Raw genomic sequence first — 57,671 nt, forward strand, 5'->3', positions numbered from 1 at the left:
CCTGGCCTTCACGGCGGTCCTGGCCGAACGAGCCTCGGTCGCCGCCACGGCTGTCACCGCGCTGGCCGCCGAACGACGGGCGGGAGTCTCCACGGCCCTGGCCTTCGCGGCGGTCCTGGCCGAACGAGCCTCGGTCGCCGCCACGGCTGTCGCCGCGCTGGCCGCCGAACGATGGACGGGAGTCTCCACGACCCTGGCCTTCGCGGCGATCCTGGTTGAAGGATCCGCGTTCGCCGCCGCGGTTCTCGCCGCGCGGGCGGTCGTCGCGGTCGCCGCGTTCACGCGGCAGGGACTCGCGGGCGTCGCCCTTGGGGCGCGAGAAAAAGGACCGGCCATCGCGTCCTTCCGAGGCGGGCCTGGAGCCGCCGGCCGGACGGGAACGCGGGGATTGGGGTTTAGTCATGGTGTATTCCAATGGGGCGAACCGTTCCGCCCCGATAAATGCATTTGGAGGCCGCTCAGGCGGCAGGCGTCCAGGAGAATAGGCGATCCGGGTTGCCGTGGACGTCCACGCGATGGTCGCTTGTCAGGGTAACCCGGCCTTCGGCCAGCCAGCGCACGGCTGCCGGAAAAGCCTGGTGTTCTACGGCAAGCACGCGCTCGGCCAGCAATTCGGGCGTGTCGCCGGCCAGGACCGGGACGCTGCCCTGCGCGATGATCGGGCCGTGGTCCAGAACCGGGGTGACGAAATGCACGGTGCAGCCGTGGACGCGCACGCCCGTCGCCAGAGCCTGTGCATGAGTGTGCAGCCCGGGGAAAGCCGGCAGCAGCGACGGATGGATATTGACCAGCCGGCCGGCGTAGTGATTCACGAAGCCGGGCGTCAGGACGCGCATGAACCCGGCCAGGATCACATAGTCGGGCGCGTAGCGGTCGATTTCAGCGGCCAGCGCGGCATCGAAGGCTTCGCGGCTGGGATAGTCCTTGTGGTACAGGGCGGCGGTGGGGATGCCCTGCCCCTCCGCCCATTCGAGTCCGGCCGCGTCGGGCCGGCTGGCGATGACTGCGGCGATTTCCGCGGGCCAGCCCTCGTCGCGGCAGGCCTGGGCAAGCACCTGCATGTTGCTGCCCCGCCCCGAAATCAGGATGACGAGGCGGCGCTTGGTAGAAGATATTTCCGGCAAGATGAAGAATTCCAAGGGAAATCGGGCGGTCCGACCCCGCGAAACCAGCGGCGTGCGGCAGCCGGCGCGCACGGCGCAGGCGAGATAGGAACAAACCCGTAATCCAAAATTGTAAACTCTCGCTCGTGAAACCATCGCTGCGCATCTACCGATCCCTGCCCCCGCCCGACGACCGCGCTCCGTGCGCGCTGACGATCGGCAATTTTGACGGTGTCCACCGCGGACATCAGGCCATGCTCGCCCGCGTCTGCCAGGTCGCCCGCGAACGTGGCCTGACTCCCGCCGTGATGACCTTTGAACCGCATCCGAGAGAGTATTTCGCCACCCTGAACCAGCGCCCCGAACTGGCCCCCACCCGGATTTCCGGACTGCGCGACAAGCTGGCCGCCCTGGCGCGCTACGGCATTTCGCAAGTCGTGGTGGAGAAATTCGATGCCCGCCTGGCCGAAATGTCGGCCAACGCCTTCATCGAGCAGCTGCTGGTGCAGGGCCTGCGAGCTAAATGGCTGCTGGTGGGCGAGGACTTCCGCTTCGGACACAAGCGCAGCGGCGACATCGACCTGCTGCGGGAGGCCGGCATGGTGCATGGCTTCGAGGTCCAGACCCTGTCCGACGTGACCGACCAGCAAGGCCACCGGATTTCCAGCTCCGAGGTGCGCACCGCGCTGGCGGTGGGCGACCTGGAACGGGCCCGCCACCTGCTGGGCCATCCATTCCATATCAGCGGCCATGTCATCCACGGCCAGAAGCTGGGCCGCACGCTGGGCTTTCCCACCATGAACCTGCGGGTGGCCGAGAGATGCGCCGCCCGTTCCGGCATTTACGTCGTCCAGGTCTACGGCCTGGCCGACCGCGCCCTGCCCGCCGTCGCCAGCCTGGGGGTACGCCCCACGGTTGAAGACCGAGGCCGTGTGCTGCTCGAGGCGCACCTGCTGGGCGAGACCGTCAATGCATACGGTAAACTCGTACGCGTCGAATTCCTGCAAAAGCTGCGGGACGAAGAAAAATTTCCTGATCTCCCTTCCCTGACTGCCGCCATCGCCGAAGACGCGCGAAACGCGCGCGCCTATTTTGCCGTTCATGGACTATAAAAAGACCCTCAACCTGCCCGACACCCCCTTCCCCATGCGGGGCGACCTCGCCAAGCGCGAGCCCGCCTGGATTGCGCAATGGGAGGAAAACCACGTCTACCAGGCGATCCGTGCGGCCAGCCGCGGCCGGCCGCGCTTCGTGCTGCATGACGGCCCGCCCTATGCGAACGGCGATATCCACATCGGCCACGCGGTCAACAAGATCCTGAAGGACATCATCGTCAAGAGCCGCAACATGGCCGGCTACGACGCGCACTACGTGCCGGGCTGGGATTGCCACGGCATGCCCATCGAGATCCAGATCGAAAAGAAGTACGGCAAGCACCTGCCCGTGGCGGAAGTGCAGTCCAAGGCACGCGCCTATGCGCTCGAGCAGATCGATCGCCAGCGCAAGGACTTCAAGCGCCTGGGCGTGCTGGGCGAGTGGGATCGTCCGTACATGACGATGAACTTCAGCAATGAAGCCGACGAGATCCGCGCGCTGGGCCGCATCCTGGACAAGGGTTACGTGTTCCGCGGACTGAAGCCGGTGAACTGGTGTTTCGACTGCGGCTCGGCGCTGGCTGAAGCCGAAGTCGAATACGCGGACCGCGTCGACCCGGCCGTGGACGTCGCCTTCCCGTTTGCGGAACACGGCAGGCTGGCGCAGGCCTTCGGGCTGGAATCGGTGGACGATGGCGCCATCGTGATCTGGACGACCACGCCCTGGACCATCCCGTCCAACCAGGCGCTGAACCTGCATCCGGAAATCGAATACGCGCTGGTGCGCGTGTCGCCGGCGCCCAAGTTCGGCCCGCTGCTGCTGATCGCCAAGGACCGCGTCGAAGACTGCCTCAAGGCCTGGAACCTGGAAGGCGAAATCATCGCCACGGCGCCCGGCCAGGCCCTGTCGGGCATCGAGTTCCGCCATCCGTTGGCGCAGTTCAACGCGGCCTACGACCGCAAGGCGCCCGCCTACCTGGGCGACTACGTCACCGCCGACTCCGGCACCGGCGTGGTCCACTCGGCGCCTGCCTACGGTATCGAGGACTTCGTGTCGTGCAAAGAGCACGGCATGAAGGACACCGACTTCATCAGCCCGGTCATGGGCGACGGCAAGTATGTCGACAGCCTGGCGCTGTTCGGCGGCCTGTCGATCTGGGACGCCAACCCCAAGATCGTCGAAGCCTTGAAGGAAGCCGGCGCGCTGATGCACGTGGAAAAGCACAAGCACAGCTACATGCATTGCTGGCGCCACAAGACGCCGATCATCTACCGCGCCACCAGCCAGTGGTTCGCGGGCATGGACGTGCAACCCAAGGACGGCAGCCCCACCCTGCGCGAATCTGCGCTGGCCGGCATTGACGCCACCGCTTTCTATCCCGCCTGGGGCCGCGCGCGTCTGCACGCCATGATCGCCAATCGTCCGGACTGGACCCTGTCGCGCCAGCGTCAGTGGGGCGTGCCGATGGCCTTCTTCGTGCACAAGGAAACCGGCGAACTGCACCCGCGCACCTCGGAACTGCTGGAGCAAGTGGCGCAGCGCGTCGAGCAAGGCGGCATCGAGGCCTGGCAGGCGCTGGAGCCTCGCGACCTTCTGGGCGACGAAGCCGACATGTACGAAAAGAACCGCGACACGCTGGACGTGTGGTTCGATTCGGGCAGCACCCACGCCACCGTGCTGGGCGGCAAGGACGGCGAATTCGCCGGCTCGCACGGCGCTGAACTGGCCTGGCCCGCCGACCTGTACCTGGAAGGCTCGGACCAGCATCGCGGCTGGTTCCATTCGTCGCTGCTGACCGGCTGCATGCTGTACGGCCAACCGCCCTACAAGGCGCTCCTGACCCACGGCTTCGTGGTGGACGGCCAGGGCCGCAAGATGAGCAAGTCGGTGGGCAACGTGATTGCTCCCCAAAAGGTGTCCGACTCGCTGGGCGCGGAAATCCTGCGTCTGTGGGTGGCCTCCACCGATTACTCGGGCGAACTGTCCATCTCCGACGAGATCCTCAAGCGCGTGGTGGAAGGCTATCGCCGCATCCGCAACACGCTGCGCTTCCTGTTGGCCAACCTGGCTGATTTCGACGCGGTGTCGCAAGCCGTGCCCTACGGCGAGCTGTTCGAGATCGACCGCTACGCGCTGGCCATGACGGCGCAGATGCAGGCTGAAGTGCAGGCCAACTACGAACGTTACGACTTCCACCCGGCCGTTTCGCGCCTGCAGACCTTCTGCTCGGAAGACCTGGGCGCGTTCTACCTGGACATCCTGAAGGACCGCCTGTACACGTCCGCCCCTGGCAGCGTGGCGCGCCGTTCGGCGCAGACTGCGCTGCTGGACATCACGCAGACGCTGCTCAAGCTGATGGCTCCGATCCTGTCCTTCACGGCCGAAGAGGCCTGGAAGGAACTGGCCGCCTCCGCGTTGAAGAACCAGGCCGATGCGGCCCGCACGACCATCTTCACCGAGGTCTACCACGTCCTGCCGCCGTTTGCCGACGCCGAAGCGCTGACCGCAAAATGGGCGCGCCTGCGCGCCATCCGCGCCGAGGTCCAGCGCAAGCTGGAAGAAGTGCGCACGGCGGGCGACATCGGTTCGTCGCTGCAGGCCGAAGTGGACCTGCATGCCAGCGGCGAAGACCAGCAATTGCTGGCCAGCCTGGGCGACGATCTTCGATTCGTGCTGATCGTGTCGCGCGCCACCGTGCACGCAAGCGAAGGCGAAACCCGCATCGAAGTCACGCCGTCGACGCACAAGAAGTGCGAACGCTGCTGGCACTGGCGCCTGGACGTGGGCCAGGACGCGGACCATCCTGAAATCTGCGGCCGTTGCGTCTCCAACCTGTTCGGCTCGGGCGAAGCCCGCGACAAGGCTTGAACATGGCCCGCCCCTCCGAACACGGGGTGACGGGCGCCGCCCCCGCCCGCCCCGCGCCGGCGCGCGTGGGCGGCTGGCTGGCGCTGGCCGCGCTGATCATCGTGCTGGACCAGCTGACCAAGGTCTACTTCAACACGGCCTTCCAGTACGGCGAACGCGTCAACATCCTGCCGTTCTTCGATTTCACGCTGGTGTTCAACCGCGGGGCCGCCTTCAGCTTCCTGGCGTCCGAGGAAGGCTGGCAGCGCTGGTTTTTCACGGTTTTGGGCTGCGTGGCCGCCGTGGTCATCGTCTGGATGCTGCGTCGCACGCACGGACAGCCCCGCTTCAGCCTGGCGCTCACCCTGATCCTGGGCGGCGCCATCGGCAACGTCATCGACCGCGTGGTGTATGGCCACGTGGTGGACTTTCTGCTGTTCTACTGGAACGACTGGCAGTTCCCCGCCTTCAACCTGGCGGACGTGGGCATTACCTGCGGCGCCGTGCTGCTGGTGCTGGACGAACTGCTGCGCGCCCGCAAGCCCAAGGCTTGAAGGCATGCGGGCATGGGGCCGCGTCATCCGGGTGGATGAGCGGCGCCTTCCTCCCGGTTGCGCCGATCCGGCAGGCATCCGCTTTTGCCCCGCTTGATGCCCCCTGAATGCATGACGAACGGCGCAATGCCGCAATGCAGAATAAAATCACTCTCCATTCCTCGTTTTCACGGCGCTGAAACCGCCGCCCTGCCCTCATGCTCGATCTCGCCCGCAAACGCATCGTCCTCGGACTGACCGGTGGCATCGCCTGCTACAAAATCGCCGAGCTGGTGCGACGCATGACCGAACAAGGCGCCACGGTGGACGTGGTGATGACCGAGGCGGCCACGCACTTCATCACGCCAGTCACCATGCAGGCCCTGTCGGGCCGGCCGGTGTTCGTGGATGCCTGGGATGCGCGAGTGCCCAACAACATGGCGCACATCGACCTGACGCGCGGCGCGGACGCCGTGCTGATCGCGCCGGCCAGCGCCGACTTCATGGCCAAGCTGGCGCACGGCATGGCCGTCGACCTGCTGTCGACGTTGTGCCTGGCGCGCGCCTGTCCGCTGCTGGTGGCGCCCGCCATGAACCGCGAAATGTGGGCCAACCCGGCCACGCAGCGCAACGTCGAACAACTGCGCGCCGACGGCGTTACGGTGCTGGGCCCGTCCGCCGGCGAACAGGCTTGCGGCGAAACCGGCGACGGCCGGATGCTGGAAGCGCACGAGCTGCTGACGGACCTTATTGCCTTCTTCCAGCCCAAACTGCTGGCCGGCCGCCACGTGCTGCTGACTGCCGGCCCGACGTCCGAGCCTGTGGATCCGGTGCGCGTGCTCAGCAACCGCTCGTCCGGCAAGACCGGCTATGCGCTCGCTCGCGCCGCGCGCGAAGCCGGGGCCCGCGTCACGCTGATCACGGGCGCCACCTTCCTGCCGGTCCCGCGGGGCGTGACGGCCCTGCCGGTCACCACCGCGCAACAGATGCACGACGCCGTCATGGCCAGCGTCGGCGACGCGGACATCTTCATTGCCGTGGCCGCGGTGGCGGACTGGCGCGTGAAGAACGTCAGCACGCAGAAGCTGAAGAAAACCAGCGAGGGCGGCGGCGCGCCGCTCATGGAGTTCGAACCCAACCCCGACATCCTGGCCGAAGTGGCCAAGCTCGAGAACGGGCCGTGGTGCGTGGGCTTTGCCGCCGAAACCGAAAAGCTTGCCGAACACGCCGAGGCCAAGCGCACGCGCAAGGGCATTCCGCTTTTGGTGGGCAACCTGGCCCACAAGGTCATGGACGCCGACACCACCGAACTGGTGCTGTTTGACGCGCACGGCGCGCATCCCCTGCCCGCCGGCGACAAGCTGGACGCAGCGCGGCGCTTGATCGCCGAAATCGCGGCACGCATGCCGGTGTAGAAGCACCGCCGCTTGCGCGGGCCTTGCCTGCCGGCCCTAAAAAAAACGCCAGACCCATTGCGGGCCTGGCGTTTTTCTTTGCGGCGTCGAAGCCGCCGTGCGCGCCTTACTGTTCCAGGCTGATGTTCGCGGCCTTGACGATGTCGGCCCATTGCTTGCGGTCGTTGTCCAGGAATTCGCCGAACTTCTCGGGCGTCATGCCGGTGACCGGTTCCGAACCCAGGCCTGCCATCTTCTCGATGAGCGCCGGCTGCTTCAGCACGTCCTGCAGGGCAGCGTAGTAGGCGGCCAGCACGTCGGCGGGCAAGCCTGCCGGTGCAAATACGCCTTGCCAGGTGGGCATGTCGAAGCCCTTCAGGCCCTGCTCGTCCAGCGTGGGCACGTTGGGCAGCTGAGCCGCGCGCTTGAGCGAGGCCACGCCGATCGCCTTGACCTTGCCTTGCGAGGCCAGCGGCGCCGCCGTGGAGATGTTGTCCATCGTCATGGCGATGTGGCCGCCCAGCAGGTCGGTGATGACGGGAGCCGCACCGCGATATGCCGCGTGCGGAACCTTCACGCCCAGCTTGTACAGCATGGTTTCGGCGATCAGGTGGTTGGAGATGCCCACACCCGCGGTGCCGTAGGTGGCCGTCGGGGTCTTCTGGAAATACTCCTTCAGTTCGGTCAGGTTGTTGGCCGGCACGTCCTTGTTCACGATGACCACGTTGGGCTGCACGGCAGCCAGCGTGATGGGCGTGAAGTCGGTGGGCTTGTAGTTCGTGCCCTTGGGATTGAGAACGTGCGTGATGGCCATGGAGCCGGCCGCAGCGATGCCGATGGTGTAGCCGTCGGCGGGCGCCTGGCTCAGGCGATAGGCCATGATGTTGCCGCCGGCGCCGGCCAGGTTTTCAACGACGACGGGCTGGCCCAGGCGCTGGGACAGCGGTTCGGCCAGCAGACGGGCCAGCGTGTCGGCCGAGCCGCCCGGCGCAAAGCCGACCAGCAGGCGCACGGGCTTGGCGGGTTTCCAGGCGTCGGCGGCGAGCGCCGGCGTGGCCGTCAGTGCGGTGACGGCAAACAGTGCGCCAGCGGCGCGGTGCAGAGTACGGCTGAACATGAAAAACACTCCCAACAAATGATTGACGAAGACAGCTTCGTCTCCTCTCGCCGCTCGCCCGGTCCGGCCGCCTTGCCTGTGCAGGCAGCCAGGACTTCGGGATTGCGTCCGGCGGCGTTATTCCAGTATCTGGGTCAGGGCCTGCGCGACCATCCGGTTGGACAGCAGCACCGGACGCCCCGACGCCTGCGCCACAGCCTGGCGCATGCTTTCGGCGTAGCCCATGCAATGCATGACGATCAGGTCGCACGAAGCGAGCTCACGGCCCGCGGCTTCAAAATTGCGGGCGGCCTGATGCGCATCAGCTTCATACGGCGATGCGTGCACGACGTGCGTTTCGCACTCCAGCGGCACAACCATGTGAAAGAAATCCACCTGGGCTTCCAGGGGCACCACCAATCCGACCTTGCGGCAGTGCTGCGCCAGGCCGGCGACCAGGTGGTCCACGACCTGCTGCGGCTCGACCACCAGCGTGCGCATCGGCGCGATGGCCGTTCCCGTGCACAACGGCACCAGCACGTCATAGCCCTTGCCATCGGCCTCGCGCATGACTTGCGCAAGGCGCGCTTCGGCCGCTGCGGCGTCCAGTTCGATCTGCGAGCCGTCGCGCATGCGCGTGGCGAAACGGTATTCACTCGGCCGCGGCGCCAGCGCCGCAAGCGCTGCGGCATCCAGGCCGTCAAGCGCGCCGAATTCGTCGATATGCACGTGGGCGCCTAGCACGGAGGCCATCTCCGGCACGACGTCGCTGCGCGGAGACTGCCCGATCGTGAAGAACGCGACGCGGCGCGGGGTGTTCGCGCTCATTGCGCGGCTCCGTCTTCACGGCCCACCGTCTGCAGGTGCGCCATCGAGCCGTAGCGGGCTTGCAGCGCGCTCCATTCCGCGTCATCGAAGAAGGTCATCGTGCGCTGGCCGTACAGCTTGGCGATCTCGATGCAGAAGCGCATCGCGACGTCGGCGTCCACCGCGTTCGTGACGCCCGTGGCGCAACCCGGCACGGTGGTCTGCGCCGTCAGCGCGACGCCGACAACGGGCGCGTCCGTGACGATGGCGGGCTGCATCAGCGAATTCACGTGCCACAGGCCGTTTTCGTAGGGCGTGATGTCCTGCGTGGTAAGCGGCAGCGTCACGGGCAATTCGCCGCTAACCCAGCCCATCACGTCCAGCATCGTTTCCGGGATGCGCAGCAGGTAGCCTTGCTTGGCCACGGGCGTCAGCGCCACGCCGCGCCTGTTGACCAGCCGGTTGCCGCGCGTCGTGTCCACGGAAAGGATCGCGTCCATGCGCGGGTCCACTTCGTGCGACATCATTTCGCGCATGGGAAACGGCGAGCGCATCATCGGCACCGGGTGATGCGGCCGCGTACCGGCGCGCGGGCAGATGTGCGTGCGGATCCGCACCGTGCCGGGCATCACGTCGCCCTGGCGCGCCATGGCCATCAGCTTGAGCGCGGCGGCGATGGCGACCACGGCGCCGTCGCTGTCGGACACCAGGCCCGTGACGGCGGGGCGCGCCCCGATGCCACCCAGCCTGCCCACGATGCCGAGTTGCGGGGCCGATTCATCGGCGCCCGGGATGACGATGGACAGGAAGTCCGTGGCCAGGCCGTCGCGCTCGAGGCGCGTGACCTCCACTTCGCAATTGCCCGCATCGCGCAGCACCTGCGCGACGGCCTCTCCCGTGACGTGCGCAGACGACAGCAGCTCAATGACGTCGATGACCTGCTTCATGCCGTGATCTCCACCGGGCCGGGACGGAACATGCGCGGTTCTTGCGGGCCCAGGAACAACGTCGCATCGTGCGGGCCGACCAACGCCATCTTTTCGCCGCGCACGCGCAGCCCCGAACCTTCGGGCAGCCCCAGCACGGGCATCGAAGGATTCAACGTGCAGAACTCCGCCAGGCGCTGAGCGCGCGTTTCGCCGCGATGGCCGGGGGGATGGGCGTTGGTGTAGTGCGGGTTGATCTGGAAGGACACCAGGCCCAGCGCATCGAAACCTTGCGGATCGGTGATCGGCATGTCGTTGGTCGTGCAGATGGAGGGGCACGTCAGGTTGGAACCGGCGCTCCAGCCGAGGTAGGCCGCACCCTCGCGAACGCGGCGCGCCACGACCTCAAGCAGGCCCTGGCGGCGCAGTTGGCCCAGCAGGTTGAAGGTATTGCCACCGCCGACGATGATGACCGCCGCCTCTTCCAGCGCGGCGACCGGATCCTGCGCGCTGTGCAGGCCCTGGATGGCCAGGCCCGTGTCCGCCAGCGCGGTGGCGACCAGCGTCGTGTAGTCGTCCCAGTTGCGCGTGACGCCCGCGTACGGCACGAACACGGCCGGCGCGCCTTGCGGCAGGGATTCGATCAATTCACGGATGTCGGCCAGGGCGTGGACCAGATAGCCGGCGTCGCTGCTGGAATTGCTGAGGAGCAGAAGATTCATGAGGATGATTTCCGATAGGGATAGATTCCGGACGCGCCGCCCGACGGCCGCGCCCATGGATTCGGGATGTCAGGTGAGCCAGTAGGGGTCGTTCAGTTCGCGGCCCAGGGCGCCAACGTGCTGCAGCACGGATTCGCGCAGGCGCGCCACGCGGTCGGCGTCCACCTGGAAGGAGACGAACGACAGGCAGAGACCGCGCAATTCGCCGGTGGCCGGATCGCGCACCGCCGCCGCCACGGCGCCGATGCCGGGCATGGCCTGATCGATGGCGACGCCGCAGTGGTCCGTGCGCGTCTGTGCAACCAGGCGGGTCAGATCGCCGACGGTGGCGGGGCAGTCGCGCCCTTCCATCGGCAGCGGCTGTGCGGGATCCGCACCGTAGAGCACTTGAAATTCGGCGTCGGTGAGCCGCGACAGGAGCGCCCGCCCCATTGCCGTGCCGGACGCCGCGCGGCGCGAACCCGGAGGCGAAAGGACCTGCACCGGGTGCGAACCGTTCAGGCGCTGCAGGACGACCGTTTCACGCTGGTTCAGCGTCGAAAGATACGCGGTCAGCCCGCTGTCGTCGGAGAGGCGCGCCAGCACCGCGCGGCAGGCTTCGTCCAAGGGGGTGGCCGTCATGCCGGCGCGCACGGCCTGCGTGAGCAGCGCGCCCGGACGATAGCGGCGCGTGGCGGCGTCCTGGTCCAGCATGCCGTAGTTCTGCATCTGGTTGAGCAGGCGTGACGCCGTGCTTTTGGGCATGGCCAGGCGCGCGGCGACTTCGGTGAAGCTAAGCTCGGCCGCGCCTTCCGCATATAGCGTCAGCACACGTTGAACGCCGTCTAGAATACTCATGCATGTTCCATAAAACGGAACTTAAGTTCCTTAATAGAGAACAAGCATAATGCACTCGCCGGAAACCGGTCAATAAGCAATGGCCAAGAAAAAACCCCCGCACGTCGCGGGGGCTTCGCTCGGCCTCGTCCGAACCAGCGCTTATTTCGTCGCAAGTTCGGACCATTGCGCCAGCGGCAAAGGCGGTTGCGCGTGCAGGACGCGGCCGAGCACCAGCTTCAGCTCATTCCAGCCCCCGCGGCTGGTCGGCCAGACCGAAGGCGTAACCGCATTCCAGGTTCCGTCGGGCGCGCGCTCGGCCATTTTGAATCGGAAGGTGTAATGCCCCGCCATCCCCATGCGCAGGTCGGAGACCACCAGCGCGTCGCCAACGATGTCATACCTCAGCCAGTCGTCGGTGAACCAGCGCAGGCGTTCGTGCAGGGGCACCCCCGCCAGGGCCTTCCCGGCCTCCAGGTTGAGGGGCAGGCGCACCCATTCCGGGGTGTCACGGTCAAACAGGCTGCTGACCGCCTCGTAATAGTGACCATCGGACGTCTTGGCGATGACGCGCCACACCAGCGTGTTGAACGGCATGGGAATGGCGCGCAGTTCGGCCACCGCAATGCCCTGCCCCTGCATGGCGTCCCGGACGCGGTGCTCGGCCGCCATGCGCCCCGCCAGACCGAAGCCCAGGTAGGCGGTGCTGAACACCAGCGCCGCGACCAGCAGGCGACGCGCCATCCGCGTCAGCCCGAAGGCAATGGCGAAGAGCACCCCCAGCAGCAGCGGCACGGTATAGATCGGGTCGATGATGAAGACGGCCGACCAGCTTTCCGGCGTGGGAGTCAGCGGCCAGAACAGCTGCGTTCCGTACACCGTGAACGCATCCAGGATCGGATGGGTCACTAGCACCAGCCATATCGTCAGGAACAGCCGCCGGCCGCTATAGGGCGCTTGCGGCCAATATTTGCGTATCAGCCACGCCAGCAGCACGGCCAGCCCGGTCAGCACGAAGACGGAATGCGAGAAGCCGCGGTGATAGGTCATTAGCGACACGGGGTCGGGATAACTCATCAGCACGTCCAGATCCGGCACGGTGGCCAGCGCGGCGCCGTATATCAGGGCGCGTCGCCCCTGCACGCGGCCCAGCATCGCACCCTGTATGCCGGCGCCCAGCACCGCTTGTGTAACTGAATCCATGGTTCTCCAACGTTGAGCTTCCGCCAAATGACCTAGCCGCCCTGCGGCCGGCCGCGCAGGCGTTAACATACCCGATTGCGTTCAGCTAATTTTCAACTTTGCATCCATGGATGAATACATCACGCAGATCGGCCAGTTCATCGAGGCCAACCAGGCCTGGGCCGGCCCGATCACCTTCCTGCTTACCTTGGGCGAGTCCATGGTACTCCTGGGCCTGTTCATTCCCGCCACCGCCCTGATGCTGCTGACAGGCGGCCTGATCGGTTCCGGCACGCTGGCGCCCTGGGGCGTCATCGTGTGGGGCATCGCGGGCGCCATCGTGGGCGACGCCCTGTCCTATTGGCTGGGTCGCTGGGCCGGCCCGGGCGTGCTGCGCCGCTGGCCCCTGAAGCAACAGCGCACCGGCGTGGCGCGGGCACGGCTTTTCTTCTACCGCTACGGGTTCGCCTCCGTGCTGATCGGCCGCTTCCTGGGGCCCATCCGTTCCACCATTCCTACGGTGGCCGGCGTGATGGGCATGGCGCAGGCCCGTTTCCAGTTGGCGAACGTGCTGTCAGCCGTGCTTTGGATGCCGTTGATGCTGGCGCCGGGCTACATCACCGCGCGCAGCCTGGGCGCGGCGCAGAACGCACAGCAGATCGCCATGATGATCGGCGCGGGGCTCTCGGTTTTGCTAGGATGCGGGCTTCTGCTTGCCATGCTGCGCAAGCGCCGGCAACCGGTGCGCGCGCGGCGGGGCAATTGAACCGGAGAGCCCCATGGCGATAGACGCCGAACCCAAGAACGGCGATTTTGCGCGGTACATCGAAGAGTTGACTCGCGCGGGAGGCGCCACGCCGGGCCGCACGTCATCCCGGCGAGACGCGCGCATTCCAACGCCGACGCCTTCCGTGCCCCCTCCTGTGACGCCGGGTTCGCTGTCCGACGCGCCGTGGGGCAATACATCATCCCCTGCCCCACGTTCGCGCACCGCGCAGCCGGCGCCGATGGCCACCGTGCCCGGCCAGCCCGACCAGGCCACCCTCACGCTCGCCCAGCAGGCGCGCCGGCGCAAGGTCGGCGTCATCTTGACGGTGGCCGGCATCATGGCGGGCTGGGCTGCGGCGAACATCGCATTCCGTGCGCTGCACAGTCCGCATTTCGAGCTCGACGAACTGATGCCCGCCGTGTTCCTGGGGTTCTTTGCGTTCATGCTGTTCAAGGCGGCCAGCGGCGCGCGCAATCCGCGCAAGACACCCCTGGACAAATTGCCGCCGCTGAAGTCGTCGTCCTACCGCAAGGACGGCAACTAGGGCCGGACAGCCGGCCCGGGCATTGGTGCTAACATTTCCGCCCAGTCAAAAAGACCCCACGAATTTCGGAGTGAAAGTGAACAACGTTGTCGGATTGAACCAGGCCCAGGCGGCCACGATGCTGAAGCTGCAAGGCGAACTGAACAGCATGATCAATCCGGACTGGGTCAACGGCGGAGCCCGCTTCCTGCGCGCTGCGTTTGTCGAATCCGCCGAGGCGCTGGAACACTACGGCTGGAAGTGGTGGAAGAAGCAGACCATCGACCTGCCCCAGGTGCAGATGGAACTGGTGGACATCCTGCATTTCTACCTGTCGCACACGATCGTCCAGGCCGGCGGCGACGTCGAGGCTGCCTCGCGCGCGCTGGTGGCCGACCTGGCCTCGCCCGGTTCCGTCTCGCTGGACGGCAAGACCTACGTCCTGGACGCGTTGAACGTGCCGGAACTGCTGGAGCTGATCGGCGGCCTGGCGGTTTGCGGACGCGCCAGCTTCAAGGTCCTGGAGCAATCCATGACGGCATGCGAAATGAGCTGGAATGACGCCTACACGCAGTACGTATCGAAGAACGTGCTGAACATCTTCCGCCAGCAGCACGGCTACAAGGAAGGCACCTACATCAAGATCTGGAATGGCGAGGAAGACAATGTCGTGCTGGCTCGCCTGCTGTCGCAACAGGATCCCGCCAGCGCCGACTTCGCCGACGTCCTGCATCGCGAACTGGAAGCTGCTTACGCGCGTCTCTAGGCCGCGCGCCACGACGGTCCACAAAAAACGCCGCAATGCGGCGTTTTTTGTGGGCGGAAGACGGACTCCTGGACGAGCCTAGCGCTGGCCGAAGCGCGTGTCGCCAAACAACGCCTTCAGTTCGCGCGGCTGCGACCGCCAATACTGGCGCGGGGCATCGACCTGGCCGCCCAACTGGGCGGCGGCATGCCACGGCCAGCGCGGGTCATAGAGCATGCCGCGCGCCAGCGCGATCATATCGGCCTTGCCTTGCTGAAGGATGTCTTCGGCCTGTTGCGCCTCGGTGATCAGGCCGACCGTGATGGTGGGCATGCCGATCTTGCGCTTGATCTCGTCGGCGAATGGCACCTGGTAATTCGGCCCCACCGGGATCTTCTGCTGCGACGACACGCCGCCACTGGACACGTCGATGAATTCACAGCCCCGGTCTTTCAGCGCTTGTGCAAAGACCAGCGTCTGCTCCAGGTCCCAGCCGCCGTCGACCCAGTCGGTGGCGGACACGCGCACGCCCAGCGCAACCGACTGCGGCGTGATCTCGCGCAGCGCCTGGAACACTTCCTGCGGAAAGCGCATGCGGTTTTCCAGCGAACCGCCGTAGGCGTCAGTGCGCCGGTTCGACAGCGGCGACAGGAACTGGTGCAGCAGATAGCCGTGGGCCGCATGCAGTTCGATGGCGTCGAAGCCCAACCGCAGGGCGCGGCGCGCACTGTCGACGAAAGCGTTGCGGACGCGTTCAAGGCCCGCGGCGTCCAGCGCATGGGGCGCAGGCTCATGCGCGTTGTGCGGCACGGCCGACGGCGCCCAGCCCTGCCAGCCACCCGCGCTTTCCGGCACGAGCTGGCCGCCGTTCCAGGGCGCGTCGCTGGACGCCTTGCGGCCGGCGTGGCCAAGCTGGATGCCCAGCTTGATCGGCGAGTACCGTCGCACCGCGGCCACGACGCGGCCCAGCGCGGCCTCGGTTTCGTCCGACCACAAACCGAGGTCTCCGGGAGAGATGCGGCCATCGGCCTCTACCGCCGTCGCTTCCGTGAACAGCAACGCGGCGCCCGACAACGCCAGGTGCCCCAGGTGGATCATGTGCCAGTCGGTCGCGCGGCCTTCCTCCGCCGAGTATTCGCACATGGGCGCGATGACGATGCGGTTGGCCAGGGATACGTTGCCGATTGACGTGGGGCTGAACAGGTGACTCATGCGTGGGGCTCCGAAGCGTTGGACGGCAAAGCATAGCGCCCGCGGAAAAAAAGGGCGCCAATCCCAGCGCCCCCGGCAGGGTTAAGTGCTGGCGGCTATTGCCCTTCGATCACCGAATCGAGGAACTGGCGCGTGCGCGCCTCTTTGGGCTGGCCGAACAGCACCGAGGATTCGGCGTCCTCGACGATATTGCCCTGATCGAAGAACAAGGTGCGGTCCGAGCTGCGTTCGGCGAATTTCATCTGGTGCGTAACGATGATCATGGTCATGCTGCGCCGGGCGGAAAGATCGCGAAGGATCTGCAGGATCCCGCCAACCAGCTCCGGATCCAGCGCGGACGTGACCTCGTCGAACAGCATGACCTGCGGGCACATCGCCAGTGCGCGGGCGATCCCGACGCGTTGCTTCTGCCCGCCCGACAATTGCGCGGGATAGACGTCCAGCTTGTCGCCCAGGCCCACCATGTCCAGGTATTCGACGGCGCGCTCGCGCGCCTCGCCGCGCGACATGCCCAGCACGTGCATCGGCGCTTCCATGGCGTTGCCCAGCGCGGTCATGTGCGGGAACAGGTTGAAATGCTGGAACACCATGCCGATCTTGCCGCGCACCTTGCGCAGATGCTCGGAATTCGGCCCCACGGCGCGGCCCTGGCTATCGGTCCACATGGGTTCGCCGTCGATCTCGATATCGCCGCTGGTCGGCTGGTCCAGCGTCATCAGCACGCGCAGCAACGTGGACTTGCCCGATCCCGATGGCCCGATGACCGCCACGGTCTGGCCCGCCGGGATCTCCAGGTTGATGCCACGCAGGACTTCCAGATCGCCGTAGCGCTTGTGCAGATTCTTGATGGTCAGGCTTGCGCTCATCGTTTTCCTCCATATCGTTGCAGGCGGGCCTCCAGGCCGCGCACACCCCAGGCCGCCACCAGGCTCAGCGCCAGGAACAGCAGGCCGACCAGGGTCAGGGGTTCGGTGTACCGGAATGTCGCGGATCCGATCATCTTGCTTTGCTGCAGCAGCTCGACCACGGTGATGGCCGACAGCAGCGGCGTGTCCTTGAACATCGCCACCAGGTAGTTGCCCAGCGCCGGCACGACCGGCGGGATGGCTTGCGGCAACACCACGCCCACGGCCGTGCGCCAACGCGACATGTTCAAGGCCGTGGCGGCCTCCCATTGGCCGCGGGGCACCGCCTCGATGCCGGCGCGGTAGACCTCGGCGCAGTAGGTGGCGTAATGCAGACCCAGCGCCACGATCCCGGTCGTCAGCGGCGACATCTGTGCCCCCGTCAACGGCAGCACGTAGAACAGGAAGTACATCTGCACCAGCAGCGGCGTGCTGCGCACGAATTCGATGACGAATGCCGTGGGCAGCGACACGATGCGCAGACGGGAACGGCGCAGCATTGCCAGCGCCAGCCCCAGCGTGACGGCTACCAGCATGCCCAGCACGGTGGCCTGGACCGTGATCAACAGCGCGGATCCCAGCGTGGGCAGAATCTGCAGGGCGAAAGACCAGTCGAATATCGGTGTCATCGGACTCGGACCCTCCGCTCAAGCATGCGCACGCCCGCCGTGATCAGCAATGCCACCGCGAAGTACATCAACAGCATCAGGGTGAAGATCTCCGTGGTGCGCAGGGTTTCGCTGCGCAGCAGCTGGCCGCGGAACGTCAGGTCGGTGATCGTGATCAGCGACACCAGCGCGGTGTTTTTCAATAGCTCGATGAGCAGGTTGCCGGCGGGCGGCAGCATGGCCGGCACCGCCTGCGGCAACACGATGCGCTGCATGATCTGCCTGCGGGTCAGGTTCAGGGCCACGCCCGCTTCGCGCTGGCCCGGCGGCACGGCGCGTATGGCGCCGCGCACGACCTCGGCCCCATAGGCGCCGGCATTCAGCGCCAGCACCACGATGCCGACCAGCATCGCCGGCAGCTGCACGCCGAACAACGGGAGCACGAAGTAGAACCAGAAAAGCTGCACCAGGGCGGACGTTCCCCGGAAGATCTCGACGTAGACCGCCGCCGCCCATCGGACCGGCCGCAACGACGAAAGGCGGCCCATGCCCGACGCCAGCGCCAGCGGGACCGCCAGCACCACGGCCCCCGCCAGGATCTGCAGCGTCACTGCCAGCCCCTCGAGCAATGGCGGCACCAGCTCCGCGATATGTTCTGAAATCAGCTGCATCGGCGCCCCTTACTGCCCGGCGCAGAGCTTCGCTGCGGTCACGCCCTGGGGAAGCTCCTGCTCAGTGAAACCGAAGGGCTCCACCAGCTTTTTGTGTTCGTCGGTACCGATGAACTTGGCCAGTTCCGCGTTGAAGGCGTCCGCGAATGCCTTGTCGTCGGTCCTGAAGGCGTAGGCGCCATAGCCGCGCACGCCCTTGCCGTCGATCACCGGGTCCGTGAAGGGATCGGCCTTTTCAAGGCCGCTGCCCTCCTGCGTCTTGACCATCAGGTCATTGATGGTCAGCGCGGTGGCCGCGTAGGCGTCGGCGCGGCCGGCCTGCACGCCGGACAGGGCGCTGACCGCGTCGGGAAACACCACCATCTGTCCCGAGGGAATCTTGACCTTCTCGGCATAATCGCCTTCGATGGCGCCCACGACCACGCCCAGCTTCGCATCGGGGTTCTTGGCCACGTCTTCATAGCTGTGCAGGTTTTTGGGATTGCCCTGTTTCACCAGGAACGCTTCGCCCACGCCATACGTGGGATCCGAAAAGGCCACCTGCTGGCAGCGTTCGGGGGTGACATACATGCCGGCCGCGATGATGTCGAAACGCTTTGCGGCCAGGCCGGGAATCAGCGAGCCGAATTCCGTCAGCACGCCTTCGACCTCGTTGATGCCCATGCGCTTGAGCACGATTCGCGCTATTTCCACGGATTCACCCGTGACCTTCGCCTCTTTGCTGTCCATGTAGGCGAACGGCGCCTCGTTGGCGTAGCCGATGCGGATCTTGCCTGCGGCTTTGGCGGCTTCCAGCGTGCTGGCGGCCGTGGCGGGCGCGCCGCCTGCCGCGGCGGTCGGCTTGTCGGAACCGGAATCGGAGCAGGCGGCCAGGACGCCAAGGCTCAGGGCCGCCAGCAGCTTTCTGGATCGGATCAAGGTCATGGATTTCTCCCTAATTTATTTCTAGGTTTATGGCTTCACTAAAAATAATACGCTAATTAATGATTTCTACACGAATGATAAAGGCGCAAAAAAGCAGGCCTAAGCCTGCTTTTGCCGTCCGTTGCCCTATGGAGCGTTAGGACACGTTACGAACGGTAGGGAGATATGGCCCCTATTAGTGCGCGTAGGAGAAGCGGCCGTTTTTGATCACGCCCATCACGCGCGCGCGCTCGTCGAACCCCTGGTGGTTGTCTTTGCTGATGTTCAGCACGCCATTCGGCACGACCAGGTCTCGGGTGTTTTCCAAGGCGTCGCGCAGCGCCTGGCGGAATTCCGGCGTGCCCGGCTTGGCGCCGGTCTTCAGCGCCCGCCCCACCGCCGAATCCAGCAGCATCCAGGCGCCGTAGGCGTCGCCGGCAAATTGCGTGAGCGTGTTCGGGCCGTATTGCTGCTCGTACTTGTCGGCAAATTCCACCGCCACCTTCTTGACCGGGTTGGAATCGGGCAATTCGCGCGCCACAACGCCCGGCCCCGTGGGGAACAGAGTGCCTTCGACGTCCTTGCCGCCCACCTGCAGGAATTCCAGCGTGCCGATGCCGTGCGTCTGGTAGACAGCGCCCGTATAACCGCGTTCCAGCAAGGTTTTCTGCGGCAAGGCGGCGGGTGTGCCGGAGCCCGCGATCAGCACGGCGTCCGGCTTGGCGGCAATGACCTTCAATACCTGGCCGACCACCGACGCATCGGTGCGTTGGAAGCGTTCCTGGGCCACGACCTTTACGTCGGACCCTGCCGCGGCGTTGAATTCCTTCCACCAGCTATCGCCGTAGGAATCCGCGAAGCCGATGAAAGCCACGGTTTTCAAGCCCTTCTTCTTCATGTCCTCGACAAGGGCGGCGGCCATCAGCGAGTCGTTCTGCGGCATCTTGAATGCCCATGCGCGCTTGGGATCCGACATCGGTTCGACGATGACGCTGGACGCCGCCAGCGCGATCATCGGCGTTCCGGTTTCGGCCAGCACGTCCAGAGCGGCCAGCGCGGACGCCGTGATATTGGGGCCGACAATGGCGTCGACCTTGTCTTCCGAAGTCAGCTTGCGCATGTTCTTCACGGCGCGGCTCACGTCCGTGCCGTCGTCCAGGACCACGTAGCGCGCCGGCTCGCCACCCAGCGTGTTCGGCCAGAGGCGGATCGCGTTGTTGGTCTGGATGCCGATGGCGGCGGCGGGGCCAGTCGTGGACACGTCCACGCCGATGACGATTTCGGCCTGGGCGGACATGACAGGAACGGCCAGCGCGACGGCGCAGGCGTAGCGGGCAAGGATGCTGGACATGACTACGGTTCTCGGAAGATGTGAAAGGGATGCCGCTATTTTGCCTGATGCGCCGCGCTGCCCTTTTATGCGCGGCCCGGGTCCGCAGCCGCGCCGCCGCGGGTCGGTTACATCGGCTTGCCGTTGCGTGCGGTCGTTTCCTCGCCGGACCGCCGCACGGGCCGTATCATCGTCGATGCCGCCTGAGGCAGGCGCGCCGCCCTTTGCTGGCGGCGCCTCCCCCACCCCCGGACGCGCCGCGCACGGCCGCGTTCCTTCACAGGAGTCATGTATGAAGAAAACCGCAACCGCCGCCTGGTCGGGCGATCTGAAGACTGGCAAAGGCACGATTTCCACGCAGAGCGGCGCGCTCAAGAGCCAGCCCTATGGCTTCAATACCCGCTTCGGCGACACGCCGGGCACCAACCCGGAAGAATTGCTGGGCGCCGCGCACGCCGGCTGCTTCACCATGGCGCTGTCCAACATCCTGTCCGAGGCCGGCATGGTCGCGCAAAGCCTGGACACCAAGGCCGAAGTCACGCTGGACAAGGTGGACGACGGCTTCGCCATCACCGCCGTCCACCTGACCGTCGAAGCCGTCATTCCGGGCGCGTCCGCGCAAGCCTTCGAGGACGCCGCGCGCAAGGCCGAAAAGGGATGCCCGGTTTCCAAGGTGCTGAACGCCAAGATCTCGATGGACGCCAAACTCAAGTCCTGATCCGTCCTCCCCACGATCCGGCTCCTGACGGGGCCGGATCATTGGGCAAGCCTATCCCGGGCTTGTCCAAAATCAATTTGACGGTCTGCGGCAGCTCTTGGAAGATGAGAACCATTCTCAGGAGCAACGCATGACCGGATTCATCTACGCGATATCAGGCGGCAACGCCGCCGCGATGCAGGACGCGCGGGTATCCGCGAACCTGCGGCGCATGGTCGGCTCGGGTCTCCTCGTTGCGGTCGGCTATATCGACCCCGGCAACTGGGCCACCGACATCGCGGGTGGCAGCGGCTTCGGCTACGGCCTGCTCATGGTCGTCATCACGTCCGCCTTTCTTGCGCTGGGTTTCCAGGTGCTGGTTTCGCGGCTGGCGCTGGCCACGGGCCAAGACTTGGCTACCCTCACCGCTCGCCATCTGTCTCCTCGCCTGGCCAAGGCCGCGTGGCTGGCCGGCGAGGCCGCCATCCTGGCCACCGCCCTGGCCGAACTGATCGGCGGCGCCATTGCCTTGCGCCTGCTGTTCGGCCTGCCGCTGATTGGCGGCGTCGCCGTCACCGGCATCGGCACGTTCGCCGTGCTGGCGATGACCCGCGGCAATGCCGACCGGCATGAACGCGTGATCGCGCTGTTGCTTTCCGTGGTGGCGCTGTCGTTCGTTTTCCTGTTGTTCAAGGCCAATCCGGCATGGACCGAGGTGGCTGAAGGCATGACGGAAACGGGCAAGGCGCTGCGCGATCCCCAGGGCTTTCTGATCGCGCTCGGGATCCTGGGCGCTACCCTGATGCCGCACAACCTTTACCTGCATTCGGGTTCCCTGGCGCAGCGCGCACGGGACCTGCCCGTTGAAGCCCGCGACATGGCCATGCGGGTGGCGCGCAACGACACGATCGTGTCCCTGGGCGTGGCCATGCTGATCAATTCGGCCATCATGATCGTGGCCGCCGCTTCGATTTCCGGCTCTGCCATGGCGGTTTCCAGCCTGGACGACGCGCATGCGGTGATCGGCCACACGCTGGGCGTCGGCGCGGCCATCGTGTTCGCAGTGGCGTTGTACGCGGCCGGCCAAAGCTCCACGATCACCGGCGTGCTGGCCGGGCGCATTCTGTCGCAAGGGTTTCAGGTCCGCAGCAACTGGTCGGATCGCCGCCGTGCGCTGATGACCCGCCTGGTGGCGGGAGCCGCGGCCGTGGGGCTGCTGGCCTTCACGGGCGGCCAGGATCCGGACGGACTGCTGGTCTTAAGCCAGGTCATCCTGAGCCTGGCGCTGCCCTTCGCCCTGGGCCCGCTGGTGGTCCTTGCCTGCCGCAAGAGCCTGATGGGGCGGTACGTGCTGCGGGGCGCATGGGCGTGGGCCGCAATGGGCGCCACCGTGGGCATCATCATCCTGGACGGCTACCTGCTGCTGGACTTGGTCGTCTGAGACTGATGTCGCGGAAACCGCCGGTCAAGGCGACACGCATAAAAAAACGCCAGCGAAAGAGCTGGCGCTTTTTTTACTGGACTGCCCCCATCAATGATGAGCAGAGACCACGGGGTGCTGCCTGCGACCCGCGTCCATGTCATGCAAGACTTCACCGACTGCGCCGCCCAATGCGACCAGGCGCAGTTTCAGGCGAAGCCAGCGCGAGCCGACGGACGGTACGGACAGGGTTTCCGCCTTGATGGCCTCGCGGATCAGGGACCGCTCCAGCGCATCCGACATACGGGCATTTTTCAACGCGGTATCGCTCATGATTCTCTCCTTGAGAAAGCGCGATGTGGAACAACACGAACCCATCTTAGATCCGTGTTTGCTGCGTTGCAATAAAAACCCTAAACATTTTTTTCGTCGTTGCGCAATGGGTACAAACACCACCACAACGGTGCATGGGGCACCGCGCTGCGCACCAGTCCTGTGCACTAGCCCCTTCAGGGGGTGAGATAGGCCTGGATCAGCTTATCGGCCATCTCGGCGACCCGGCCCGCGGGCCCGCCTTCGCCAAACAGCTGACTGGACACAAAGGCGCCTTCGATCAGGAGCAGCAGTCCGTCGGCAAGGGCCTCGGAGTCGCGGGCTCCCATCTCGGCGGCCATTGCGTTCAAGCGGCGGCGCAGCTCCTGCTTGTGCGCCACGGCAACCGCGCGGGCGGGATGGTCCGATTCCGGATATTCCACGGCCGCGTTCGTCAGGCCGCAGCCGCGGTAGCCGTTCTGCACGGCGCGCCCGCCCAGGCCGGACAAGTAATCCAGCAATTGGGCGCGTGGATCGCCGGGGTGAGCGGCGCATGCTGCGTCGAAACGCACCCAGAATTCGCCCTCGTAGTCGCGCAGGTAGGCCGCCGCCAGTTCGTCCTTGGAGGAAAAGCTGCGGTAGAGACTGGGTTTGGTGACGCCCGCCTGGGTGACGATTGCGTCCACGCCGACGGCGCGTATGCCGTCGCGATAGAACATTTCGCGCGCGGTCTTGCGAATCCGGTCGGCCGCCAACAGCGGCTTGGCGCCGGATTTGCCGGGCGACGAGGACGTGGCGGGATTTTTGCTGGCCATATTGGGCTCCTTTTCCACGGGAAAGCTGCACACACTTCGCGGTTCCCGAAATCAGGGTCGCCAAAAAACGCTTGACGATGTTACTGACCGGTACGTACCATTCGCGAACCTCAATACGTACCGGTAAGTAACATGAGTATAGCCCACCCTCCCTTCCCCTTCCGGCGCGCCGGTCAAAAATACGCGTTCGTGGTTGTCGCGGTGATCTTCCTGTCTTTGCTGGTGGCGGCGGGACTGCGGTCCTCGCCCAGCGTGCTGCTGGTGCCCCTGGAAGAGGCGTTCGGCTGGAGCCGCAGCTCGATTTCCTTTGCGGCCGCTCTGGGTATTTTCCTGTACGGCTTGGTGGGCCCCTTCGCCGCCGCCGCAATGGAGCGCTTTGGATTGCGGCGCGTCCTGATCAGCGCCCTGGTGCTGATGTCCGCGTCCAGCGCCGTCAGCGCGTACATGACCGAGCCTTGGCATCTGATCATGACGTGGGGCGTGTTTTCAGGAATCAGCTCGGGCGCGGTCGCCATCGTGATGGGCGCTACCGTCGTCAACCGCTGGTTCGTCAAGCATCGCGGCCTGATGATGGGCCTGCTGACCGCCAGCGCGGCAACCGGCACATTGGTCTTTCTGCCCGTGCTGGCTGCGCTGGCCTCGTCGGGCGACTGGACGCGCGTTGTCTGGACGGTGGCCGGCGCCGCGGCGGCACTGGTGCCGCTGGCCTGGTGGTTGGTGCCGGACCGGCCGTCCAGCGTGGGACTCGTGCCCTTCGGCAGCGATCCGGACGCGCAGCCCGCGCCTGCCGCGCCGCGCACCGGCATGATCGCCGCCACGTTCGGCACACTCGCGCGCGCCGCCAGGACCCGCACGTTCTGGTATCTGTTCGCCACCTTTTTCGTATGCGGCTTCACGACGAACGGACTGGTCGGCACGCACCTCATCGCGCTCTGCGGAGACCACGGCATGCCAGAGGTGCAGGCGGCAGGTCTGCTCGCCGTAATGGGCATCTTCGACCTGCTCGGCACCACCGCATCGGGCTGGCTCACCGATCGCTACGACCCGCGCAAGCTGCTCTTCGTCTACTACGCGCTGCGCGGCCTGTCGTTGATGTACCTGCCCTACTCCGATTTCTCGTTCTACAGCCTGTCGATCTTCGCGATCTTCTTCGGCCTGGACTGGATCGCCACCGTGCCGCCTACCCTGCGGTTGACGACGGAAGCCTTCGGCGAGCGCGACGCCTCGATCGTGTTCGGGTGGATCGTGGCGGGCCATCAGATGGGTGCGGCCAGCGCCGCCTGGATGGCGGGCGCGCTGCGCCAGGCGCAGGGCAGCTACATGATGGCCTTTGTGATTTCGGGCGCGACAGGCATCATCGCCGCCGTGCTTGCCCTGATGATCGGCCGTCAGCGCGCGGTGGCGCAGCCGGCCTGAATCCTGCGGTCATGGCGGCGCGCGCCGCCATGGCCTCAAGCCCCGCCGCCGCCCGTGCGGCCACGCAAGTTATAGGCTTTCTTGCCCCCTACGTGCTTGCGGATCAGGGCTTCGGCGCGCTCACCGTCGCGCGCCATCAGCGCCTGGACGAAGGCCTCGTGGTCGGCCACCGCCGTCGTCCACTCGTCCAGGTCGAAGTTGGACTTGTAGCGCAGCGCCTGCACCTGCAGGTTCAGCCGGTCGTACGAATGCGTCAACGCCGGATTGCGCGCGGCGCGGTTGATCGCGATGTGCGTGCCCATGCTGGCCGCAAAGTATGCGCGAATGTCCCGCTTTTCATAGTTTTCAAGCATCTGCGCATGCAGGCGCGCGATCTGGGCAAGCTCGGCCTCGGACGCGCGCTCGGCGGCGCTGCGCACCGCCAATCCTTCAAGCACGGACAGCACGTCGAAGATGTTCTCGATGTCCTCGGCTGACAGCTCGACCACCATCGCCCCGCGCTTGGGCTGCAAGGTGACCAGGCCATCCGAGGCAAGCATCCGGTAAGCCTCGCGTAGCGGCGTGCGTGAAATCTTTAGCTGATCGCACAGGTCCCGTTCATTGAGCCAGGTGCCCGGCTTGAGCGTGCCGTCGATGATCAGTTGGCGCAGCCTTTCGGCCACGACCGCCGGCAAGGTGGGATGGTGGATCGCCAAATCGAGGACGGATATATCTGCGGTCAGGGGTTCAGGGTTAGCCATGGGTTGTTCGTGCTCGCGACATCGACTATTTTTGTATCTGGTATACCAAACACCAGCGGAATACCAACCTGACCCAATCATAGAGCAAGCAGCCCCTGGGCAGGCCGCATCCACCAAGGAGACCTTATGAACAAGCATGCCCGCGCATGGACCTGCGTCCTGACGCTGACCGCAAGCCTAGCCGCCGCCAGCCCCGTGCTGGCGCAGGATCCATCGAAGTGGCCGGAGCGTCCCATCCGACTCGTCGTCGGCTTTGTCCCGGGCGGCGGCACCGACGTGTCGGCCCGCATCGTTTCCGCCCGCCTGTCCAGCCTGCTGGGGCAGCAGGTCGTGGTGGAAAACAAGCCGGGCGCCTCCGGCTTGATTGCGGCCGACTATGTCGTCAAGGCAGACCCCGATGGCTACACGCTGCTGCTGGCCAACATGCAGTCCACCGTCGCGGCGCCCTACGTGGTGCAGTCCAGCATCGATCCCATCAAGGATTTCACCGCCGTGCGGTACATCGGATCGGTGCCCAACGTGCTGGTCGTGAACCCCGCCAAGCACGCCTATGCCACCGTCCAGAACCTGGTGGACGACGCCCGCGCCAAGCCCAAGCAGCTGCTGTACGCCTCGTCGGGCATGGGCAGCCCGCAGCACCTGAGCGCCGCGCGGTTTTCCCAGATCGCCGGTGTGTCGATGGAGCACGTCCCCTACAAAGGCAGCGGCCAGGCCATGACCGACCTGCTGGGCGGCAGCGTGGACATGAATTTCGACACGCTGCCGGGCGCGATCAATCAGATCCAGGCCGGCAAGCTGCGTCCGCTGGCGGTGACCAGCCCGGAACGCAGCAAACGGCTGCCCGACGTGCCGACGCTGGCCGAATCCGGCATCAAGGGCCTGGACGTCGTGCAGTGGTACGCCGTGCTGGCGCCCGCCAAACTGCCCCGGCCGATCATGGAAAAACTGGACCAGGCGCTACGCCAGACACTCGCCGACCCCGAGGTTGCCGCCAAGCTCGCCGACCAGGGCATGGACCTGGGCGGCGGGCCGCAGACCCCTGCCGCCTTCGCCGCCTACGTGCGGGAAGAGTGGAGCAAGTACGGCAAGCTCACCGCCAGCCTGGGCCTGACAAAGCAGTAGACCGCGAACAGCAAGCTCCCACTCATCCTCGCGGGGGATCCTCCCCCGCGCATGCAAAAGGAACCTTATGAGCGCTACTTCCATCCCCGGCACTTCGCCCATCCTGCTCGAGCGCGACGGCGACATCGCGACCGTGGTGCTGAACCGTCCGGAAAAACTCAACGCCTTCACCATCGACGGCTGGCGCCTGCTTGGCGACACCTTTCTTGCGCTGGACCGCGACGACGGCGTGCGCTGCGTGTTGGTGCGCGGCGCGGGCGAGAAGGCCTTTTCACCCGGCAACGACATCAGCGAATTTGAAACCGCGCGCAGCAACAAGCGGCAGGCGGTGGAATATGGCGCCGTCATGCGCCGCACGATCGAGGCGATCGGCAACTGCCGCCACCCCGTGGTCGCGCAAATCCACGGCATCTGCGTGGGCGGCGGGCTGGAGATCGCCAGCCTGGCCGACGTGCGAATCTGCGGCGAAAGCTCGCGGTTTGGCGTACCCATCAAGAATCTGGGCCTGGTGATGTCGTACTCGGAGCTGGCCCCGCTGGTGCGGCTGGTCGGTCCCACCGTGGCGCTGCAAGTGCTGCTGGAAGGCTCGATATTCGATGCCGCCGAAGCCTTGCGACTGGGCGTGGTCACGCGCGTGGTTGCGGACGACCAGGTCGCAACCGAGGCACAAGCGACCGCGCGCCGGATCGCCGACGGCGCGCCGCTGGTGGCCCGCTGGCACAAGAAGTTCGTGCGCAATCTGGTGCAGGGCCAGGCGCTGACCGACGCCGACCGCGACGAAGCGTTCGACTGCTTCGACACCGAGGACTTTCGCGCCGGCTACCGCGCCTTCCTGGCCAAGGCCAAACCGCAATTCAGCGGCCGCTGAACGCAGATCGAGGAACTTGCATGCACAACGACAATCGCGGCTCCGGCCGCCCGCCCTTCCCTTCATCCGATGCCCCCGCCGGCGCGCTCGCCGGCATGCGAGTCATCGAGCTGTCGCAGATCATGGCCGGCCCCACCTGCGGCATGATGCTCGCCGACCTGGGCGCCGACGTGATCAAGGTCGAGAAGATCGATGGAGGCGACGATTCGCGCCAGTATCGCGATCCGCAGATCAACGGCATTTCGGCGCCGTACCTCATGCTCAACCGCAACAAGCGCGCCATCGCGCTGGACCTGAAGCATCCCGAGGGCAAGAAGGTCCTCTTGCGCATGATCCGCGACGCCGACGTGGTCACCGAAAATTTCCGCAAGGGCACGATGGAGAAGCTGGGACTGGGGTACGACACGCTGCGCGAGGTGAATCCGGGCCTGATCTATTGCGCCGTATCAGGCTACGGCACGACGGGACCCTATGCCGACAAGGGCGGTTTCGACCTGGTGGCGCAGGGGTTCTCGGGCCTGATGGCCATCACCGGCGAGCCCGGCGGGCCGCCCCTGCGCACCGGCAATTCCGTGGCCGACATCAATGCCGGCCTGCTCGCGGCGTTCGGCGTGCTGGCGGCGTACCAGCACAAGCAGCGCACCGGCGAAGGACAGATCGTCGAGACCTCGCTGCTGGAAGCCAGCCTGCAGCAGCTCTACTGGCATGCCGCCATCTATTTCGGCAGCGGCGTATCGCCCGGCCCGACGGGATCGGCGCACGTGCTGAGCGCGCCCTACCAGGCGTTTCCCACCCGCACCGACTGGATTATCATCGGCGGGGCCAACGAAAAGAATTGGCAGCGCATCGCGCAGGCGCTGGGCAGGCCGGAATGGGCCGAAGACCCACGCTTCGCGCGCAATCGCGACCGCATGCAGAACCGCGACGAATTGGTCGAGGAGATCTCCGCGATCCTGAAAACCCGCGACGCAGAGGAATGGCTGGACATCTTCGATGCCGCAGGCGTTCCGGCCGGCCCGGTGCACTCGATCGCGCAGGCGTTGTCGCACCCGCAGACGCTCGCGCGTGAGATGGTGGTGGAACAGGATCATCCCGTGGCGGGCAAGGTTCGCACCGTGGGCATGCCCGTGAAATTGTCCGCCACGCCCGCCCGCTACCATCGCGCCGCGCCGCGGCTGGGCGAGGATTCCATCGCGATCCTGGGTGAGTTCGGGTATGGGAAAGAAGAGATCGACGCCCTGATCGGCGCCGGCGTGGTCGCGGCCGTGGACCGCGAACCCGTCCAGGCTTGACGAGAGGAAGTACGCAAGGCGGGCGCCGCCTTGCGTACTGCCCGCTTACTCCACTTCGCCCAGGTACGCCGCGCGCACCTTGGGATCATGCAGCATGTCGCGCGCGGGACCGGACAAGATGATCTCGCCGGATTCCATCACGTAGCCGCGATGGCTGTTCTCCAGCGCCAGCCGCGCGTTCTGCTCGATCAGCAGGATCGTCACGCCTTCGCTGGCGATGGTGCGCACCACGTCGAACACCTTCTCCACCATCAGGGGCGCAAGGCCCATCGAGGGTTCGTCGAGCAGCAGCAGCCTGGGACGCGCGATCATGGCGCGGCCCATGGCCACCATCTGCTGTTCGCCGCCCGACAGCGTGCCGGCGGCCTGCTTGCGGCGTTCCGCCAGGCGCGGAAACAGCGTGAAGACGCGATCGGTGTCCTGCCGGATGTGCGCCGCGTCGCGGCGGATGTAGCCGCCCATCGCGAGGTTTTCCTCGATCGTGAGCTGACCGAAGATGCCGCGGCCTTCGGGCACCATGACCAGGCCCTTGCGGACCAGCTCATGCGACTTCTGGCCGCCGATCGATTGCCCCGCGTAGACGATCTCGCCGCCGGCCAGCGGCACCAGGCCGCAGATGGCGCGCAGCGTCGTGCTCTTGCCGGCGCCGTTCGCGCCGATCAGGCAGACGAGTTCACCTTCGTCCACCCGCAGGTCGGTGCCGCGCACCGCGCGGATGCCGCCATACGACACCTGTAGCCCGCGCAGTTCCAATAGGGGTTGGGATGCCGTCATGTTGCCTGACCCTCGTTGTGGATGAGCGGATCCTGGGCAGCCCCCGCCCCCAGGTACGCCTCAATGACCTTGGGATCGCGCTGCACCTGGGCGGGCTTGCCCATCGCCAGCACCTTCCCGTATTCCAGCACCAGCACGCGATCGCACAGGCCCATGACCAGCTTCATGTCATGTTCGATCAGCAGCACCGTCACGCCGTCCGCGCGGATCTTCTCGACCAACTTGCGCAGCACGACCGTTTCCGACGCGTTCATGCCGGCGGCGGGTTCGTCCAGCGCCAGCAGCTTCGGGTCCGTCGCCAGCGCGCGGGCGATTTCAAGGCGCCGCTGGTCGCCATACGGCAGCGAACGCGCGACGTCGTTGGCGCGATGGCCGATGCCCACGTAGTCCAGCAGCTCTTGCGCCCGCGCTTCGATGGCGGCCTCTTCGGCGCGGGTGGCCCGCGTGCGCAGCACGGCGCCCAGCACGCCCGCGCGGGTGCGCATGTGGCGTCCGATCATCACGTTCTCGATCGCGCTCAGGTTGGCGAAGAGCCGGATGTTCTGGAAGGTGCGCGCCAGGCCTGCGAATGCGACCTCGTGCGGCTTCTTGCCCGTCATGGATTCCCCATTGAACGTGCAGGAGCCCTCTTCCGGGATGTACAGCCCGGTCAGCACATTGAACAGCGTGGTCTTGCCGGCGCCATTGGGGCCGATCAGGCCGTAGATCTCACCCTGCTCGATGTCGAAGCTGACGCCCGACAACGCCTGCAGGCCGCCGAAGCGCTTGCCCAATCCCTGGGCTTGCAGCAGTTTGCTCATGCCGCGCCTCCCTGGGTCTTGGTTGCGAGTTCGCGCTTGCGCACCGCCGACGGCCACAGGCCGGCCGGACGGAACAGCATGACGCACACCATGGCCAGGCCGAACAGCAGCATGCGGATGCCTTCGGGATCCAGCACCACGGCGCCGAACAGCATGTGCTGCACGGGTTCGACCACTGCGCGCAGGAATTCGGGCAAGGCGGCCAGGATCAGCGCGCCCAGTATGACGCCCGGAATGTGACCCATGCCGCCCAGCACGACCATGCACAGGATCGAGATGGATTCCATCAGCGAGAAGCTCTCGGGACTGACGAATCCCTGCATGGATGCGAAGAGCGCCCCCGCCACGCCGCCGAAGGACGCGCCCATGGCGAACGCCAGCAGTTTGACGTTGCGGGTGTTGATGCCCATCGCCTTGGCGGCGATCTCGTCTTCGCGAATGGCTTCCCACGCGCGGCCGATGCGGGAATTCTGCAGGCGCACGCAGACCACGATGATGATCAGCGTCAGCGCCAGCAGCAGGTAGTAGTATTTTTCCGGCCCGGTGAAGCGGATGCCCATCAAGTTCTGGGCGCGCCCAAACGCAAACTCGCCCACCTTGAAGGTGTCGATCCGGTTGATGCCCTGCGGCCCGTTGGTGATGTTGATGGGCGCGTTCAGGTTGTTCAGGAAGATGCGGATGATCTCGCCGAACCCCAGCGTCACGATCGCCAGGTAGTCGCCCCTCAGCTTCAATGTCGGCGCGCCCAGCAGCACGCCGAAGAGGCACGCCACCCCCAGCGCGATCGGAAGGATCGCCCAGAACGGCAGGTGCAGCCCGAAGTGCGGCGACGCCAGCAGCGCCCAGGTATAGGCGCCCACGGCATAGAACGCGATGTAGCCCAGGTCCAGCAGGCCGGCGAAGCCCACCACGATGTTCAGACCTAGCGACAGCATCACGTACAGCAATGCGAAGTTCAGGATCCGGACCCAGCTCTGGCCGGCCATGCCGATCACGAAGGGCAACACCGCCAGCACCACGCCGATGAGGGCGATGCCGATCAGGTTGCGGGTGGAGAACCCGCTCTTTTTCAGTTGGGGGTTCATGCGCGGTCTCCCACGCGTTCGCCCAGCAGGCCGGACGGACGGAAGATCAGCACCAGCACCAGCACGAAGAACGCGAACACATCCTGGTAATGGCTGCCCAGGAAACCGCCCGTCAGGTCGCCGATATAGCCGGCGCCCAGGGACTCGATGATGCCGAGCAGCAGCCCGCCCGCCATCGCGCCGACCAGGTTGCCGATGCCGCCCAGCACCGCGGCCGTGAAGGCCTTGAGCCCCAACATGAAGCCCATGGTGTATTGGGACACGCCGTAATAGGTGGTGACCATCATGCCGGCCACGGCGGCCAGCGCCGACCCGATCAGGAACGCCGCGGAAATCACGGTGTTGATGTTCACGCCCATCAGGCCCGCCACCTCGCGGTTCTGCGCGGTCGCGCGCATCGCCGTGCCCAGCCGCGTCTTGTGCACCACGGCCAGCAGCCCGCCCATGATCAGCGCCGCGATCACCACGATGGCGATCTGCAGCGTGCTCATGCGCGCGCCGGCGAACTCGAACACCTGGGGCGACAGCACTTGCGGGAAGTTCAGGTAGTTGCGGCCCCAGCCCATCATCGCCACGTTCTGCAGGATGATCGACACGCCGATGGCGGTGATCAGGGCCGCCAGGCGGGGCGCGCGACGCAGCGGCCGGTAGGCCACGCGCTCGGCCGTCCAGCCCACCGCCATGCACAGCGGCACCGAGACCAGAAGGCCCACGCCAAGCACCACGAACGCCGAGACGTTGGGATCGCCGCCCACCAGCGAAATGGCCACGGTCGTCGCCGCCATTGCGCCGATCATGACGACGTCGCCATGCGCGAAGTTGATCAGCCCGATGATGCCGTACACCATGGTGTAGCCCAGGGCGACCAAGGCGTACACGCTGCCTAGCGTGACGCCGTTAATCAGTTGTTGAATGAAGATATCCATAGGGCCCGCTGCATTAAGCCTGGAAAAATCGCGTGTGACGCGGGCCAGGGCGCAAAGGCCTGGCCTGGCGTCAGCGCGCCGCGGCGCCGGACGGCGCCTGCGGACAGATCGGGCGGACCGTGGCGCTGCCAGGTTCCGCCCGCGTTCAGGACAACTTAGTTGGCCTGGCTGACCATCGTTTCAACCATCTCCCACTTGCCGTTCTTGACTTCGTAGATGGTGACGGAAATTTCCTTCAGGTCGCCCTTGTCGTCATACGAGATATGCTCGCTGGTGGCGCCCTTGCGGTTCAGCTTGGCCAGTGCCGGCAAGTACTTTTCGGGTTTAGCGGAACCGGCCTGTTCGATGGCGGTGATCATGTTCCACGCGCCGTCGTAGGCATACGGCGCGTACACGCCGGGAGCCTTCTTGAAGCGGGCCTGGTAGCGCTGCTCGAAGTCCTTGCCCGCGGCCATCTTGTCCAGCGGCACGCCGGCCAGCGAGGCATAGGTGCCGTCCGCGGCGTCGCCCGCCAGCTTGATGAAGGTGTCGCTACGCGTCATTTCGCCCGACACCAGCGGCGCCTTCAGCCCCAGCGTGGCCAGCTGGCGCTTCATCGGGCCCGATTGCGCGTCCAGGCCGCCGTAGAAAATGGCGTCGGGCGCGGAACCCTTGATGTTGGTCAGGATGGCCGTGAAGTCGTTGGCCTTGTCGGTGGTGTATTCGCGGCGCACGACCTGGCCGCCTGCGGCCTTGACGGCCTTTTCGACCTCATCGGCCAAGCCCTGGCCGTAGGCGGTGCGGTCGTCGATGATCGCGACCTTCTTGGCCTTCAGGTTTTCCACCATGAACTTGCCGACCGCGGCCCCCTGCTGGGTGTCGCTGGTCATCATGCGGAACGTGGTTTCGTAGCCTTGCTTGGTGTATTCGGGCGACGTCGCCATGGCGATCTGCGGCAGGCCGGCTTCATGGTAGACGCGCGACGCCGGAATGGTGGTGCCGGAATTGAAGTGCCCGAGGATACCCACGACGTCCTGGTCCACGAGCTGCTGGGCCACCTGCACGCCCACGCGCGGGTCGGCCTGGTCGTCGCGCGACACCAGCACGAACTTGGCCGGCTGTCCGTCGACCTTGATGCCCTTCTTGTTGGCTTCTTCCAGGGCCAGGTTCAGGCCGTTTTGCATGTCCTCGCCGTAGTGCGATTGCGGGCCCGTCAGCGGCGCGGCAAAGCCGAACTTGATGTCGGCGGCCTGAGCGGCGGCGGTCATGCCAGCGGCGGCGATGCTGGCGGCAAGAAGCTTCAAAGTGGTGCGGAACTTCATGGGGGTATCCTCCGAATGTCGGACTTAAGGCCTTGTTATACCTGAGCTTTTAGCCAGGCTTTTGCTTATTACACTACCGCGGCCCTGGTGATTGCCAGGTGCCGCGCATGCATTTTCTGCAGTAGCCTGGCAGCCGGATTGCGACTGCCAGGCCAGAGGTGCGACCGGATTTTCGTTCCAGTGCAACCTAGCCCGATATTGGAGATAACCCTTGGGTGGCCAAGGGTTACCCCTTGGTCACGCTCAACCGATGGTCATGAGGCTGGCGTTGCCGCCGGCCGCTGCCGTATTCACGCTGACGGAACGTTCGGTCAAGAGGCGTTCTGGCACATAGCTGGCGCCCGCCGCCAAGGCGTCGGAGGTCAGGCCATGAACCGCCAGGATGGCGCCCGGACGCTGGGCGATGCGCTGATTCAGCGCGCGCAGCGCGTCGCCGTCGCCTTCGAACAGCACCGCCTGGAAGTCAGCATGGTCGACTTCGGCATCCGCCAGGATGCCCGCCTGCCCCTGCTGTTCGGCGTCCAGGGTCGACAGCAGCGCCTGGGCCGCCGGCGTGTCCGCGAACCATGCGTGGTTGCCGGTCAGCTTGGCGACCGACCACTGCGCACGCGCGCCTGCGTCGGTCGCAGCGACGCAATAGACGGCGCCGCGCGGTTCGACCATGTACGTATTGGTCTCGCCGGTGGGGCCGGGCAGCGCGATGCGCTGCGGCAGCGGCGCGGCGGCATCCAGGGCCGGCGGCAGGCCCGCCGGGCGCGTGCCCAGCAGACGGTACATGTACAGCGGACCACCCGCCTTGGGACCCGTGCCGGACAGGCATTCGCCGCCGAAGGGCTGCACGCCCACCACGGCGCCGACGATGTTGCGGTTGACGTACACGTTGCCGGCATGCACCTGGCCCGTCACATGGGCGATGGTTTCATCGATTCGGGTATGGACGCCGAAGGTCAGGCCATAGCCGGTGCCGTTGATCGCCTCGAGCAGCGCGTCGAGCCCGTCGCGCTTGTAGCGCACCACGTGCAGCACCGGCCCGAAGACCTCGCGGGTGAGTTCGCTGACGTCGTCGATTTCGATGATGGTCGGCGGCACGAAGGTGCCATGGCGGCATTCCCCGTTCAGTTCGACCTGGTCCACGCGATGGCCTGCCGTGCGCATCGTTTCGATGTGACGCTGGATGCCGTTGCGGGCCTCGGTGTCGATGACGGGGCCCACGTCCACCGAGAGGCGGTCCGGGTTGCCCACGGCGAGCTCGCGCATCGCGCCGCGCAGCATCGTCAGCACGTGGTCGGCGTTGTCGTCCTGCACGCACAGGACGCGCAGCGCCGAGCAGCGCTGGCCGGCCGAATCGAAGGCCGAGCTGAGCACGTCGAACACCACTTGTTCGGACAGGGCCGACGAATCCACCACCATCGCATTCTGGCCGCCCGTTTCGGCGATCAGCGGAATGGTGTGGCCGTTGTCGTCCAGGCGGTCGGCCAGGGTGCGCGCGATGATGCGGGCCACGTCGGTGGACCCGGTGAACATCACGCCGCGCACGGCAGGGTCGGACACAAGCTGGGCGCCCACGGTTTCGCCTCGGCCCGGCAGCAGTTGAACCGCACCGGCCGGCACGCCGGCCGCGCGCAGGATGGCGACGGCCTGCGCCGCGATCAGCGGCGTCTGCTCGGCCGGCTTGGCCACGACGGTATTGCCCGCGGCCAGCGCGGCCGCGACCTGGCCGGTAAAGATGGCCAGCGGGAAGTTCCAGGGGCTGATGCACAGCACGGTGCCCAGCGGGCGATGGGTATCGTTGCTGAATTCCTGCTCGGCCTGGTCCGCGTAATAGCGCAGGAAATCCACGGCTTCGCGGACTTCGGCGATGGCATTGGGCAGCGACTTGCCGGCTTCGCGCACGATGAGGCCCAGGAGGGTCTGCATCTGCTCTTCCAGCAGCTGGGCGGCGCGGCGCAGGCACTGGGCGCGCTCGGCCACGGGGGTGGACTGCCAGATCGGCGCGGCATTGGCCGCCGAACGCAGCGCGACTTCGACGTCGCCGGATTGGGCCTCGATGACATGACCCACCACGTCACGCAGATTGGCGGGGTTGCGCACTTCGATGGCGCGCGAGGCATCCCAGGCCTCGCCGTCTTCGCCCAGCATGGGTCCGGCGCGCCACGGCGTGCCGGCGCTGGCAAGCAGCGCGGCGGACAGCGAGCCCAGTCGATGTTCGTTGCTGAGATCCAGGCCGGCCGAGTTGGCGCGGGCGCCGTCCTGCGTATTGCCATAGAGCTCGCGCGGTAGCGGAATCTTTTCGTGCGGCGCGCCCAGGGGCACGATGCGCGACGCGGCTTCCACCGGGTCGGCCACCAAGGTCTCGACCGGGATGGTCTCATCGCCGATGAGGTTCACGAACGAGGTGTTGGCGCCGTTTTCCAGCAGGCGGCGCACCAGGTAGGCCAGCAGGGTTTCATGCGTGCCGACCGGGGCGTAGATACGGCAGGGGCGGTTGAGCTTGCCCTGCGCCAGCGCGCCGACCACTTCGTCATACAGCGGTTCGCCCATGCCGTGCAGGCATTGGAATTCGTATTGGCCGGGATAGTAGTTCTGGCCGGCCAGTTGATAGACCGCGGCCAGCGTGTAGGCGTTGTGCGTGGCGAACTGCGGATATACGGCTTCCGGCGCGGCCAGCAGCTTGCGGGCGCAGGCCAGGTAGGCGACGTCCGTGTACAGCTTGCGGGTGTAGACCGGATAGCCTTCCAGCCCATCGACCTGCGCGCGCTTGATTTCGCTGTCCCAGTAGGCGCCCTTCACCAGGCGCACCATCACGCGGTGCCGGCTGCGGCGGGCCAGATCGATCACGTAGTCGATGACGAACGGCGCGCGCTTCTGATAGGCCTGGATGACAAAGCCGATGCCGCTCCAGCCTTCGAGCTCGGGCGTGAAGCAAAGCGCTTCCAGCAGATCCAGCGAGATCTCCAGGCGATCGGCCTCTTCGGCGTCGATGTTCAAGCCGATGTCATAGCTGCGCGCCAGGATGGTCAGCGCCTTCACGCGCGGCAGCAGTTCGGCCATCACGCGTTCGCGCTGGCCGCGCGAATAGCGGGGATGCAGTGCGGACAGCTTGATCGAAATGCCCGGACCTTCGTAGATGCCCCGGCCCGCGGCAGCCTTGCCGATGGCGTGGATGGCCTGTTCGTACGATGCGTAGTAGCGGTCGGCGTCCTCGGCCGTGGTGGCCGCTTCGCCCAGCATGTCGTAGGAATAGCGGAAGCCGCGAGCTTCCATCTTGCGGTTGTTGGCCAGCGCTTCGGAGATGGTCTGGCCCGACACGAACTGCTCGCCCATCATGCGCATGGCCATGTTCACGCCCTTGCGCACCAGGGGCTCGCCGCCCTTGCCGATCAGGCGCGTCAGCGCCTTGGACAGCGATTGCTCGCTGCTTACGGCCACCAGCTTGCCGGTGATCATCAGGCCCCACGTGGCGGCGTTGACGAACAGGGATTGGGAACCGCCCATGTGCGACTTCCAGTCGCCGCGGGCCACCTTGTCGCGGATCAGCGCGTCGCGCGTGGCGCGGTCAGGAATGCGCAGCAGCGCTTCGGCCAGGCACATCAGCGCCACGCCTTCCTGGCTGGACAGCGAGAATTCCTGAATCAGTCCTTCCACGCCGCCGCCGCTGCGCTTGCCGCGCAACTTCTTGACCAGGCCGGCAGCCATGGCGTGCACCTTTTCCAGGTTGGGCACGCGGGCCTGGCCCAGCAGCAACGGCACGCACTCCGGCTCGGGGCGCCGGTAGGCGGCGGTAATGGCCGCACGCAGCACCGATTGCGGTTGCACGTCCTGGCCGAATTCGTAGAACGGCGGCGTGGGCGCCGCATGGGCTTCGGCCGCATCGTCCTCGCCAGCGGTATCGGCGCCCAGATGGGACATCTCGGCGGGAAGGTGGCCGCGCTCGATCTTGTCCAGATAGGAAAGGATCGCCTGCTTGTGCAGCCAGTGCGGCGTGCAATTGAGCTTGAGAGCGGCGGCCTTCAGGCGGTCGCGGAGTGCGTCATCGACTTTGACGCCGAGAGTCGTGCTGGCCATAAGAGATTGCTTCCTGTCGCATGGCAAAGGTGTAACTGGGCTCGAACGAAACCCAGTATGGGTAGGACCGTATGCTAGACAGGTTGCAACCGCGTTTGTATTAAGGTTAACCCTAAGTCGAACCCCGGTTAACCGCTTGAGATCGTGAAGTTTTTGTCCGCCATCCCGGCCGGCTTACCCCTTCAACGCGGAACATCCCATCATCTGTACCGACGCGGATCCGGTGGGCGCCTGGCCGCGGATGGCGGACGCCATGACCCCGGCGAGGCTCACCACCGCCCGCTGCTGCGCAGCGATCAGGCTGCCAACCGCAGTGTCGGGGACAGATTCCGTGACAACACTGCGGCACAGCACGCCCGCCCCTTTTGTATTGACCGGCCGCACCCGCCACGTCGCGTCCAGCTGCCCCATGCTGCCCGAGACGAGTTCAAATCGTTGAACGTCGGTCTGCACACGCCAGACGGGCGCGTCCGGCCCCGGCTTCACGGTCTGCACATCCAGGGCGCCAAGCTCGCGCGTGAGCGCATCGGACAAGGCATTGCGCAGCTCGTCGCCCAGCGGCGAGCTCCAGCGTTCGGAATACAGCGCCGATATGCTGCCGTCGCCCGTCCGCACCATGAGCTGCGGCTGGTCGGCCTGCGTGGAAAGCGTGACGGGCTGCACTTCGATCAGGAACGAGGCGGAGGCTGGCGCCGCGCCGGGCGCCTGCAAAGGCGTGGGGATCTGCAGCGTGTAGTAGTTGACCGGCGGCGACGATCCGCAGGCCGCAAGCGCGCCGGATAGCGCCAGCACCGCCAGGGCAGCGCGTCGGCTCGGCAAGGCGCGATCCTTGCGGGACGGGGTTGCGTAGCGTGAGACTCGGCTTTTCATGAGCGTCTAGTTCCTGACTGGGCCGGCGCCCGGGATGGGGTCATCGCCTCTGCCACGCAGCAGGGCTTCGGGGTTGGATTGCAGGAAGTCGGCCAGCGCGCGCAATGAACGCGCGGCGCGGCTCAGTTCCTGCATTGCGCGTTCCGTGTTGACCGGCAGCGACGCGTCGGACGCCAGCAGCGAATTGATGTTCGCCATCGAGTCCTTGGCCTGCTTCAGCATCTTCTGCGCTTCCGGCGCCACCTGCTTGTCCAGGCGGGTCATCAGCTTGGACGTGCTGGCCAGGGTGGCTCGCAAGTCTTCGCCGATCTTGTCGAACGGGATCTTTTCGATCTTCGCAACGATATTGGTGACTTGCTGCTGCAATTGATCCAGGTTGCCCGGCACCGTTGGAATCATGGCGGGTTCGGACATCTGGAATTCAACCGGCTTGGCGTTCGGGAAATCGTCCAGCACGACGTACAACTGGCCCGTAAGCAGATTGGCCGTGCGCAGTTGCGCGCGCAGGCCATGCCTGATCATGACGCCCAGCAGCCGGCCGCCCGCGACATCGCCATCCTTCAGCGCGCGTTCGCGGACTTCTTCATATACGCGGCCCAGGCGTTCCGGATACAGCGTGGCGTCCACCAGCGAGTAAAAGCGTTTGGAAACGGGATCGAAGTCCAACGTGATCTGCGTGACGTCGCCCAGCGTGATGCCGTTGAAGTCGATCGGTGCGCCAACCGCCAGGCCACGGATCGACTGGTCAAAGCGCATGCGGATCGGGAAGGCTTCGCCATCAGGGTTCGCCTTGGCGGCGGCTTCGGTGGCGTACAGGTCGAAATTGGTGTCGGCCGCCGCGGGCGTTCCGCCGTCCCGGGCAGTCTGCACCGGTTGGAAGGCCACGCCCCCCACCGCCATGGACACGAGGGACTGGGTGCGCACTTTCAACCCGTCGGCATTGACACTGAAGTCCACGCCGCTGGCATTCCAGAAGCGCGTGCCGTTCGTGACGAACTTGTCATTCGGCGCATCCACGAATACTTCGACATTCACCGCGCTGCCGTTCTGGTCCAGCGCGTAGCCGATCACGCGGCCCACATTGATCCGGCGGAAATAGACCGGCGAGCCGATATCCAGCGAGCCCAGATCGGAGGCCTTCAGCTTGAAGCGTTTGCCGGCGCGGTCATGCGTGACGGCAGGCGGAATCTCGAGCCCCTCGAAGCTGAGCTTGGTGGCCCGGGTGCTGCCGTCTTTACTGTCGACGGCGTCCACGCCGATGTAGGCGCCCGACAGCAGCGTGCCCAGGCCCGATACACCGCTGACATCCAGTCGTGGCCGCACCACCCAGAAATTGGTGCCCTCACGCGCCAGGTCGGCGACTTCCTTGGCCAAAGCGGCCTGCACGACCACTTTGCTACGGTCCGAATTGAAGCCGATGGACTTGACCGTGCCGATGTTCACGTCCTTGTAGCGAAGCTGGGTCTTGCCGACCTCAAGCCCTTCGGCGGTGTTGAACGAGATGGATATCTCGGGACCCGCCTGCATCCAGGTGCGCACAACCAGCGACAGCCCCATCAACGCGGCCACCACCGGCACCAGCCATATCCAGGAGATCCGGCTTTTTTTCTTGCGCGAGATTGCGGGTGACGCAAACTTCTCTTCACCAGATCCGGGTGCTTGCTCGGACATCTACTCTTCCTTTTTGAGCGGAAAACAACGGCTGAAGGCCTTTCCTAGCCCACTTCCTTGCCGGCCACCGGCGCCGGCGAACGCCGTGCATGCACCGGCGCTGATTCAATTTCACTTTGCCCTTCCAGGTCCCAGCTACGGCGTAGGTCGAAGCTCATCGCCGCCAGCATGGTCAGGATGACGACGACGCCAAAGGCCGCGGCGCCCGCGCCGGCGCTGATTTCCATCAGGCCCTGAAAATCGGCCAGGGCCGCCAGCAATATAACGACAAATACATCCAGCATCGACCACTGGCCGATGAATTCCACCATCTGGTACAAGCGCGTCCGCGGACGCAAATTGGTCGTGCTGCGCCATTGCTCGGTCAGCAGCAACAGAATAAGCGCAAGCAGCTTGGTCAGCGGCACCGCGACGCTGGCGATGAACACGATCAGCGCGATGTCCCAGGATCCCATTTCCCAGAGTTCGACGACGCCGCCAAGAATGGTGTGCGCGCTGTCGCCCAGCAACGAACTGACGTTCATGACCGGCAGCACGTTGGCGGGGATGTAGAAAACCACGGCGGCGAGCAGCAGCGCCCAGGTTCGGGCCACGTGATCGGGCTTGCGGTAATGCACCTGCGCATCGCAGCGCACGCAGTGATGGTGTTCCTCGGGATCGGCGTCGCGCGGCAAGGCCTGCACCTGGCCACAGATGTGGCAACCGGTCAGCACCACGTCCGGACCACCTTCAGGCACGTGCACGGGTACCACCTTGACGCTTTCGGCGTAGCGCCACAGGACGTGCGGCGACAATCGGCCCAGGATGGTGAGAAAGATGGTCAGGATGCCAAACGCGGCCAGCCCGATACCCGGGGACACCGCCGCCATGCCCGCCAGCTTGACCACCGCCACCAGCACGCCCAACAGGAACACTGGCACCATGCACCACGGCCGCAAGCCGCCCAGAAGGCGCATCGCACCGTGAAAACCCACCGGCTCGCGACCCTGGGACAAAGGGCCAAGCACCCAGAGCAGCACGGAGAGCTGAAGAAGCGGCAGCACGAAACCGGCCAGGCCGGTCATGATGGCGACCACCCAGTGCCCCTGGCGCCAGGTGATGGAAATCGCGTCAAGCAGGGAGGCCTGCTGCACCATGCCCTGCACGGACATGGACGCAACAGGATAGGCGTTGGCCACCCCGAAGACGATCAGGGCAGTGATGGCGAGCGCCAGCCAATTGGACAAAGTAAGCCCGCTGTAGCGCCACAGTGTGGTGCCGCAGCGGGCGCAATTGGCGGTCTCTCCAGGTTCGAGCTGATGTCGGCGATAGATGCTTGCGCAGTGCTCGCACTCGATCAGCGGCTGGCGTTCCGCTGTCATCAATCGACGAGTTCGACTTCCTGCTTGTCAGGCGCGTCCGACGAAGGCGGCTTGCCGCTATCGTCAAAGTCCAGCGTAACCTTGCCCGACTCGTCCAGATCCACCGTGACCGAGCCACCGTCGACGAGCTTGCCGAACAGCAGCTCGTCGGCCAGCGCGCGCCGAATGGTGTCCTGGATAAGGCGTTGCATTGGACGCGCGCCCATGAGCGGATCGAACCCCTCCTTGGCAAGGTGTTCACGAAGGCGCGAGGTGAATACGGCTTCCACGCGACGCTCGTGCAACTGGTCTTCGAGTTGCATGAGGAACTTGTCCACCACGCGCATGATGACTTCGTGGTTCAGCGCGGCGAACGGGATGATCGCGTCCAGGCGATTGCGGAACTCGGGGGTGAACATGCGGCGGATTTCCGCCATTTCGTCGCCCACCATGCGCGAATTCGCGAAACCGATCGACGGACGGTTCAGAGTCTCGGCGCCCGCGTTGGTCGTCATGATGAGGATGACGTTGCGGAAGTCTGCCTTGCGGCCGTTATTGTCGGTCAGCGTGCCGTGGTCCATGACCTGCAGCAGGATGTTGAAGACATCCGGGTGCGCCTTTTCGATTTCATCGAGCAGCAGCACGCAGTGCGGCTGCTTGGTGATGGCTTCAGTGAGCAGGCCGCCCTGGTCGAACCCCACGTATCCCGGCGGGGCGCCGATCAGGCGCGATACCGCGTGGCGTTCCATGTATTCCGACATGTCGAAGCGCAGCAGCTCCACGCCCAGCGTGAAGGCCAGCTGACGAGCAACTTCCGTCTTGCCCACGCCGGTGGGACCCGACAGAAGGAAGGCGCCGATCGGCTTTTCCGGCTTGCCCAGGCCCGAACGCGCCATCTTGATGGCGGCGGACAGCGCATCGATGGCGCCGTCCTGGCCAAACACGACGGTTTTCAGGTCGCGGTCCAGGGTGGCGAGCTTGCTGCGGTCGTCGTTGGAGACGGACTGCGGCGGAATGCGCGCGATCTTGGAGACGATGTTTTCGATGTCGACCTTGCCGATGACCTTCTTCTGGCGGGAACGCGGCAGCAGACGCTGCGCGGCGCCAGCCTCGTCGATCACGTCGATCGCCTTGTCCGGCAGATGGCGGTCATTGATGAAGCGCGCCGACAGTTCAGCAGCGGCCGACAGCGCCGCGGCCGAATAGCGCACGCTGTGGTGCTCTTCGAAGCGGCTCTTCAGGCCGCGCAGAATTTGCACGGTCTGTTCGATGCTGGGCTCGGGCACGTCGATCTTCTGGAACCGGCGCGACAGCGCGTGGTCTTTTTCGAAGACGCCGCGGTATTCCGTATAGGTAGTGGCGCCGATGCACTTAAGCTGCCCCGACGACAGCGCCGGCTTGAGCAGGTTGGATGCGTCCAGCGTGCCGCCCGACGCCGAACCGGCGCCGATCAGCGTATGGATTTCATCGATGAACAGGATCGCGTCGGGATTCCCGCGGATCTGCTTGAGCACGCCTTTCAGGCGCTGTTCGAAGTCACCGCGGTACTTGGTGCCGGCCAGCAGCGCGCCCATGTCCAGCGAATAGACCTGGGCGGCCTGCAGGATTTCGGGAACCTCGCCGCGCGTGATGCGCCAGGCCAGGCCTTCGGCGATGGCGGTCTTGCCCACGCCGGCTTCGCCCACCAGCAGCGGGTTGTTCTTGCGGCGGCGGCACAGCACCTGAATGACGCGTTCGACTTCGTGCTCGCGACCGATCAGGGGATCGATGCGGCCCGCGAGCGCGGCGGCGTTCAGGTCGGTGGCGTATTGGTCCAGCGGCGATTGACGCGAATCGCCCTGCTCTTCACCATTGGGCTGTTGCTCTTTCTGCACGGCGGCGGACTCCACCTGCGGCTGTTTGGTAATGCCATGGGACAGGAAATTGACGACGTCCAGCCGCGTCACGCCCTGCTGCTGCAGGTAGTAAACGGCATGCGAGTCCTTTTCGCCGAAAATGGCCACCAGCACGTTTGCGCCCGTAACGGGCTTCTTGCCCGTACCGCCAGCGGAAACATGCATGATCGCGCGCTGAATGACGCGCTGGAAACCCAACGTCGGTTGCGTATCGACTTCAGCGCCGCTGGGGATTACCGGCGTGTTTTCCGATACGAACTGGCGCAGATTGCGGCGCAAGTCGTCAAGATTCGCAGCGCATGCGCGCAGGACTTCAACCGCCGAAGCGTTGTCGAGCAACGCCAAAAGCAGGTGCTCAACGGTAATAAATTCGTGCCGGGCCGAACGGGCCTCGACGAAAGCCATATGAAGGCTGACTTCAAGCTCTTGAGAAATCACGCTTCCTCCGTAACGCATCGAAGCGGGCTAATACACGATTCATATTCTATGCCGATCATGGCGTAACGCCAGCGATTTCAAAAACCACGCTGTCGTGGCGGCCATGTGTATCCATGACGGTTAGCGTATACCGGCCGTCGTGCGCCAGCACCAAATTAAACGGATGACCCGCCGCGCCATGACTTGCAACACGGCCATCGAGCATCCACCATACTTCGCCTTCGGCGCCCTGGACATCTACATCCAGCGCCACCTGGCTCATGCCCGGCACGGGCCGGAGCACCGAGCCATTCGCCACGCCGCCCAAACGCAATGGCCCTTTGGTGGCGTCGGCATAGCCCGCAAACGAAGGCGGCGCCGTGTCATTGAGCACCCAGGCCGCGCGCTGTTCGGGACATGCGCCCGAAGGGCTGCTGCCCAGCCTGTAACCCAAGGGCCAGCAAGTCACGACCGCCTGCACCGTTTCGGGCCTGACGCGGACCTGCTGGGCGCCTTCCGGCAACGCCGCCACGATGTCCTGCAGTAGCGGCGCCGCCACATTCGCCCCAAAAAAACCGGGGTTCGGCGTGCCATCGGGTCGTCCGACCCAAACGCCGAGTGTCCATCTATCGGTCACTCCGACTGCCCAGGCATCCCGGAAACCAAAGCTGGTTCCGGTTTTCCAGGCCAGTCGTCGGCCCGGACTGCCGGACTGGTAAAACGGCCGATCAGGGTGGCCGCCGCCTTCGAGGATATCCCGAACGATCCAGGCCGCGCCAGGACTCATCATACGGGACTCGACCCGGGGCTGCCGCGCTGTCAGGCGGGGCCGTCCCGACACGCCATCCCTTGCCAACGCGCGATAAGCACCGACCAGTTCTTCCAATGTGGTGCCACCCCCGCCCAAAATCAAGCTCAGATTCGGTTCCGCCCCGGCAGGCAAACGTAACTTCACGCCTCCCGCCAGCATGGCCGAGGCAAAACTGACCGGTCCGACTCGGTCCAGCAAGTCGACGGCCGGCACGTTCAACGACCGCTGCAACGCCTGCGCCACGCTGATCGGCCCGGCAAACGCGGCCTGAAAATTACCCGGCGCGTAGCCTCCGAACGACATTGGCGCGTCGATCAGCAGGCTTTCCGAATGGATCAGCCCCTCGTCCAGCGCCTGCGCGTACAGGAATGGCTTCAGGGTCGAGCCTGGCGACCGCACGCCGCGCACCATGTCGACATGCGAATAGCGGCTTACGTCGGAGAAATCCGCCGATCCCGCGTACGCCTTGACCTCGAGCGTGTCGTTGTCCATTACCAACACGGCCATGGAGACCTTGGGCGGCAGACTATCGACCCGATCCAGCAACATTTGTTCCACCGACGCCTGCATGTCCGCATCCAGCGTGGAGGTCACCAGCGGAGGCCTTCCGTCGGCGCGCCGAGCGGCGCCCACCTCCTGCAACAACCGCTGCGCGGCCAATGGCGCCAGCCAGCGAGCCCGCAGGGGCGGAGCAATCACCGTTTCGATCTTCGCGTCGGCCACCTCGGCCTCTGTCCAACGGCCCAGCTCGGCCATGCGGTCCAGTACCTTGTCGCGCGCGGCTTGCGCGGCTTGGGGATGGCGGTCGGGCCGCAGCCGCGACGGCGCTTGCGGCAACGCGGTCAGCATGGCCGCCTCGGCCGGACCCAGATCGCGCGCCGGTTTGCCCAGCCACAGGCGCGAGCCCATCTCCACGCCCTCGACGATGCCGCCCATGGGGGCATGCGTCAGGTACAGCGACAGGATTTCATCCTTGCTGTAGTGCATTTCCAGCTGCACCGCCCGCCAGGCCTGCCGCATTTTGGCGGACATCGATCGCGAGGGCTTGCCAGCAAGTTGCGGATCGATCAGCCGGGCGACCTGCATTGTCAGCGTCGACCCGCCGGACACGATGCGGCGATTGGTGGCCCATTGCCAGCCCGCGCGCACGAGCGCCACCGGGTTCACACCGGGATGCCAGTAGAACCAGCGGTCTTCGTAGGTGAGCAGCGTGTCCAGGTATCGCGTCGAAACCTGGTCCGGCGTGACCGGGTAGCGCCAGATGCCGTCGCGGCTGGGGTAATTGCGCAGCGGCGTGCCGTCAGCGGCCACCACGACCGCCGCGCCGCCCGAGTCGATGGGCGGCAGCGGATAAAGACGGTCCAGCGCGAATAACAACGCGGCCAGCGCTGACAACGCGCTGGCCGCGAAGATGCCGCGCCGCCGCCAGCGGCGGGCGCGCAAGGCGCCCGCCTCCGGGGTGGCTGCGGCGCTCAAGGACGCTTGGCGCCGCGATCGCGGATTTCGACCGTGCTCCATTGCTCACCCACGCCGCGGATTTCGGGCCGATACATGTCCTCGGCCACTGTCGACGGCACCGCGTAGCGGCCCGGCGTCACGACGCGCACCAGATAGAACACGTCGACCTTGCCGCGGCCCAGCGACACCGCAGCCACATAGCGATCGTCGCGGAACTCGCGGTGCTTGATGTTGGAATCCGCCATGGCGTCGGCCACGCGGCGTCCGCCAATCGTCCAATCCTGCATTTCCGGACTTTGCGAGAGGTTCAGGTTCTCCACTTCGAAGCCGGCCGGCACCCGATCCACCAACAGTCCGTCGGGGATATTCTGATTGGCGCTGGCCTGCACCCAGACCACCAGCATGTCGCCCGTCTGCAGCGTGCCGCCGTCCCACGGACGGCCGTCCGGGCGGTACCAGCCGCGCTTGAGCTGGATGATGTCGTTGCGCGGCGCGGGAGTCGCGGTCGGGCTGCCCTGGATGTCGTACTCGACGAACAGCGACTGGCTTCCCGTGTTCTGGATCTGCGTGCCCGCAAGATCCGCCGCGGTCAGCGAGACGGTCTGGTCGTTCTTGCCGCCTTCCAGGGGCTTGCGCACGCCATTGACCGTCAATGCCGCTTCCCAAGGCGTGCTCTTGTTGCCGCCGGCCGCGCGGGCGGCGAGCAGCAAGGACATCTGTTCCTGGGTGGACAGGTAGGAACGGTTGCCCAGTCGGCCCGCAAGCTGCGTCAGCAGATTCTCGCTGCGGTCGTGGCGCAGTTCGTATTGATTGACCAGCGCGTACGACAGGGCGTAATCGCGCACGCTGCTGCCGTAGTCGCCCATCCACTCGTCGTAGTAGGCGCTGCTGCGATTGCCGACGGTGATGCCGTAGGTGCGCGCCATGGCCAGGTCAAGCGCCTGTTTCATGCGCCCTTCGTCCCCCATCAGCTTGAAGGCCGCGGCCAGCTGCACCAGGGGCAACGGCGAACGCGCGCGTTCCTGGTAGTTGTCGAAAAGCTGGCGCACCGTCGACAGCGGCGCCTTCTTGTCGCGCGCCAGCACCAGCGCGGCGGTGGCCAGGCCGGCGAAACGGCGGTGGTCTTCGCGCAGCACGTTGGCGTCGCTGCTGTCGATTCGGCCGGCCTCGACGTTGCGGCGCAGGTTGGCCGACCACGTGCCAAACGCGCCCGTGCTCTGCTGCACCTGCTCAAGCAGCCAGGTCCGGGAGCGGTCAAGCGATGCCTCCGGCACCTCGAAGCCCTTGTCGCGAGCATCCTGCATGAAGCCGACGGCATAGGCCGTCAACCACACGTCGCGCGAGGACGAGCTGCTCCACAGGTTGTACGAGCCCACCGAATTGCGCATGCCGGCCAGGCGGCCGATGGCGCCCGAGACCTTGGCGGCGCGTTCGGCCTGGCTGCGCGGCTTCAGGCCGAACTGCTTGGCGCCCTCTTCGTCCAGCATCACCCACGGCATGGTGGCGCTGATGGTCTGCTCGGTGCATCCGTACGGATAATTGAGCAGCCCCTCGACCAGACGATTGACGTTGAACGGAGGACGGTTGGACAGCGTCAGGCTGACGGTGGTGGAGTCCGGATAGTAGGACGCCACCCACGAGGCCTGCGGCGCCTGGGTTTCGCCGGGGTTCAGGCGCAAACGGCGCACCTGGCGTTCGGCAGCATAAGCCGGCTGCACCTGAAGCACCGATTCGCGCACGATGTGCACCGGCTTGCCGGCGCCCTGCCCGTTCACGGTCAGGCGCATCAGACCCAGCCCGTACGAGCCCGTGGTCGTCGCGTTGAAGCGCAGCGTGGTGCGTTGCTTGTCCTTGAGCGTGACGGTGCGCACGCCATCGATGATGGCCAGCGGATCCAGCGCTTCCAGCTTGACGGACACCTTCTGCTCGACGCCGCTCAGGTTGGTTACGTCCAGCGCAATGGCCGCCTGGTCGCCGGGCGTGATGAACCGCGGCGTGTTCAGTTCCGCCACGATCGGGGCCGCCACCACCATTTCGGTGTCGGTGCTGCCGTAGTTGTCCGGCGTGAAGGCGACGGCCATCAGGCGCAGCGTGCCGTTGAAGTCGGGCAGGTCCAGCGGAATGTCCGCCTCGTCCTGCGCATTCAGCGTCACCGGGCCGGAGAACAGGTCCACCAGCTTGACCTTCTTGGGCAGGCTCTTGCTGTCGCCGCGCATGGCGGCGTCGCCGCCCCACTTCAGCTTGCCCTTGGTGCCGTCCATCTTCTCGATCAGCTTGCCGTACATGTCCAGCAATTCGGGCGCGTAACGGTGCTTGCCGAAGAAGTAGTCCAGCGGATCGGGCGTGGCGTACTGGTTGATGTTCAGGATGCCCACGTCCACCGCGGACAGCGTCACCGTGGCCTGCTTGCCCTGCGCGCCGTCCACCTTGACGCGCACGGTGGTCTTCGTTTCGGGCTCGACCTTGGGCGATGCCGTGAGCTTGACGCCCAGCTTGCGGTCTGCGCTGGCGATGGGCAGGAAGGCCAGGCCCAATGCGCGGGCCGGCGTCACGCGATCGCCTTCGCTGCCGGGGCGGAACACCGCGGCGGCGACGTACAGATCGTGGCGCTTCCATTCCTTGTCGACAGGAATCTCGACCTCGGTGCCCGTCGCCTTCACGGCGACCCACTTGGACCACAGCATGCGGTCGCCTTCGACGGTGATGAGCGCCTGGCCGTCGTGCGGCGGCGTGAGAGTCAGCTTGACGGTGTCGCCCGGCTTGGCCGGCACACCCTCGAGCTTCATCTGCACGCGGTCGGGACGGTTGCCCATGGCGTCGGCGTCCTGCGCGTTCCAGCCCGCATAGAAGCGATAACGCAGGGTTTCACCGGTTTCGGGATCCGCGATTTCCAGGCGGTAGCGCCCCCATTTGACCGGTACGGTCAGCTGGGTGCGGTCCTTGAGCGCGATCTCGCGCGAGTCGACCAGTTCCTCGGTTTCGGTATAGCCGCTGTTCCAGCCGCGCTGGTCATCGAACCGCCAGTAGTACTGGCGGTCTTCGCGGAACAGGCGCATTTGAGCCTGGGCCAGCGGTTCGATCTTGCCCTGCGCGTTGGCGCGGATCACCTCGAACGCCGCGGGCGCGTTTTCGCGCGCCACGTCGCTGTCGAATTGCGGACGGACCGCGATCAGCTTGTCGGCGGGCCAGACGCTGCGCTCGATGGAGCGCACGACCGGACGGCCGCCCGATTCCAGCAGGCTGGCCGACACCCGCACCTTCATGGGCGAATGCGTGCCCGTCGCGTTCGGGTTGACTTCAAGCTGCGCGTAGCCCTTTTCATCCAATGCGGATTCGGGCAATTCACCGAAGCTGCGGCGTGTGTCGTCGGCCACGTCGCCGAAGATGAAGCCCGGCCACTGCTGGCCCAGCGCGTAGCGGTCGCGCTTGACCTGGAACGTCGCCAGCAGGCGGTTTCCGGCCGCGGGCGCGCCGTACAGGTAGTCGCCCTGCACATCGACGGTCAGTTCCTCGTCCGGCGAAAGCACCTCTTGGCCGGACGTCAAAGCCATCTTCATGCGTTCGGGCAGGAATTCCTCGACCTGGAATTTCCAGGACGCGTCCGGCGCGCGCGACGCGGGATCGACCCGCAGCTCCAGCAGCCACGTGCCGGTCTGGGCATCCAGCGGCAGGCCGATCTCGCGCTCGACATAACCCGGCAGATCCTTCTTCGGCTGCCAGAGCGTGGTCTGCACGGTGCGACCATCGGGACGCTTCAGGGTCGCGGTCAGGGGCGACGGCGTCAGCACGCGGCCGTCCAGGTCGCGCGGCAGCACCGACACGGTGAAGGTTTCGCCGGGGCGATACAGATTGCGGCCGGCATAGACAAAGAGATTATTGGCGCGCGACGCATGGCCGCCCGTATCGAATTCGGAAAGGTCCAGCGCGGGTTCGCCCAGCGCCAGCACGGTCATTTCCTTGTCGCGCGCGGCGCGGATGACGCGCGCGTTCGCAAAGCTGCCGTCAAAGCGCACGTGGCCCTGCGCATCCGCGGCCGCCTTGGCCAACGGTTTGCCAGCGCCGTCCACCAGCTCGAATACCGCGCCCGAAATGGCTTGACCGGACTTCAGCGACACCGAATAGGCTTCGATGCGATCGCTGTAGCGGCGCGCGTGCAGCCCGATGTCGCTGACATAGAAATACGTGACCTGGTATTCATAGCGGAAACGGCCGGGCTGGCTCATGACCGCGATGTAGATGCCCGGCTCTTGCAGTTCCTTGATGCCCTCGACCGGCAGGAACGTGACGTGGCGGCGGTTCGGCTTGTCGTCCGTGACGAAACGGCCCTGGTAGACGCTGGTGGTCAATGCATTGAGCCGGTCCAGGTCCCAATTGCTGACCGAACCCTTCAGGCTGCGATTGCCGGCATAGCGCCAATCGTTCTCGTCATAATTGCCGTCGTCCTCTTCTTCGGAGGCGGCGGCAGTGCGGCCCACTCCGAGCACGGTTTCGAACAGCTCGGGCACACGCTCGGGCGCCACGCGCAGGAACTGCACGTCGACCTCGGGCGTATTCACCGTGGCCACCGGCAGGCCGCCGTTCTGGCCGGCCGGCAGCACTACGCCACGGCTGGCGAAATAGAAAGACGGCGGCATGGCCTGCGTGCTGACTGCGCAGTGCGAAGCTTCGGCAAGAGCGACCTTTTCGCCCGCACCGGGCAGCCCCGAGCGCACCGTGATCGCATACGAGCGCTGCGGCTGCACATAAGGGAAGTAAACAATGCGCGGGTTGTCGCCAACGACCCAGTTGCCCTTGACGACCTTGCCCTTGGGCGCGGAGTCGCCCGGACGGACCGACGCCGGCTGCTGGCCGGCGGTGGCGGCCGATTCGCTGTCCTCGTCGGATTTGCCGGCCGTGGAACCCGTGTCGGTCACCTGGAGGAACGAGTCCAGATTGGCCTTGGCGTCCACCGGCTGCGTGAAGGTCACGGCGAGGGACAAGGCGTCGTTATATTGGCGAGGCTGGCAATTCAGCGCCGCGAAGGGATCGGCGGCGCCGACCAGGGCGCTGGCGGGCAGCGCCGGCGTGGCGCTGCTGGCCGCCTGGGTTACGGCGTTGGCCGCCGTCTGCGCGGCAGGAGCTGGCGATGGATTCGCCGGCTGCTGCCCCTTGCCCATCCACCAACCCACGCCGATGGCGCCCGCCAATACAGCGACCCCGGCAACCGCCAGCCAGGTCTTGTTGATCTTTCCACTCACGGCCAACCTCCCCGCCTACTAAATGCAACGCTCCTTAGCGGCGGAGCTGCCGACCCGACGTGCGCCGCGCGCTTCCCGGTACGCGGCGGAAACTATTCGCGCCGGCAGCCCGAAAGCAGTCGGCAGCACAACGCCGCCATTGCTGGCGGCGTTGTCTACTGTTGATGTCAAACCGGTTCCATTACGCATTGCAGCGGGTGCTGGCGCGCCCGCGCATATTGGCCAACCTGGGCAATACGCGTCGCGGCGAGGTCGCGCGGGTAAACCCCGCACACTCCCCGGCCTTCGTGATGCACCTGCAGCATGATTCGCGTCGCCTCTTCCTGATTCTTATTGAAGAATTTCTGCAGCACTTTCACGACGAACTCCATCGGGGTGTAGTCGTCGTTGAGCAACAGCACCTGGTACATCGGTGGCGGCGCAGCGCGAGCCGGCGCCTTCTCGACGACCAAGTCATGCTGGGTATCCAAGGTAGAACTCATAGGGCGGGTATTCTATTTAAACTGGGGACGGCAACCACTCAACTTACTGAAAATTACACGCGGAAATACGTAGTATCCATACTTGACTGAAGGAAGAAAAGCGGCGCATTATCCACGCATTCTGGGGTTTTCAATTCATCGAAAATCTGCCAGGAAGCCGGAGGGGGGGACAAGGGTCTCGGCCGCATTGCCCTTCTGTCAACATACGATTCAATGAGGCAGGCCGCATGTCTGATACGACCGCAACCGCCGTCCAAGGGGACAATCCCAAATCGACGGGCACCGTCAAATGGTTCAACGATGCAAAGGGGTTTGGCTTCATTACGCCCGACGACGGCGGTGAAGATCTCTTCGCCCATTTCTCGTCCATCCAGATGAATGGTTTTAAAACCCTGAAAGAAGGCCAGAAAGTGGCCTTCGAGATTATTCAGGGGCCTAAAGGGAAACAGGCGCTCAATATTACGGCAGCCTGAGTTACCCTTTACAGCGCAACGGTAAGGTTGCGCCATTATCCAGGCGGGGCTTTCGAGCCCCGCCTTGTTATTTTCTTATTACTCCGCCGGGCCATGCCGAAGAATGCCGTTTTGTTTCCCATTGTTCATACGCTGTTTACTGCAACGCTTGTCAAAGCGGCTTCGTTGAAGACGGCAGTCTTGCAGCGAGCCTCGGCCATAACCGCCGCGGTCCTGGCGGCTGGTGCGATCGGCCTGCCCTTGCCCGCCAGCGCACAGTCCCAGACCGGCCCGCAGCCCCGGCTTCCCATCACGCAGTTGTCGGCCGGCATCCATATTATCCGCGCGGAAGTCGCCAATACGGACGCCACCCGGCGCGACGGCCTGATGTTCCGCCGGGAACTGCCCGGCAACGACGGCATGCTCTTCGTGTTCGAACAGCCGGACGTCCAGTGCTTCTGGATGCGCAACACGCTGCTGCCCCTTTCGATTGCCTTTATCGCCGACGACGGCACGATCGTCAACATCGAGGACATGGCGCCGCAGACCGAAGACCCGCATTGCGCCAGGAAGCCCGTGCGCTACGCGCTGGAGATGTCCCAAGGCTGGTTCGACGCCCACGGCATCACGGCAGGCAAGAAGCTGGACGGCTTGCCCTGAATACAAGGCGGCCGAGCGCAGCCGCGCATGAAAAAGGGAGCCCGCGGGCTCCCTTTTCATTTCCGGCGCTGTTTCCATGCCGGACGCTGCGACGCCGATTACACGCGCTCGATGATCAGCGCGATGCCCTGGCCGACGCCGATGCACATCGTGCACAGCGCATAGCGGCCGCCGGTGCGCTGCAGTTGGTTGATGGCGGTAGTGGCCAGCCGCGCGCCGCTGGCGCCAAGGGGGTGACCCAAGGCGATCGCGCCGCCATTGGGGTTCACGCGCGGGTCGTTGTCGGCGATGCCCAGTTGGCGCAGCACGGCCAGACCCTGGGCGGCGAACGCCTCGTTCAGTTCGATGACGTCCATCTGGTCTAGCGTCAGGCCGGTCTGGGCCAGCACCTTCTGGGTGGCGGGCGCGGGGCCGATGCCCATGATGCGCGGCGCAACGCCGGCGGTGGCCATGCCGACCACGCGAGCGCGCGGGGTCAGGCTGTGGCGGGCCGCGGCCTTTTCGTCGGCCAGCAGCAACGCGGCGGCGCCGTCGTTCACGCCCGACGCATTGCCGGCCGTGACGCTGCCGCCTTCACGGACCACGCCCTTGAGCTTGGCCAGCGACTCCAGCGACGTTTCGCGCGGATGCTCGTCCTTCGAGACGACGATGGGATCGCCCTTCTTCTGAGCGATCGACACGGGAACGATCTCGGCGTCGAAGAAACCTTCCTTCTGGGCGCGCGCGGTTTTTTGCTGGCTGGCCAGCGCGAACAGGTCCTGGTCGGCGCGGCTGACGTTGAAATCATCGGCGACGTTTTCGGCCGTCTCGGGCATGGAGTCCACGCCGTACTGGGATTTCATCAGCTTGTTCACGAAGCGCCAGCCGATGGTCGTGTCGTAGATGGCGGCATTGCGCGAGTAGGCGCTGTCGGCCTTGCCCATGACGAAGGGCGCACGGCTCATGCTTTCGACGCCGCCCGCGAGCATCAGGCCGGCTTCGCCGGCGCGGATGGCGCGCGCGGCCGTGCCGATGGCGTCCAGGCCCGAACCGCAGAGGCGGTTGACCGTGGCGCCGGGCACTTCGATCGGGAGACCCGCCAGCAGCGTGGCCATGCGGGCCACGTTGCGGTTGTCTTCGCCGGCCTGGTTGGCGCAGCCCATGATGGCGTCGTCGAGCTCTTCCCAGCGCACGCCGGGGTTGCGCGCGACCAGCGCCTTGATGGCTACGGCAAGCAGGTCATCGGGGCGCACGGAAGCCAGCGCACCGCCGTAACGGCCAAAGGGGGTACGGATCGCATCACAGATAAAGGCGTTCGCAGTCATGGGAAGCTCGGAATGAAGTGAGAGAACTCGGGATCGACCGATCTTAACGCAGCGCTTTCGCGCCAAGTTGGTGCGTCGCAAGGATGTCCGCAGCACGGACAGTGTCCAACGGACGTTCACATCGTGGCTGGCCCGCGCCCGGAATCGGGCGCCGCTGCCCGGTTTCAGTGCGGCGCGGCCGACGACTTGGCCGCCCGGCCCGCTTCCACGATCGCCTGCCGGCGGAAGCGCCCCGCCGCCAGATGGTAGAACGGTTGGGGGCAAAACTGGCGCGATACGCCGGAAGCCAGCAAAGAGCCAATCAGCAGCCAGAACAGCATGGGCTGGCTGCCCGTCATTTCCATGACGACGACGCTGGCCGTCAGCGGCGCCTGCGTGGCCGCGGCCAGGAAGGCTGCCATCGACAGCAGGACGAGGACGCGTTGGTCGACGCCGCCTCCCGCCACTTCCCAGATGTGATGTCCGATGCCGGCGCCGGTGGTGAGCGCCGGCGTAAAGATGCCGCCGGGGATGCCTGCCCAGTACGACGCCACTGTGGCGGCAAGCTTGGCCAGGCCGAACCCGTCGGGCACGGATGGCACGCCATTGAGGAGGTCCGCTGCCGCGGCGTAGCCTGTGCCATAGATGCTGCCGGCCGTGCAAAGGCCGATCACCGCGAGCGCCAGGCCCATGGCGAACGCCGTCCAGATGGGATGCGTGCGTATCCACGCGCGCCAGGACTGCGGCGCCACGCCCGCGGCGCCCTTGCCCAGCAACCAGGCGAAGATGCCGCCCAGGGCGCCGTTGAGCGCGCCGCAGATGATGATCCACATCACCATGTCCTGCGACAGCGGCGCGCCGCCGAAAACGCCGAAATACGGATTGTTGCCCTGCACCGCCACCACCAGGAAACCGGCGGCCAGCACGCCAATCAGGACCAGCCGCTGCCAGCGCAGCACGGTGCCGCGCCCCAGTTCCTCGATGGCGAAGATGACGCCGGCCAGCGGCGCATTGAACGCGGCAGCCAGGCCTCCGGCCGCGCCGGCCGCAATCAATTCATTGGCGTGAAAGCCGCGCAGCTGCACGCCGCGCCGTTTCCAGAAATCGCCCCATGCCAGCATGAGCGCCGCGCCCACCTGAACGGACGGACCTTCCCGGCCGATCGACGCGCCGGCAAGCATGCCCAAGAACGCAAGGGGAATCTTCCAGAGACTCTGCGCCAGCGACACCAGGCTGTTCTGGCTGGGGCCTGGCGGCAGCGAGAGCGCGCCGATGACTTGAGGGATGCCGCTGCCGGCCGCGTTCGGCGCAAAGCGCAGCGTCAGCCAACGCAATGCCGCCAGGCTGAACGGCAAAACCAGCAGCGCCAGCCAGCCGTTATAAGCCACCCATTGACGGTTCCAGGCGAGCGCCTTGTCGGCCAGGTAAGCGAAGCCCAGGGACATGAGCGCCACCAGCGCGGCGCCTCCCAGAAGCAGTCCCACCTGGACGCTTTTGCGCGACAGGCGGTTGATCTGCCTCGTCTTGCGCCGCGCCAACCGGCGTGTTCGGGCAATGATTCGGCGGACGGGGTCGGGCAGACTCATGGGCGGGACAGGACGGCGTGGGGGTTGCTAACCATACCATTCCATCCTGACCCGCAACCGAAAGCGCGAACCGCCGCGCCGACAGCGCCGCCCTCGATCAGAAGGACGACCAGTCGTCCTGCGCGGCGCTTGCCAGCGCGGGCCGCGCCTGCACCGGACGAACCGCGGACTCGACCGGCTTGCGCGGCGCGACGGGCTCGGCCGGCATGAGCCGGGGCTGCGCCTGCAGCGCCTGGCTGCCGCCCGCGTCGACCTTGAAGCGGCGCACTTCCTGCGCCAGGCGTGTGGCCTGCTCCTGCATGCTGGCTGCGGCCGCGGCCGCTTCCTCCACCAGCGCGGCATTCTGCTGGGTCACCGTGTCCATCTGGGCCACGGCCTGGTTCACCTGGCCAATGCCGGTCGACTGCTCTTCCGACGCGCTGGCGATCTCGCGCACCAGGGTTGCCACCTGGCGCACGCTGTCCACTACTTCGCGCATCGTCCGGCCGGCTTCATCGACCTGTCGCGTGCCGCCTTCGACACGAGTCACGGATTCGTCGATCAAGGCCTTGATTTCCTTGGCGGCCACGGCCGAACGCTGCGCAAGGGTGCGCACTTCACCGGCGACCACCGCAAAGCCGCGGCCCTGTTCGCCTGCCCGCGCCGCTTCCACGGCGGCGTTGAGCGCCAGGATATTGGTCTGGAAGGCGATGCCGTCGATCACGCCCGTGATATCGGCGATTCGGCGCGAGCTGTCGGAGATCGCGCTCATGGTCTCGACCACGCCATCCACAACCTGGCCGCCACGCACTGCGACGGTGGACGCCTGGTTGACGAGGCGGTCGGCCTCGCTGGCGTTGTTGGCGTTCTGCTGCACCGTGCTGGTCAGCTCTTCCATCGACGCCGCGGTTTCTTCCAGCGAAGAAGCCTGCTCTTCGGTGCGCTGCGAAAGATCGGAGTTGCCCTGGGCGATCTGCGACGACGCCGAGGCGATGTTCTCACAGCCGTCTCGCACGTCGCGCACGATGCGCGACAGGCTCTCGTTCATGGCCTTGAGCGCCCCCATCAGGTCGCCAGTCTCGTCGCGCGTGGAAACGCGGATGTCGGCCGTCAGGTCGCCAGCGGCAACCTGACGCGCCGCAGCCACGGCCTGGTCCAGCGGTCGCACGATGCCGCGCGTCACCAGCCAGCCCAGCAGCATGCCGATGGCCACGCCCGCAACGGCCAGCACGATCATGATGGCGCGGACGGTGCCGTAAAGGTCCGTGCCTTCCTGCACGGTTCGCTCGGCGGCCTTCTCCTTGCTAAGCGCCAGGCTGGTCATCAGGTCATCGAGCTTCTGCGACGTGGCGATGACGCGCTTTTCGATCTCGGCCACGCGGGGATCGGTCTGCGTCATTGGCTGCGCCTTGGCAGCGTCAAAAAAGGCCGTGGCCTCTCGCTTCCACGCCTGCTCGGCTTCGCGGAATTGCGCCAGCAGCTGCTTGGTCCGCTCTTCGTAGAAATTCGCAGCGGCCTTTTCGCGCAGCGTGTCCATGGTCTTGACGGCGTCGTCGAACTGCTTGCGCAGCGCCTGCCGCTCCTGATCCGACGACGCGCCCAGATACGCATTGCGCGCGCGCCCCGCGTAGATCAGATTGATATTGGCTTCCTTCAGATCCGAAATGCCGCGCAATTCGGTGTCGTAAAGCCGGTCGTTCATGTCATTGA

General features: G+C 65.8%; 47 protein-coding genes and 1 pseudogene (1 of these 48 cut by a window edge). 15 read left to right on the forward strand and 33 right to left on the reverse strand.

The genetic code is table 11. The features are described 5' to 3' along the window. Together RT614_RS16005 and purN are read right to left on the reverse strand one after the other, a co-directional pair. A pseudogene (locus RT614_RS16005) lies at positions 1–403 on the reverse strand (hypothetical protein); the annotation flags it as partial. Positions 404–458: 55 nt separating this feature from the next. Then, positions 459–1,115 (reverse strand): phosphoribosylglycinamide formyltransferase, encoded by a 657-nt coding sequence (gene purN, locus RT614_RS16010; protein WP_313623230.1) that lies wholly within the window; start codon positions 1,113–1,115, stop codon positions 459–461. 134 nt (positions 1,116–1,249) lie between these two features. On the opposite strand from purN, the gene RT614_RS16015 reads away from it, so the two are divergent. From RT614_RS16015 to coaBC, 4 genes are all read left to right on the forward strand, one after another. Next, complete coding sequence (locus tag RT614_RS16015) at positions 1,250–2,215, forward strand: bifunctional riboflavin kinase/FAD synthetase (RefSeq protein WP_313623104.1); 966 nt, start codon at positions 1,250–1,252, stop codon at positions 2,213–2,215. Next, positions 2,205–5,066 (forward strand): isoleucine--tRNA ligase, encoded by a 2,862-nt coding sequence (ileS, locus tag RT614_RS16020; protein ID WP_313623105.1) that lies wholly within the window; start codon positions 2,205–2,207, stop codon positions 5,064–5,066. The genes RT614_RS16015 and ileS overlap by 11 nt, the downstream gene beginning before the upstream one ends. 2 nt (positions 5,067–5,068) lie before the next feature. Further along, positions 5,069–5,599 (forward strand): signal peptidase II, encoded by a 531-nt coding sequence (lspA, locus tag RT614_RS16025; protein ID WP_313623106.1) that lies wholly within the window; start codon positions 5,069–5,071, stop codon positions 5,597–5,599. 197 nt (positions 5,600–5,796) lie between these two features. Further along, positions 5,797–6,993 carry a bifunctional phosphopantothenoylcysteine decarboxylase/phosphopantothenate--cysteine ligase CoaBC gene (gene coaBC / locus RT614_RS16030; protein WP_313623107.1) on the forward strand — a complete coding sequence of 399 codons (1,197 nt, stop codon included), beginning with the start codon at positions 5,797–5,799 and terminating at the stop codon, positions 6,991–6,993. A gap of 106 nt (positions 6,994–7,099) precedes the next feature. On the opposite strand, the gene RT614_RS16035 is transcribed toward coaBC, so the two are convergent. The 6 genes from RT614_RS16035 to RT614_RS16060 form a co-directional block, all read right to left on the reverse strand. Continuing rightward, entirely contained in the window at positions 7,100–8,089 is a 990-nt protein-coding gene (locus RT614_RS16035; protein ID WP_313623108.1) for a tripartite tricarboxylate transporter substrate binding protein, read from the reverse strand. A 117-nt stretch (positions 8,090–8,206) separates the two neighbouring features. Next, positions 8,207–8,896, reverse strand: a complete 690-nt coding sequence (locus RT614_RS16040) for an AroM family protein (RefSeq protein WP_313623109.1) — start codon at positions 8,894–8,896, stop codon at positions 8,207–8,209. Next, positions 8,893–9,822 (reverse strand): DUF1177 domain-containing protein, encoded by a 930-nt coding sequence (locus tag RT614_RS16045; RefSeq protein WP_313623110.1) that lies wholly within the window; start codon positions 9,820–9,822, stop codon positions 8,893–8,895. The genes RT614_RS16040 and RT614_RS16045 overlap by 4 nt, the downstream gene beginning before the upstream one ends. Then, positions 9,819–10,523, reverse strand: a complete 705-nt coding sequence (pepE, locus tag RT614_RS16050) for a dipeptidase PepE (RefSeq protein WP_313623111.1) — start codon at positions 10,521–10,523, stop codon at positions 9,819–9,821. The genes RT614_RS16045 and pepE overlap by 4 nt, the downstream gene beginning before the upstream one ends. A 69-nt stretch (positions 10,524–10,592) precedes the next feature. After that, on the reverse strand, positions 10,593–11,360 hold the full coding sequence (locus tag RT614_RS16055) for an IclR family transcriptional regulator (RefSeq protein WP_313623112.1): 768 nt from the start codon (positions 11,358–11,360) through the stop codon (positions 10,593–10,595). 141 nt (positions 11,361–11,501) lie between these two features. Then, the gene (locus RT614_RS16060; RefSeq protein ID WP_313623113.1) at positions 11,502–12,542 is read right to left on the reverse strand and encodes a metal-dependent hydrolase; all 1,041 of its coding nucleotides are present in this window, start codon (positions 12,540–12,542) and stop codon (positions 11,502–11,504) included. 106 nt (positions 12,543–12,648) lie between these two features. Between RT614_RS16060 and RT614_RS16065 the strand changes: the two genes are divergently transcribed. From RT614_RS16065 to RT614_RS16075, 3 genes are all read left to right on the forward strand, one after another. Next, a complete protein-coding gene (locus RT614_RS16065; RefSeq protein WP_313623114.1) occupies positions 12,649–13,287 on the forward strand; it encodes a DedA family protein in 639 nt (212 codons plus the stop codon). A gap of 13 nt (positions 13,288–13,300) precedes the next feature. Then, complete coding sequence (locus RT614_RS16070; protein WP_313623115.1) at positions 13,301–13,834, forward strand: hypothetical protein; 534 nt, start codon at positions 13,301–13,303, stop codon at positions 13,832–13,834. 94 nt (positions 13,835–13,928) lie between these two features. After that, positions 13,929–14,579, forward strand: a complete 651-nt coding sequence (locus RT614_RS16075) for a dUTPase (protein WP_313623231.1) — start codon at positions 13,929–13,931, stop codon at positions 14,577–14,579. Between the two features lie 78 nt (positions 14,580–14,657). On the opposite strand, the gene RT614_RS16080 is transcribed toward RT614_RS16075, so the two are convergent. The 6 genes from RT614_RS16080 to RT614_RS16105 all read right to left on the reverse strand — a co-directional run bounded on the left by RT614_RS16080 (position 14,658) and on the right by RT614_RS16105 (position 20,208). Next, complete coding sequence (locus RT614_RS16080; RefSeq protein ID WP_313623116.1) at positions 14,658–15,770, reverse strand: NADH:flavin oxidoreductase/NADH oxidase; 1,113 nt, start codon at positions 15,768–15,770, stop codon at positions 14,658–14,660. Between the two features lie 95 nt (positions 15,771–15,865). Then, complete coding sequence (gene ehuA, locus RT614_RS16085) at positions 15,866–16,636, reverse strand: ectoine/hydroxyectoine ABC transporter ATP-binding protein EhuA (RefSeq protein ID WP_313623117.1); 771 nt, start codon at positions 16,634–16,636, stop codon at positions 15,866–15,868. Further along, complete coding sequence (gene ehuD / locus RT614_RS16090; protein ID WP_313623118.1) at positions 16,633–17,304, reverse strand: ectoine/hydroxyectoine ABC transporter permease subunit EhuD; 672 nt, start codon at positions 17,302–17,304, stop codon at positions 16,633–16,635. Before ehuD ends, ehuA begins: the two co-directional genes overlap by 4 nt. Next, positions 17,301–17,954 carry an ectoine/hydroxyectoine ABC transporter permease subunit EhuC gene (gene ehuC / locus RT614_RS16095; protein WP_313623119.1) on the reverse strand — a complete coding sequence of 218 codons (654 nt, stop codon included), beginning with the start codon at positions 17,952–17,954 and terminating at the stop codon, positions 17,301–17,303. The genes ehuD and ehuC overlap by 4 nt, the downstream gene beginning before the upstream one ends. Before the next feature lie 9 nt (positions 17,955–17,963). Then, entirely contained in the window at positions 17,964–18,878 is a 915-nt protein-coding gene (gene ehuB / locus RT614_RS16100; RefSeq protein WP_313623120.1) for an ectoine/hydroxyectoine ABC transporter substrate-binding protein EhuB, read from the reverse strand. 175 nt (positions 18,879–19,053) lie between these two features. Further along, positions 19,054–20,208 carry an ABC transporter substrate-binding protein gene (locus tag RT614_RS16105; protein WP_313623121.1) on the reverse strand — a complete coding sequence of 385 codons (1,155 nt, stop codon included), beginning with the start codon at positions 20,206–20,208 and terminating at the stop codon, positions 19,054–19,056. A 271-nt stretch (positions 20,209–20,479) separates the two neighbouring features. Here RT614_RS16105 and RT614_RS16110 point away from each other — a divergent pair, with 271 nt between their 5' ends. Together RT614_RS16110 and RT614_RS16115 are read left to right on the forward strand one after the other, a co-directional pair. Continuing rightward, complete coding sequence (locus RT614_RS16110) at positions 20,480–20,905, forward strand: OsmC family protein (RefSeq protein ID WP_313623122.1); 426 nt, start codon at positions 20,480–20,482, stop codon at positions 20,903–20,905. 130 nt (positions 20,906–21,035) lie between these two features. Further along, positions 21,036–22,325 carry an Nramp family divalent metal transporter gene (locus RT614_RS16115; protein WP_313623123.1) on the forward strand — a complete coding sequence of 430 codons (1,290 nt, stop codon included), beginning with the start codon at positions 21,036–21,038 and terminating at the stop codon, positions 22,323–22,325. A gap of 90 nt (positions 22,326–22,415) precedes the next feature. On the opposite strand, the gene RT614_RS16120 is transcribed toward RT614_RS16115, so the two are convergent. Both RT614_RS16120 and RT614_RS16125 read right to left on the reverse strand, forming a co-directional pair. Continuing rightward, entirely contained in the window at positions 22,416–22,637 is a 222-nt protein-coding gene (locus RT614_RS16120) for an XRE family transcriptional regulator (RefSeq protein ID WP_313623124.1), read from the reverse strand. Positions 22,638–22,813: 176 nt separating this feature from the next. Continuing rightward, the gene (locus tag RT614_RS16125) at positions 22,814–23,431 is read right to left on the reverse strand and encodes a TetR/AcrR family transcriptional regulator (RefSeq protein WP_313623125.1); all 618 of its coding nucleotides are present in this window, start codon (positions 23,429–23,431) and stop codon (positions 22,814–22,816) included. Between the two features lie 132 nt (positions 23,432–23,563). Between RT614_RS16125 and RT614_RS16130 the strand changes: the two genes are divergently transcribed. Further along, positions 23,564–24,847: an MFS transporter gene (locus RT614_RS16130; protein ID WP_313623126.1), complete on the forward strand. Its 1,284-nt coding sequence runs from the start codon at positions 23,564–23,566 to the stop codon at positions 24,845–24,847. Positions 24,848–24,882: 35 nt separating this feature from the next. Here RT614_RS16130 and RT614_RS16135 read toward each other — a convergent pair whose 3' ends face one another. Beyond that, positions 24,883–25,587, reverse strand: a complete 705-nt coding sequence (locus RT614_RS16135) for a GntR family transcriptional regulator (protein ID WP_313623127.1) — start codon at positions 25,585–25,587, stop codon at positions 24,883–24,885. 126 nt (positions 25,588–25,713) lie between these two features. On the opposite strand from RT614_RS16135, the gene RT614_RS16140 reads away from it, so the two are divergent. From RT614_RS16140 to RT614_RS16150, 3 genes are all read left to right on the forward strand, one after another. Further along, positions 25,714–26,709: a tripartite tricarboxylate transporter substrate binding protein gene (locus RT614_RS16140; RefSeq protein WP_313623128.1), complete on the forward strand. Its 996-nt coding sequence runs from the start codon at positions 25,714–25,716 to the stop codon at positions 26,707–26,709. 67 nt (positions 26,710–26,776) lie between these two features. Next, complete coding sequence (locus tag RT614_RS16145) at positions 26,777–27,577, forward strand: enoyl-CoA hydratase/isomerase family protein (protein ID WP_313623129.1); 801 nt, start codon at positions 26,777–26,779, stop codon at positions 27,575–27,577. Positions 27,578–27,597: 20 nt separating this feature from the next. Further along, complete coding sequence (locus RT614_RS16150) at positions 27,598–28,869, forward strand: CoA transferase (protein WP_313623130.1); 1,272 nt, start codon at positions 27,598–27,600, stop codon at positions 28,867–28,869. Between the two features lie 45 nt (positions 28,870–28,914). On the opposite strand, the gene RT614_RS16155 is transcribed toward RT614_RS16150, so the two are convergent. The 13 genes from RT614_RS16155 to clpS form a co-directional block, all read right to left on the reverse strand. Then, on the reverse strand, positions 28,915–29,643 hold the full coding sequence (locus RT614_RS16155; protein WP_313623131.1) for an ABC transporter ATP-binding protein: 729 nt from the start codon (positions 29,641–29,643) through the stop codon (positions 28,915–28,917). Next, positions 29,640–30,443, reverse strand: a complete 804-nt coding sequence (locus RT614_RS16160) for an ABC transporter ATP-binding protein (protein WP_313623132.1) — start codon at positions 30,441–30,443, stop codon at positions 29,640–29,642. Before RT614_RS16160 ends, RT614_RS16155 begins: the two co-directional genes overlap by 4 nt. Continuing rightward, positions 30,440–31,528: an ABC transporter permease subunit gene (locus tag RT614_RS16165; protein ID WP_313623133.1), complete on the reverse strand. Its 1,089-nt coding sequence runs from the start codon at positions 31,526–31,528 to the stop codon at positions 30,440–30,442. The genes RT614_RS16160 and RT614_RS16165 overlap by 4 nt, the downstream gene beginning before the upstream one ends. Further along, the gene (locus RT614_RS16170; RefSeq protein WP_313623134.1) at positions 31,525–32,454 is read right to left on the reverse strand and encodes a branched-chain amino acid ABC transporter permease; all 930 of its coding nucleotides are present in this window, start codon (positions 32,452–32,454) and stop codon (positions 31,525–31,527) included. Before RT614_RS16170 ends, RT614_RS16165 begins: the two co-directional genes overlap by 4 nt. A gap of 155 nt (positions 32,455–32,609) precedes the next feature. After that, positions 32,610–33,755 carry a branched-chain amino acid ABC transporter substrate-binding protein gene (locus RT614_RS16175; RefSeq protein ID WP_313623135.1) on the reverse strand — a complete coding sequence of 382 codons (1,146 nt, stop codon included), beginning with the start codon at positions 33,753–33,755 and terminating at the stop codon, positions 32,610–32,612. A 243-nt stretch (positions 33,756–33,998) separates the two neighbouring features. Further along, positions 33,999–37,820 carry a trifunctional transcriptional regulator/proline dehydrogenase/L-glutamate gamma-semialdehyde dehydrogenase gene (putA, locus tag RT614_RS16180; RefSeq protein WP_313623136.1) on the reverse strand — a complete coding sequence of 1,274 codons (3,822 nt, stop codon included), beginning with the start codon at positions 37,818–37,820 and terminating at the stop codon, positions 33,999–34,001. Between the two features lie 174 nt (positions 37,821–37,994). Continuing rightward, complete coding sequence (locus RT614_RS16185) at positions 37,995–38,639, reverse strand: PqiC family protein (RefSeq protein WP_313623137.1); 645 nt, start codon at positions 38,637–38,639, stop codon at positions 37,995–37,997. Positions 38,640–38,696: 57 nt separating this feature from the next. After that, positions 38,697–40,361 (reverse strand): intermembrane transport protein PqiB, encoded by a 1,665-nt coding sequence (locus RT614_RS16190; RefSeq protein WP_313623138.1) that lies wholly within the window; start codon positions 40,359–40,361, stop codon positions 38,697–38,699. 44 nt (positions 40,362–40,405) lie between these two features. Then, positions 40,406–41,722, reverse strand: coding sequence for a PqiA/YebS family transporter subunit (locus RT614_RS16195; RefSeq protein ID WP_313623139.1), 1,317 nt, complete (start codon positions 41,720–41,722; stop codon positions 40,406–40,408). Next, positions 41,722–44,052, reverse strand: coding sequence for an ATP-dependent Clp protease ATP-binding subunit ClpA (gene clpA, locus RT614_RS16200; protein WP_409558481.1), 2,331 nt, complete (start codon positions 44,050–44,052; stop codon positions 41,722–41,724). The genes RT614_RS16195 and clpA overlap by 1 nt, the downstream gene beginning before the upstream one ends. Before the next feature lie 37 nt (positions 44,053–44,089). Continuing rightward, positions 44,090–46,300, reverse strand: coding sequence for a penicillin-binding protein 1C (gene pbpC, locus RT614_RS16205; RefSeq protein ID WP_313623141.1), 2,211 nt, complete (start codon positions 46,298–46,300; stop codon positions 44,090–44,092). Beyond that, entirely contained in the window at positions 46,297–51,519 is a 5,223-nt protein-coding gene (locus RT614_RS16210; protein ID WP_409558482.1) for an alpha-2-macroglobulin family protein, read from the reverse strand. The genes pbpC and RT614_RS16210 overlap by 4 nt, the downstream gene beginning before the upstream one ends. A gap of 167 nt (positions 51,520–51,686) precedes the next feature. Continuing rightward, entirely contained in the window at positions 51,687–52,001 is a 315-nt protein-coding gene (clpS, locus tag RT614_RS16215; protein ID WP_008168033.1) for an ATP-dependent Clp protease adapter ClpS, read from the reverse strand. A 227-nt stretch (positions 52,002–52,228) separates the two neighbouring features. On the opposite strand from clpS, the gene RT614_RS16220 reads away from it, so the two are divergent. Both RT614_RS16220 and RT614_RS16225 read left to right on the forward strand, forming a co-directional pair. Continuing rightward, entirely contained in the window at positions 52,229–52,474 is a 246-nt protein-coding gene (locus RT614_RS16220) for a cold-shock protein (protein ID WP_006220277.1), read from the forward strand. Positions 52,475–52,567: 93 nt separating this feature from the next. Then, a complete protein-coding gene (locus tag RT614_RS16225) occupies positions 52,568–53,113 on the forward strand; it encodes a DUF192 domain-containing protein (protein WP_313623142.1) in 546 nt (181 codons plus the stop codon). A gap of 98 nt (positions 53,114–53,211) precedes the next feature. Here RT614_RS16225 and pcaF read toward each other — a convergent pair whose 3' ends face one another. The 3 genes from pcaF to RT614_RS16240 form a co-directional block, all read right to left on the reverse strand. Continuing rightward, positions 53,212–54,417, reverse strand: a complete 1,206-nt coding sequence (pcaF, locus tag RT614_RS16230; RefSeq protein ID WP_313623143.1) for a 3-oxoadipyl-CoA thiolase — start codon at positions 54,415–54,417, stop codon at positions 53,212–53,214. Between the two features lie 164 nt (positions 54,418–54,581). Beyond that, positions 54,582–55,982, reverse strand: coding sequence for a chloride channel protein (locus RT614_RS16235; protein ID WP_313623144.1), 1,401 nt, complete (start codon positions 55,980–55,982; stop codon positions 54,582–54,584). A 97-nt stretch (positions 55,983–56,079) separates the two neighbouring features. Beyond that, positions 56,080–57,671, reverse strand: the 3' portion of a protein-coding gene (locus RT614_RS16240) for a methyl-accepting chemotaxis protein (protein ID WP_313623145.1). 115 nt of this gene lie beyond the right edge of the window; 1,592 of the gene's 1,707 nt are visible here — the last part of the coding sequence; its start codon lies off the right edge, out of view — the gene reads right to left on this strand; it ends in the stop codon at positions 56,080–56,082.

Source organism: Achromobacter sp., from assembly GCF_032102605.1.
Lineage (GTDB): Bacteria > Pseudomonadota > Gammaproteobacteria > Burkholderiales > Burkholderiaceae_B > Achromobacter.

Bases quoted from the DNA above. Each gene is read 5' to 3' on its own strand.
- RT614_RS16175 (WP_313623135.1), bottom strand. From the start codon at position 33,755: ATGAAGTTCCGCACCACTTTGAAGCTTCTTGCCGCCAGCATCGCCGCC.
- ehuA (WP_313623117.1), bottom strand. From the start codon at position 16,636: ATGAGCGCAAGCCTGACCATCAAGAATCTGCACAAGCGCTACGGCGAT.
- RT614_RS16135 (WP_313623127.1), bottom strand. From the start codon at position 25,587: ATGGCTAACCCTGAACCCCTGACCGCAGATATATCCGTCCTCGATTTG.
- RT614_RS16235 (WP_313623144.1), bottom strand. From the start codon at position 55,982: ATGAGTCTGCCCGACCCCGTCCGCCGAATCATTGCCCGAACACGCCGG.
- clpS (WP_008168033.1), bottom strand. From the start codon at position 52,001: ATGAGTTCTACCTTGGATACCCAGCATGACTTGGTCGTCGAGAAGGCG.
- lspA (WP_313623106.1), top strand. From the start codon at position 5,069: ATGGCCCGCCCCTCCGAACACGGGGTGACGGGCGCCGCCCCCGCCCGC.
- RT614_RS16190 (WP_313623138.1), bottom strand. From the start codon at position 40,361: ATGTCCGAGCAAGCACCCGGATCTGGTGAAGAGAAGTTTGCGTCACCC.
- RT614_RS16150 (WP_313623130.1), top strand. From the start codon at position 27,598: ATGCACAACGACAATCGCGGCTCCGGCCGCCCGCCCTTCCCTTCATCC.
- ehuD (WP_313623118.1), bottom strand. From the start codon at position 17,304: ATGACACCGATATTCGACTGGTCTTTCGCCCTGCAGATTCTGCCCACG.
- pepE (WP_313623111.1), bottom strand. From the start codon at position 10,523: ATGAATCTTCTGCTCCTCAGCAATTCCAGCAGCGACGCCGGCTATCTG.
- ehuC (WP_313623119.1), bottom strand. From the start codon at position 17,954: ATGCAGCTGATTTCAGAACATATCGCGGAGCTGGTGCCGCCATTGCTC.
- RT614_RS16105 (WP_313623121.1), bottom strand. From the start codon at position 20,208: ATGTCCAGCATCCTTGCCCGCTACGCCTGCGCCGTCGCGCTGGCCGTT.
- RT614_RS16080 (WP_313623116.1), bottom strand. From the start codon at position 15,770: ATGAGTCACCTGTTCAGCCCCACGTCAATCGGCAACGTATCCCTGGCC.
- RT614_RS16225 (WP_313623142.1), top strand. From the start codon at position 52,568: ATGCCGAAGAATGCCGTTTTGTTTCCCATTGTTCATACGCTGTTTACT.
- RT614_RS16120 (WP_313623124.1), bottom strand. From the start codon at position 22,637: ATGAGCGATACCGCGTTGAAAAATGCCCGTATGTCGGATGCGCTGGAG.
- RT614_RS16115 (WP_313623123.1), top strand. From the start codon at position 21,036: ATGACCGGATTCATCTACGCGATATCAGGCGGCAACGCCGCCGCGATG.
- RT614_RS16140 (WP_313623128.1), top strand. From the start codon at position 25,714: ATGAACAAGCATGCCCGCGCATGGACCTGCGTCCTGACGCTGACCGCA.
- RT614_RS16195 (WP_313623139.1), bottom strand. From the start codon at position 41,722: ATGACAGCGGAACGCCAGCCGCTGATCGAGTGCGAGCACTGCGCAAGC.
- RT614_RS16130 (WP_313623126.1), top strand. From the start codon at position 23,564: ATGAGTATAGCCCACCCTCCCTTCCCCTTCCGGCGCGCCGGTCAAAAA.
- RT614_RS16060 (WP_313623113.1), bottom strand. From the start codon at position 12,542: ATGGATTCAGTTACACAAGCGGTGCTGGGCGCCGGCATACAGGGTGCG.
- RT614_RS16160 (WP_313623132.1), bottom strand. From the start codon at position 30,443: ATGAGCAAACTGCTGCAAGCCCAGGGATTGGGCAAGCGCTTCGGCGGC.
- ehuB (WP_313623120.1), bottom strand. From the start codon at position 18,878: ATGACCTTGATCCGATCCAGAAAGCTGCTGGCGGCCCTGAGCCTTGGC.
- RT614_RS16055 (WP_313623112.1), bottom strand. From the start codon at position 11,360: ATGAGTATTCTAGACGGCGTTCAACGTGTGCTGACGCTATATGCGGAA.
- RT614_RS16045 (WP_313623110.1), bottom strand. From the start codon at position 9,822: ATGAAGCAGGTCATCGACGTCATTGAGCTGCTGTCGTCTGCGCACGTC.
- pcaF (WP_313623143.1), bottom strand. From the start codon at position 54,417: ATGACTGCGAACGCCTTTATCTGTGATGCGATCCGTACCCCCTTTGGC.
- RT614_RS16155 (WP_313623131.1), bottom strand. From the start codon at position 29,643: ATGACGGCATCCCAACCCCTATTGGAACTGCGCGGGCTACAGGTGTCG.
- RT614_RS16065 (WP_313623114.1), top strand. From the start codon at position 12,649: ATGGATGAATACATCACGCAGATCGGCCAGTTCATCGAGGCCAACCAG.
- RT614_RS16035 (WP_313623108.1), bottom strand. From the start codon at position 8,089: ATGTTCAGCCGTACTCTGCACCGCGCCGCTGGCGCACTGTTTGCCGTC.
- RT614_RS16170 (WP_313623134.1), bottom strand. From the start codon at position 32,454: ATGGATATCTTCATTCAACAACTGATTAACGGCGTCACGCTAGGCAGC.
- clpA (WP_409558481.1), bottom strand. From the start codon at position 44,052: ATGCGTTACGGAGGAAGCGTGATTTCTCAAGAGCTTGAAGTCAGCCTT.
- putA (WP_313623136.1), bottom strand. From the start codon at position 37,820: ATGGCCAGCACGACTCTCGGCGTCAAAGTCGATGACGCACTCCGCGAC.
- RT614_RS16110 (WP_313623122.1), top strand. From the start codon at position 20,480: ATGAAGAAAACCGCAACCGCCGCCTGGTCGGGCGATCTGAAGACTGGC.
- ileS (WP_313623105.1), top strand. From the start codon at position 2,205: ATGGACTATAAAAAGACCCTCAACCTGCCCGACACCCCCTTCCCCATG.
- RT614_RS16145 (WP_313623129.1), top strand. From the start codon at position 26,777: ATGAGCGCTACTTCCATCCCCGGCACTTCGCCCATCCTGCTCGAGCGC.
- RT614_RS16040 (WP_313623109.1), bottom strand. From the start codon at position 8,896: ATGAGCGCGAACACCCCGCGCCGCGTCGCGTTCTTCACGATCGGGCAG.
- RT614_RS16220 (WP_006220277.1), top strand. From the start codon at position 52,229: ATGTCTGATACGACCGCAACCGCCGTCCAAGGGGACAATCCCAAATCG.
- RT614_RS16165 (WP_313623133.1), bottom strand. From the start codon at position 31,528: ATGAACCCCCAACTGAAAAAGAGCGGGTTCTCCACCCGCAACCTGATC.
- RT614_RS16125 (WP_313623125.1), bottom strand. From the start codon at position 23,431: ATGGCCAGCAAAAATCCCGCCACGTCCTCGTCGCCCGGCAAATCCGGC.
- RT614_RS16070 (WP_313623115.1), top strand. From the start codon at position 13,301: ATGGCGATAGACGCCGAACCCAAGAACGGCGATTTTGCGCGGTACATC.
- coaBC (WP_313623107.1), top strand. From the start codon at position 5,797: ATGCTCGATCTCGCCCGCAAACGCATCGTCCTCGGACTGACCGGTGGC.